At 43.7% G+C, this 52,444-nt stretch carries 49 protein-coding genes; 21 read left to right on the top strand and 28 right to left on the bottom strand.

Annotation, left to right across the window (positions count from 1 at the left end):
• Nucleotides 1–642 precede the first annotated feature (642 nt).
• Nucleotides 643–1,035, top strand: a complete 393-nt coding sequence (locus A3774_RS13565) for a hypothetical protein (RefSeq protein ID WP_156473718.1) — start codon at nucleotides 643–645, stop codon at nucleotides 1,033–1,035.
• A 424-nt stretch (nucleotides 1,036–1,459) separates the two neighbouring features.
• The gene (locus tag A3774_RS13560) at nucleotides 1,460–2,455 is read left to right on the top strand and encodes a cytochrome-c peroxidase (RefSeq protein WP_082792445.1); all 996 of its coding nucleotides are present in this window, start codon (nucleotides 1,460–1,462) and stop codon (nucleotides 2,453–2,455) included.
• A 360-nt stretch (nucleotides 2,456–2,815) separates the two neighbouring features.
• Here A3774_RS13560 and A3774_RS13555 read toward each other — a convergent pair whose 3' ends face one another.
• From A3774_RS13555 to A3774_RS13545, 3 genes are all read right to left on the bottom strand, one after another.
• Nucleotides 2,816–3,082 (bottom strand): hypothetical protein, encoded by a 267-nt coding sequence (locus A3774_RS13555; RefSeq protein WP_067868604.1) that lies wholly within the window; start codon nucleotides 3,080–3,082, stop codon nucleotides 2,816–2,818.
• Nucleotides 3,083–3,247: 165 nt separating this feature from the next.
• Nucleotides 3,248–4,789, bottom strand: coding sequence for a sensor histidine kinase (locus A3774_RS13550; protein WP_067868602.1), 1,542 nt, complete (start codon nucleotides 4,787–4,789; stop codon nucleotides 3,248–3,250).
• Nucleotides 4,768–5,499 (bottom strand): response regulator transcription factor, encoded by a 732-nt coding sequence (locus A3774_RS13545; protein WP_067868598.1) that lies wholly within the window; start codon nucleotides 5,497–5,499, stop codon nucleotides 4,768–4,770. The genes A3774_RS13550 and A3774_RS13545 overlap by 22 nt, the downstream gene beginning before the upstream one ends.
• Nucleotides 5,500–5,763: 264 nt before the next feature.
• On the opposite strand from A3774_RS13545, the gene A3774_RS13540 reads away from it, so the two are divergent.
• Nucleotides 5,764–6,432, top strand: a complete 669-nt coding sequence (locus A3774_RS13540; RefSeq protein ID WP_067868596.1) for an outer membrane protein — start codon at nucleotides 5,764–5,766, stop codon at nucleotides 6,430–6,432.
• 128 nt (nucleotides 6,433–6,560) lie between these two features.
• Here A3774_RS13540 and gmhB read toward each other — a convergent pair whose 3' ends face one another.
• The 9 genes from gmhB to def form a co-directional block, all read right to left on the bottom strand.
• Entirely contained in the window at nucleotides 6,561–7,133 is a 573-nt protein-coding gene (gene gmhB, locus A3774_RS13535) for a D-glycero-beta-D-manno-heptose 1,7-bisphosphate 7-phosphatase (RefSeq protein ID WP_067868595.1), read from the bottom strand.
• 97 nt (nucleotides 7,134–7,230) lie between these two features.
• Nucleotides 7,231–9,279: a glycine--tRNA ligase subunit beta gene (glyS, locus tag A3774_RS13530; RefSeq protein ID WP_067868594.1), complete on the bottom strand. Its 2,049-nt coding sequence runs from the start codon at nucleotides 9,277–9,279 to the stop codon at nucleotides 7,231–7,233.
• Nucleotides 9,279–10,250, bottom strand: coding sequence for a glycine--tRNA ligase subunit alpha (glyQ, locus tag A3774_RS13525; RefSeq protein ID WP_067868593.1), 972 nt, complete (start codon nucleotides 10,248–10,250; stop codon nucleotides 9,279–9,281). The genes glyS and glyQ overlap by 1 nt, the downstream gene beginning before the upstream one ends.
• A 146-nt stretch (nucleotides 10,251–10,396) precedes the next feature.
• Entirely contained in the window at nucleotides 10,397–10,843 is a 447-nt protein-coding gene (locus tag A3774_RS13520; RefSeq protein ID WP_067868591.1) for a YtoQ family protein, read from the bottom strand.
• Nucleotides 10,844–10,892: 49 nt separating this feature from the next.
• Nucleotides 10,893–12,341 (bottom strand): TrkH family potassium uptake protein, encoded by a 1,449-nt coding sequence (locus tag A3774_RS13515; protein ID WP_067868590.1) that lies wholly within the window; start codon nucleotides 12,339–12,341, stop codon nucleotides 10,893–10,895.
• 15 nt (nucleotides 12,342–12,356) lie between these two features.
• Entirely contained in the window at nucleotides 12,357–13,733 is a 1,377-nt protein-coding gene (trkA, locus tag A3774_RS13510) for a Trk system potassium transporter TrkA (RefSeq protein WP_067868589.1), read from the bottom strand.
• Between the two features lie 2 nt (nucleotides 13,734–13,735).
• On the bottom strand, nucleotides 13,736–15,082 hold the full coding sequence (gene rsmB, locus A3774_RS13505; protein ID WP_067868586.1) for a 16S rRNA (cytosine(967)-C(5))-methyltransferase RsmB: 1,347 nt from the start codon (nucleotides 15,080–15,082) through the stop codon (nucleotides 13,736–13,738).
• 5 nt (nucleotides 15,083–15,087) lie between these two features.
• Nucleotides 15,088–16,032: a methionyl-tRNA formyltransferase gene (fmt, locus tag A3774_RS13500; protein ID WP_067868583.1), complete on the bottom strand. Its 945-nt coding sequence runs from the start codon at nucleotides 16,030–16,032 to the stop codon at nucleotides 15,088–15,090.
• Between the two features lie 78 nt (nucleotides 16,033–16,110).
• A complete protein-coding gene (gene def, locus A3774_RS13495; protein WP_067868581.1) occupies nucleotides 16,111–16,623 on the bottom strand; it encodes a peptide deformylase in 513 nt (170 codons plus the stop codon).
• A gap of 255 nt (nucleotides 16,624–16,878) precedes the next feature.
• Here def and A3774_RS13490 point away from each other — a divergent pair, with 255 nt between their 5' ends.
• The 7 genes from A3774_RS13490 (at nucleotide 16,879) to A3774_RS13460 (ending at nucleotide 24,602) form a co-directional block, all read left to right on the top strand.
• A complete protein-coding gene (locus tag A3774_RS13490; protein WP_067868578.1) occupies nucleotides 16,879–17,907 on the top strand; it encodes a LysM peptidoglycan-binding domain-containing protein in 1,029 nt (342 codons plus the stop codon).
• Nucleotides 17,908–17,922: 15 nt separating this feature from the next.
• Nucleotides 17,923–19,068 (top strand): DNA-processing protein DprA, encoded by a 1,146-nt coding sequence (dprA, locus tag A3774_RS13485; RefSeq protein WP_067868575.1) that lies wholly within the window; start codon nucleotides 17,923–17,925, stop codon nucleotides 19,066–19,068.
• Between the two features lie 150 nt (nucleotides 19,069–19,218).
• A complete protein-coding gene (purE, locus tag A3774_RS13480; protein ID WP_067868572.1) occupies nucleotides 19,219–19,731 on the top strand; it encodes a 5-(carboxyamino)imidazole ribonucleotide mutase in 513 nt (170 codons plus the stop codon).
• Nucleotides 19,721–20,296, top strand: coding sequence for an L-threonylcarbamoyladenylate synthase (locus A3774_RS13475; protein ID WP_231867990.1), 576 nt, complete (start codon nucleotides 19,721–19,723; stop codon nucleotides 20,294–20,296). The genes purE and A3774_RS13475 overlap by 11 nt, the downstream gene beginning before the upstream one ends.
• Nucleotides 20,297–20,317: 21 nt before the next feature.
• On the top strand, nucleotides 20,318–21,232 hold the full coding sequence (gene hemF / locus A3774_RS13470; RefSeq protein ID WP_067868566.1) for an oxygen-dependent coproporphyrinogen oxidase: 915 nt from the start codon (nucleotides 20,318–20,320) through the stop codon (nucleotides 21,230–21,232).
• 32 nt (nucleotides 21,233–21,264) lie between these two features.
• Complete coding sequence (aroE, locus tag A3774_RS13465) at nucleotides 21,265–22,092, top strand: shikimate dehydrogenase (protein WP_067868564.1); 828 nt, start codon at nucleotides 21,265–21,267, stop codon at nucleotides 22,090–22,092.
• A gap of 134 nt (nucleotides 22,093–22,226) precedes the next feature.
• Nucleotides 22,227–24,602 (top strand): Lon protease family protein, encoded by a 2,376-nt coding sequence (locus A3774_RS13460; protein WP_067868561.1) that lies wholly within the window; start codon nucleotides 22,227–22,229, stop codon nucleotides 24,600–24,602.
• Between the two features lie 246 nt (nucleotides 24,603–24,848).
• Here the strand turns inward: A3774_RS13460 and A3774_RS13455 are convergent, their stop codons facing one another.
• The 7 genes from A3774_RS13455 to A3774_RS13425 all read right to left on the bottom strand — a co-directional run bounded on the left by A3774_RS13455 (nucleotide 24,849) and on the right by A3774_RS13425 (nucleotide 32,220).
• Nucleotides 24,849–25,934: an LbtU family siderophore porin gene (locus tag A3774_RS13455; RefSeq protein WP_067868558.1), complete on the bottom strand. Its 1,086-nt coding sequence runs from the start codon at nucleotides 25,932–25,934 to the stop codon at nucleotides 24,849–24,851.
• A gap of 68 nt (nucleotides 25,935–26,002) precedes the next feature.
• Nucleotides 26,003–27,112: a DUF1513 domain-containing protein gene (locus A3774_RS13450; RefSeq protein ID WP_067868553.1), complete on the bottom strand. Its 1,110-nt coding sequence runs from the start codon at nucleotides 27,110–27,112 to the stop codon at nucleotides 26,003–26,005.
• Complete coding sequence (locus tag A3774_RS13445; RefSeq protein ID WP_067868551.1) at nucleotides 27,099–28,187, bottom strand: imelysin family protein; 1,089 nt, start codon at nucleotides 28,185–28,187, stop codon at nucleotides 27,099–27,101. The genes A3774_RS13450 and A3774_RS13445 overlap by 14 nt, the downstream gene beginning before the upstream one ends.
• Nucleotides 28,188–29,633, bottom strand: coding sequence for a di-heme oxidoreductase family protein (locus A3774_RS13440; RefSeq protein ID WP_067868548.1), 1,446 nt, complete (start codon nucleotides 29,631–29,633; stop codon nucleotides 28,188–28,190).
• A gap of 74 nt (nucleotides 29,634–29,707) precedes the next feature.
• Nucleotides 29,708–30,982: an imelysin family protein gene (locus tag A3774_RS13435; protein WP_067868545.1), complete on the bottom strand. Its 1,275-nt coding sequence runs from the start codon at nucleotides 30,980–30,982 to the stop codon at nucleotides 29,708–29,710.
• A gap of 97 nt (nucleotides 30,983–31,079) precedes the next feature.
• The gene (locus A3774_RS13430; RefSeq protein WP_067868542.1) at nucleotides 31,080–31,700 is read right to left on the bottom strand and encodes a hypothetical protein; all 621 of its coding nucleotides are present in this window, start codon (nucleotides 31,698–31,700) and stop codon (nucleotides 31,080–31,082) included.
• Nucleotides 31,675–32,220 carry a gamma carbonic anhydrase family protein gene (locus A3774_RS13425; RefSeq protein ID WP_067868539.1) on the bottom strand — a complete coding sequence of 182 codons (546 nt, stop codon included), beginning with the start codon at nucleotides 32,218–32,220 and terminating at the stop codon, nucleotides 31,675–31,677. The genes A3774_RS13430 and A3774_RS13425 overlap by 26 nt, the downstream gene beginning before the upstream one ends.
• 138 nt (nucleotides 32,221–32,358) lie before the next feature.
• Here A3774_RS13425 and prlC point away from each other — a divergent pair, with 138 nt between their 5' ends.
• Together prlC and A3774_RS13415 are read left to right on the top strand one after the other, a co-directional pair.
• Nucleotides 32,359–34,401 carry an oligopeptidase A gene (gene prlC, locus A3774_RS13420; protein ID WP_067868536.1) on the top strand — a complete coding sequence of 681 codons (2,043 nt, stop codon included), beginning with the start codon at nucleotides 32,359–32,361 and terminating at the stop codon, nucleotides 34,399–34,401.
• A 68-nt stretch (nucleotides 34,402–34,469) separates the two neighbouring features.
• Complete coding sequence (locus A3774_RS13415) at nucleotides 34,470–34,733, top strand: YheV family putative zinc ribbon protein (RefSeq protein WP_067868534.1); 264 nt, start codon at nucleotides 34,470–34,472, stop codon at nucleotides 34,731–34,733.
• 49 nt (nucleotides 34,734–34,782) lie between these two features.
• Here A3774_RS13415 and A3774_RS13410 read toward each other — a convergent pair whose 3' ends face one another.
• From A3774_RS13410 to A3774_RS13390, 5 genes are read right to left on the bottom strand one after another with little or no spacing between them, the layout of a single operon-like run.
• The gene (locus A3774_RS13410) at nucleotides 34,783–35,868 is read right to left on the bottom strand and encodes a PQQ-dependent sugar dehydrogenase (RefSeq protein ID WP_067868531.1); all 1,086 of its coding nucleotides are present in this window, start codon (nucleotides 35,866–35,868) and stop codon (nucleotides 34,783–34,785) included.
• A complete protein-coding gene (locus tag A3774_RS13405) occupies nucleotides 35,868–37,211 on the bottom strand; it encodes an MATE family efflux transporter (protein ID WP_067868528.1) in 1,344 nt (447 codons plus the stop codon). The genes A3774_RS13410 and A3774_RS13405 overlap by 1 nt, the downstream gene beginning before the upstream one ends.
• Nucleotides 37,208–37,996, bottom strand: coding sequence for a zinc ABC transporter permease subunit ZnuB (gene znuB, locus A3774_RS13400; RefSeq protein ID WP_067868525.1), 789 nt, complete (start codon nucleotides 37,994–37,996; stop codon nucleotides 37,208–37,210). The genes A3774_RS13405 and znuB overlap by 4 nt, the downstream gene beginning before the upstream one ends.
• Complete coding sequence (znuC, locus tag A3774_RS13395) at nucleotides 37,996–38,790, bottom strand: zinc ABC transporter ATP-binding protein ZnuC (protein WP_067868522.1); 795 nt, start codon at nucleotides 38,788–38,790, stop codon at nucleotides 37,996–37,998. Before znuC ends, znuB begins: the two co-directional genes overlap by 1 nt.
• Entirely contained in the window at nucleotides 38,790–39,278 is a 489-nt protein-coding gene (locus tag A3774_RS13390) for a Fur family transcriptional regulator (RefSeq protein ID WP_067868519.1), read from the bottom strand. Before A3774_RS13390 ends, znuC begins: the two co-directional genes overlap by 1 nt.
• A gap of 65 nt (nucleotides 39,279–39,343) precedes the next feature.
• On the opposite strand from A3774_RS13390, the gene znuA reads away from it, so the two are divergent.
• On the top strand, nucleotides 39,344–40,279 hold the full coding sequence (gene znuA, locus A3774_RS13385) for a zinc ABC transporter substrate-binding protein ZnuA (protein WP_067868516.1): 936 nt from the start codon (nucleotides 39,344–39,346) through the stop codon (nucleotides 40,277–40,279).
• 93 nt (nucleotides 40,280–40,372) lie between these two features.
• Here znuA and A3774_RS13380 read toward each other — a convergent pair whose 3' ends face one another.
• The 3 genes from A3774_RS13380 to A3774_RS13375 form a co-directional block, all read right to left on the bottom strand.
• Entirely contained in the window at nucleotides 40,373–41,350 is a 978-nt protein-coding gene (locus A3774_RS13380; RefSeq protein ID WP_067868513.1) for an ABC transporter substrate-binding protein, read from the bottom strand.
• A 243-nt stretch (nucleotides 41,351–41,593) separates the two neighbouring features.
• Nucleotides 41,594–41,716 carry a hypothetical protein gene (locus A3774_RS17200; protein ID WP_269454620.1) on the bottom strand — a complete coding sequence of 41 codons (123 nt, stop codon included), beginning with the start codon at nucleotides 41,714–41,716 and terminating at the stop codon, nucleotides 41,594–41,596.
• Nucleotides 41,717–41,920: 204 nt separating this feature from the next.
• Entirely contained in the window at nucleotides 41,921–42,538 is a 618-nt protein-coding gene (locus A3774_RS13375; RefSeq protein ID WP_067868510.1) for a cation transporter, read from the bottom strand.
• Nucleotides 42,539–42,675: 137 nt separating this feature from the next.
• On the opposite strand from A3774_RS13375, the gene A3774_RS13370 reads away from it, so the two are divergent.
• Both A3774_RS13370 and A3774_RS13365 read left to right on the top strand, forming a co-directional pair.
• On the top strand, nucleotides 42,676–43,239 hold the full coding sequence (locus A3774_RS13370) for a hypothetical protein (RefSeq protein ID WP_067868508.1): 564 nt from the start codon (nucleotides 42,676–42,678) through the stop codon (nucleotides 43,237–43,239).
• Between the two features lie 68 nt (nucleotides 43,240–43,307).
• A complete protein-coding gene (locus tag A3774_RS13365) occupies nucleotides 43,308–43,922 on the top strand; it encodes a DUF2799 domain-containing protein (RefSeq protein WP_067868505.1) in 615 nt (204 codons plus the stop codon).
• A 41-nt stretch (nucleotides 43,923–43,963) separates the two neighbouring features.
• On the opposite strand, the gene A3774_RS13360 is transcribed toward A3774_RS13365, so the two are convergent.
• On the bottom strand, nucleotides 43,964–44,875 hold the full coding sequence (locus A3774_RS13360) for a LysR family transcriptional regulator (RefSeq protein ID WP_067868501.1): 912 nt from the start codon (nucleotides 44,873–44,875) through the stop codon (nucleotides 43,964–43,966).
• 150 nt (nucleotides 44,876–45,025) lie between these two features.
• On the opposite strand from A3774_RS13360, the gene A3774_RS13355 reads away from it, so the two are divergent.
• From A3774_RS13355 to A3774_RS13330, 6 genes are all read left to right on the top strand, one after another.
• Complete coding sequence (locus A3774_RS13355; protein ID WP_067868497.1) at nucleotides 45,026–45,820, top strand: glutathione S-transferase family protein; 795 nt, start codon at nucleotides 45,026–45,028, stop codon at nucleotides 45,818–45,820.
• A 91-nt stretch (nucleotides 45,821–45,911) separates the two neighbouring features.
• Nucleotides 45,912–47,291, top strand: coding sequence for a sodium:solute symporter family transporter (locus A3774_RS13350; RefSeq protein ID WP_067868493.1), 1,380 nt, complete (start codon nucleotides 45,912–45,914; stop codon nucleotides 47,289–47,291).
• 19 nt (nucleotides 47,292–47,310) lie between these two features.
• Nucleotides 47,311–48,138, top strand: coding sequence for a metallophosphoesterase family protein (locus tag A3774_RS13345; protein ID WP_067868490.1), 828 nt, complete (start codon nucleotides 47,311–47,313; stop codon nucleotides 48,136–48,138).
• Between the two features lie 168 nt (nucleotides 48,139–48,306).
• Complete coding sequence (locus A3774_RS13340) at nucleotides 48,307–50,508, top strand: 4Fe-4S binding protein (protein ID WP_082792442.1); 2,202 nt, start codon at nucleotides 48,307–48,309, stop codon at nucleotides 50,506–50,508.
• Nucleotides 50,509–50,829: 321 nt separating this feature from the next.
• The gene (locus tag A3774_RS13335; RefSeq protein WP_067868486.1) at nucleotides 50,830–51,924 is read left to right on the top strand and encodes an enoyl-CoA hydratase/isomerase family protein; all 1,095 of its coding nucleotides are present in this window, start codon (nucleotides 50,830–50,832) and stop codon (nucleotides 51,922–51,924) included.
• A gap of 40 nt (nucleotides 51,925–51,964) precedes the next feature.
• On the top strand, nucleotides 51,965–52,375 hold the full coding sequence (locus tag A3774_RS13330; RefSeq protein ID WP_067868481.1) for a rhodanese-like domain-containing protein: 411 nt from the start codon (nucleotides 51,965–51,967) through the stop codon (nucleotides 52,373–52,375).
• Nucleotides 52,376–52,444 lie beyond the last annotated feature (69 nt).

Genomic DNA, 52,444 nt, shown 5'->3' with positions numbered 1-52,444 from the left:
TAACTGGTGTGTGGTAACAACAGTTTACCAGTGGATCTCAGGCTTTTTCATTTACCATCCAAAACTATGGGACAGCAGTGGCCTTCGGGCTGTTTTTTCATTGTAGGCGTAATAGTTAGCTCATTACAGGCGCTATAGGGCCCTCTGCTGCCCTCCTTTCCTGGGTTATGCAATCCGTCAAGGCCTTCTTTAAAACCCCTCAGAAGTGATTATATAAAGCCGAAATTTCCACTATTTTTTACAATAACGTCGATTAGGCGCAACAAGGTCAGGGTATTATCTGTGGTGTTAACTTAGGAGGTAAACGCTTTGTGGTAAGTTGTACTGTTGCTGTCGTGTTGCTGTAGTGCTGTCGTTGTACTGTTGCACTCGCGGCAATTAAAAAACATAGCGGCATTGCCCTACTCGTCTTTGGCTACCGGTTTACAAAAAGTGAATAAACTAAATGGATAAGTATTTTATGAGTGGGTATAGAATCCTTCAGCGATAAGATTGTATATCTATGCCTGCTTGCAGAAAGCCTGTGTAGGAAGTGGAAATGGAATTTTTACTTTATGATTGTTTTACGCAAAACACAGTATCTGCTTTTAATAAATTCAATCGGCTAAATTTGTGGGGCTTGGTAAAAGTGCTAACGCTATTATGAGAATAATCTTAGCTATAGGAATCAGTCTGCTCGCTACCGTTGCCTTATATCTTTTATATTGGTTAGGCAGTGGGATCGCATCAGATCTTGGCTACCCTCAACGAGGGGGTGTTGGCTGGGGCATTGCTGTGTTCGTAGCCTCATTTTTTATGTTGCCGTCTGCGCTTATATATATGCTGCTTTTACGTAAGTGGACCTCTTCCTGTGTTGTTGCATTAAGCTTAAGTTTTCTTGTGTTTCTATTGTTAAACACATTGTTTATGGGAAATCAGTTTAGTGGTGGTTGGTCTCACCCCTATCGTTATATCTATTTTCAATCTTGTGCCTTGCTGGTGTTGAGTTCGTTAGTTGTTGTGCCGTTAGTCTATAAAGCTATCCGGCGGGCTTAAACTAAGCTTACTTTTTAAAGAATTAACTCTTCGTTTTCTAATCTTTCTGTCCTTGTAAAGTTGTTCCCATACCGCCTTGTATCTGCCCTTCTCTCTTTCGAATAACGCTTGTTTCACGTGAAACGTATCAGTTAATTAATAGACACGATTTAGTTGTCGGGCGTCAATAGAAGAGGAATTAGCGTGATGTATATTGCTGATATGTTGGCTTGGTAATGGTGTTGTTTGCTCCTTGAGAAATCCTTTTTTCAAGTCAAATGTTGACTCAAAATCTGTGTGCTACTTGTTCTAATGAACTAGCTGTTTGTGGTTGTTAGTTAATGGGTAGAGGAAATGGACGCGGGATGGCTGGGTCCGTTTAGTCAGTATTAGGCGAAGCAGCAACGCTTTTATTTTTGCTGTAAATTCCAATAAGAGTAAACCTATGAATATTCAAACTCTCTCTATTTTAGCTGCCTCGCTAGGATTTTTAGTGAGCGGAAATATTGCACAGGCACAGGAGCCTATTCAGCCTATTTCTACAGTTAAGGAGATTAACTTAGCTGAAGTTGAACTTGGGAAAAAACTCTATTTTGATCCTCGGTTGTCAAAATCAGGCTTCATTTCTTGTAACTCGTGCCACAACCTGAGTATGGGAGGTACAGATAACCTAAAGACTTCTATTGGGCATAATTGGCAGCAAGGTCCAATTAACTCACCGACTGTATTAAATTCCAGCTTAAATATTGCGCAATTTTGGGATGGCCGTGCTAAAGATCTAAAAGCTCAGGCGAGTGGTCCTATCGCTAATCCTGGTGAAATGGCATCGACCCACACCTTAGCAATTGATGTTTTGGAGTCAATCCCTGCTTACGTTAATGAGTTTAAAGAGGTCTTTGGTAAAGACAAAATTGATATTGATCAGGTGACTCAAGCTATTGCCGAATTTGAAAAAACACTAGTTACACCTAATTCTCGATTCGACCAGTGGTTGTTGGGAGATAAGGATGCGATCACCGATAATGAATTAGCGGGTTATAACCTATTTAAAAGCAGCGGTTGTATCGCTTGTCATAATGGCGAGGCTGTTGGTGGTAACTCCTTTCAGAAAATGGGGTTGGTTGAGCCCTATGAGGCAACGAGTGCTGCTGAAGGGTTAGCGGCTGTTACAGGAAAGGATGCGGATCGTTTTAAGTTCAAGGTGCCCACATTACGCAATGTGGAAATGACCTACCCCTACTTCCATGATGGCGAAGCGGAAACAATGACTGAGGCGGTAGATATTATGGGTCGGCTACAGTTAGGGCGAAAGTTTAGTGATGACGAAAATGCGCAGATTGTCGCTTTTTTAAGAACACTAACAGGCGATCAGCCTACTTTTCAGTTGCCGATCTTGCCACCATCTACAGAGACAACTCCTAAGCCTCAGCCCTTTGATTAAATACCTTTCCTGAGTTATTTAGTTGAGCTCTAAACTCGAAGCATATTCTCGGGTTTAGAGCATATATCTTAAGTTTGAATAAATGAGATTATGAGCACCTGAAATGCTTTGGATCAACAGCGGGCAGCCTAGGTTTTAAGCGTTGAAATTAGTCAGATGAAAAGGGATTAGTGCTGGGTTAGGGCGGTCGGTTTTTACTGAGGTGTTTAAACGGAAATAGGTTTTTCATCTGTGGTTCTGTTTATAACGGCCGGAGATTTAAGGCACGCTCATTAGTCAGCATCAGTAAAATACTTTATGTGTTTCACGTGAAACCTTGTTGTTACTTCCTGCGAATTGTTGTTTTTGCCTTCCCTTTAGTTAATCCACAAGTCCGTTCTTTTGCAGTGATCGATAGATTTTCTTGGCTGTTTTGTCCAGTTTGTCTATATCCCCAAGGTTGGGTATTTCGCCCTCCTTTAAATTTTTCTCTTTATCGAGCAGTTCCATATCTAAATAATCTAAGAGCTTTTTAGCACAGCCGGTACAAGGGCCGTTACACATTAATGCAACGGGCATGTCGAATGGAGTTGTCTCTCTGATCTGTTTGATGAGTGTTTGCATGGCTTCTGTGGTATCAGGTTTCATAGCTCCCTCCTCTGTCCTTAATTTACCAAACTTGCGGTATTGGATTTTTAGCCTTATTACAAAGGTGACTGATATACCATTAGCTTTGTAAGTGAGCGACAGCCTTTTTAGGTCATGTTTGGATTGTTTATGGGCCCCTGTATCGACCTGTTTTTTGTAATAATTTCAGGTTGCGAATGGTAATGAGAACTCAAAACAGGTGCCCTGATTGAGGGTGCTGCGTACTTTGATGGGGCTGTCATGGAGTTCTAAAATCCGTTTAACTATAGCTAAACCTAGCCCTGTTGAATTATGCGCTTCTCTGCTTTTATCTGGGTTGGTGTAAAAGCGTTCGAATATATGGGGTAGATCATCCTGACTTATGCCTGCGCCATTATCGCTAATGCTGATTTTAATTGCCTTTGTTGTGAATGTTGTTTGGGGTTCTAGTTGAAAAACAATATTCCCGTCTTGGGGGGTGTAAGCGATAGCATTACGAATTAGGTTTTCAAAGACCCGCTGGATAAGGCTGATATCCGCATGCACATTAAGGTTATGATTGGGGGTGGTGACTTGATAGTGGATGCCCTTCTCTTTTAGCTCCAGCTCCAGCTCTTGTAAGGTGTCGTAAACGAGCTCTGCTAAGGAGAAGGTTTCAAATTTTGGAGCTACGTTAAATGCCTCTAGTTTTGACAGTTCAAATAGATCCCCGATTAACAGGCCTAAACGACCTGTGCTGCTGATCGCTGTTTTTAGATAGTGTAAGCGCTCCTTTTGGGTAAGCTGTTTGTCTTTGATGAGTAATGTTTCTAAATAGCCTTGGGTCGATGCTAATGGGGTTCTTAGGTCATGGGATACATTGGCAATCAGTTCACGGCGTGAATTGTCAGCGTCCTTTAGTTGATCAAACTGCTGCTCAATCTGTGCTGCCATCTGAGTAAAGGCTTGCTGTAGCTGGTCGATCTCATCTTTAGCAGGTTGCGGCTTTGAGGGTTTGCTTAGAGATTCGTGTTTAATCTCTAGTGTCTTCCCTAGCTGCTGTTCGGAAAATTGACCTATCTTTTTGCTTAGCTTGCTGAGGGGGTTTATTAGTAAGCTAAAGATTAAGAGACCTGCTGTGACGGCAGCTAGGCTGATCATAGAAAGGGTCATAACCGCCATAGAGCGGCTGTGGCTGGACTTTATATCTTTACTCATTTCTTGGTGTATCTTGCTGCCTAATACTACGTACAGGTAGCCCTGAGGCGTTCCATTGTTAAGCACTTGGGCGGCGGAAAATATTTTAGTCTGTGTGGGGTCGCGAGGGTCAATGCCATGGAGTGGGAATTCTGCATCGCCATTAATAAAGGTTTTAATTGGCCCTAAAGGAATTGTTCTTTGCTGGATGCTTGTTTCCGGTAATGCGTGGCCGATGATTCTGCCAGTGCTGTCTAGTAGATAAACTTCGGCTATGGGGGTGATAATCATCGCTTGGCTAGAAAGCTTTTTTATCACATCGAGATTAGGCTTTTCGTCATCTTTGTCGATCAGTTTGTAGGCGTCTGTAATGTACATTACGATACTGGCATTTATCTTTTGGGTTATCTCTTCGTTGTAGCGTTTCATCCAAAATTGGCCAGCAAAGAACATAGCGACACTGGATGATATGAGAATGAGTATGAGTGCAATGGATAGCTTGCTGCTGAGTGTGCGAGTTATGCCTGCACTTAAAGGGGATCGGATAAGCATAGGTTAGTGCCTAAGGTTTCCAATTTATAACCTACACCCCAAATGGTGACGATCTGTTTTGGATTGTTCGCGTCCTGCTCTATTTTCGCTCTAAGTCGATTTATATGAGAATTGACGGTATGTTCGTAGCCGTCATGACCATAGCCCCAAACTTGATCTAAGAGTTCTGAACGCCTAAAAACTCGCCCTGAGTGTGAGGCGAAATGTTTGAGTAGATCGAACTCGCGTGCCGTTAGATCGATCTCTTCCTTGCCTAAAAATACACTGCGCTGATCTTCATTTATTGTTAGCTCTCCTGCTTTTATTATTCGCTTGTTGCTGTTGGTTGTTTTATGCATGGCTGCTTCACGGCGAAATACTGCTCGGACACGGGCGATAAGATCCATTACACTGAAGGGTTTTGTGATGTAATCATCGGCACCTAGATCTAGGCCAAGCACCCTATCCAATTCGCTTGATCTTGATGTGAGTAATAACACAGGTATATAGATTTGCTCTCGCCTAACGCGGCGGCAAATTTCTAACCCTGAAGGTCCAGGAAGTTGTATGTCGAGAATGATTAAATCCCAGCTTTCGGTTAGTGCTTTTTGTAGCCCATCATTACCTTCGCTAGAAAGTGTCACCATCGCGCCTAAATCACCGAGATGAAGATTCAACAAGTCGGCTATATCTTTTTGGTCCTCTACAATTAGTATTTTTTTGTTTTCCATTGGTATCAGCTCGTAGGTGAGAATCTATTTTTTCTTGTTGTGCTTAGTTGGTATGACAGCTAATTGGTGATTTAATTCTATCGATCAGTTCTCACAGGAGTATCACGAAATATGGGTTATTTGGTTTTTCTGTGATAACTCTGGATAGAATTAACATCTAATTGTTAAGTGCCCTTGATACCTTCTCCCGTCCTCTTTTTTAAACTAGTTCCGATCTGAAATTATATGGCGGCCTCTGTTTGGTCGTTTAGACGGAGAGATTTAATGAACAGTTCTAAAGCTAAATTAAGTGCGGTTGTTTCTGCTGTTGTTTTGTCGTCGGTGATGAGTGCGGGCGCTATGGCTGCTGATGGTTTTTACGTGGGTGGTCAGTTGCTGAGCTCTACGTTTGGTCACAGCATCGAACGTAATACGGGTAGCGCTACTAGCCCAAGTATTACCAGTTTTGCAGAAGAAACGGATGTGGCTGTTGGTGTACATCTTGGTTATAAATTGCATTTAACGGATGATGCATTCGTTGTGGCGGAAGCGTTTTATAATGATGAAAATGCTGAGACAACTAACATTAATAATATGCTGCAAACTCAGTTAGAGCTTAATAGCTCTTATGGTATTAACTTTAAAGCTGGGGTTGATGTAACAAGTAAGTTTTCTGTTTACGGAATTGCGGGCGCGACAGTCTTAGATTTTGATATCCACAATAGTTATCCATTTACCCCGCCTATGCGAAGTGGTGATACGTCAGAAGTTGGCCTGTCTTTGGGGGCGGGCTTTGAGTATCAAGTGGATAAGCAGTGGTCAGTTAAGGGTGAATATATTCAGATCAATGATCTAAGTTTCGATCCTCTACCTGAGGTTGCTGTGCCGGGTAAATTGAATCCTAACGAAGTTGATTTTGACAGTCTTAAGTTGTCAGTGAGCTACGCTTTTTAAGCTTTGCTAACAATAATTCCGTGTAAGCCGCCTTCCTTGCTTTGCGGTTTTTTACTCAGTGTTTCACGTGAAATACTGAGTTTTTTATAAGACCGACTAGCAGGAAAATTATCTCGGCATTCTTTGTCTTAGTTTTTGAGTGAGTGACTGGAGAGTAAATGCTTTGCGAAGGCGTTAAGATCATCAAAGATTAATGTGTTTTCTGGATGGTTTGTTGCCGAGAGTGTTTTCAGCCCTTTACCTGTTTTTACCAAAACCGGCTGGCTATTAAGTTCGCATCCTGCGACAAGATCGCGGGCACTGTCACCAATGGTGTATGAGCCTGACAGATCTGAAAGCTCAAAGGTCTCTGCAATTTTTTTAAACATGCCGGGAAGTGGTTTTCGGCATTCGCAATTATCGTCAGGGCCGTGAGGGCAGTATTCTATTGTGTGTATGATTCCGCCCTTTTCACTGACTAGATTCGTTAGCTTCTTATGCATTGCATGTAGCGTGCTTTCATCAAAATAATTTCTGGCTAGTCCTGATTGGTTGGTTACCACGCAAAGGGTGTAACCGGCTTTTGATAGGTCAGCGATCGCTTCGATACTTCCTTTGATTGGAATCCATTCCTCTAGTGATTTTACATACTGGTCTGAGTCTTCGTTGATGACACCATCACGGTCAAGAATAATAAGTTTGTTTGGATCGATAAGTGCCATAGTTTTTGCCATTGTTAAGTTGATCTGTGTTTCACGTGAAACGTCAATAAAAAAGCCGGCGTAATGGCCGGCTTTTATTATAACTGAGTGCGGAGTCTTATCCGAGAACGGAGATGTCTGCTACACCCAAGAATAGAGCGCGAAGCTGACTAAGCAGCGCTAGACGATTATTTTTAACCGCCTCGTCATCAGCCATAACCATTACGTCTTCGAAGAATGCATCAACAGGAGCGCGAAGTCCTGCTAGTGATTCTAGGGCTTCTTGATATTTACCTTCGGCAAATAGTGGCGCTAGAACTGCTTTCTGTGCATCAATTGCGCTTGCTAACGACTTCTCTGCTGCTTCAGATAGAAGAGCTGGATTAACATCAGATATGCCTGTTACACCCTGTTTGGAAAGGATGTTGGATACACGCTTATTCGCTGCTGCCAATGCGTTGGCTTCTGTTAGACTGCGGAAATGATTCACGGCTTTGACGCGACGATCAAAATCTAACGGACGAGTAGGTTTGATTGCCAGTACAGCCAAGAACACTTCGGCATTGATGTTTACATCTTCATACCATGCGCGGAATCGCTCAAGCATAAAGTCGAGAACTTTATCTTCCAAGCCATCACGAGCCGGTAAGCTTGTGTGGTTGTTGGCAGCGATAGTTAATAGTTCGCGAAGATCTAAATCAAGGTTGCGATCCACAATAATACGTAGAACACCTAAAGCCGCACGACGTAAAGCAAAAGGATCTTTAGACCCTGTCGGTGGCTGATTGATACCGAAAAGCCCTGTTAGAGTGTCCAAGCGATCCGCAATGGCTACAGCGATACCAGGTGCTGTTTCTGGTAGTTCATCACCAGAAAAACGTGGCATGTATTGTTCGTTTTGGGCAAGCGCCACCTCTTTATCTTCGCCATCGTTTAGCGCGTAGTGGTAACCCATTAGGCCTTGCAGGTCGGTGAACTCATAAACCATATCTGTCATTAGATCGGTTTTTGCTAAAAGCCCTGCCCGTTCTGCTTTGGCTTGATCTTCACCGAGTACGGAAGCCACTTTACCAGCAAGGGTGCTGATACGTGACGCTTTATCATGCAGAGTGCCGAGGTCTTTCTGGAAGACAATGCTTTTTAATTTTTCAACGCGGGACTCAAGTGTGTTCTTCTTGTCGGTCTCAAAAAAGAATGCCGCGTCGGATAGACGTGGGCGAATAACTTTTTCATTCCCTTCTATAACCTGCTGCGGATCGTTTGAAACGATATTGCAGATGGTTGTGAAGTTCGGCAGCAACTTGCCTTCGCTGTCTAAATGATGGAAATATTTCTGATGCTCTTTCATTGAAGAGATCAGTGCTTCCGCAGGTACATCTAAAAAGCGCTCTTCAAAACGACCGGTTAGAGCAACGGGCCACTCATTCAGTGCGGTTACTTCATCCAGTAGATCCTCATCTATTTGAGCAGTGGCGCTGATTTTTTCACCCTCAGCAATGACTTGCTGGCGAATTAGTTCAAGACGTTCTTCGTAATCCGCAATGACCATGCCGGGTGTTTTTAGCGTTGCCGCATATTCAGATGGTGTGATTAACTCAATATCGTTGTTGTAATGGAATCGGTGACCACGGGTTTTGCGCCCTGATTTAAGCCCTAGAATTTCACAATCAATAACGTCATCGCCTAATAGCATCACTAGCCAGTGAACCGGACGGACAAACTCAACCCGTGAAGAACCCCAACGCATACGTTTAGGGATAGGTAGTTTGTTTAGTGAGTTTTCAACTAAGGTTGGAAGAAGAAGTGCTGTTGCTTTCCCCTCTTCTGTATTGCGGAAGTTGAAGTAATCACCTTTATCCGTTGAGATGGTTTCTAACTGATCGGCGCTAACACCGCAAGAACGGGCAAAGCCTTCGACAGCCTTTTCTGGTGCTTTCACTGATGGGCCGCGACGCTCAATATCTCGGTCGGCCTGTTTCTCATCGAGTGCGCTAATCAGTACAGCAAGTCTGCGTGGTGAAGCGTAGCTTTTAACGTCGCCAAAACCTACACCCGCTTCTTTTAGACCCGAGGTAATGCCTTGGGTAAACGCGTTAGACAGCGTTTTAAGTGCTTTAGGTGGTAGCTCTTCGGTACCTAGTTCTACGAGAAAATCCTGATGTGACATTATTTGCTCTCCTCGCAGTTAGCCAGTACTTCCTGACGAATTGCTTCAGGTGCTAGCGGGAATCCAAGTTCTTTACGCGTATTGAAATATGCGTTTGCAACTTCACGTGCCAAAGTACGTACACGTAGAATAAAACGTTGGCGTTCAGTTACTGAGATCGCATGGCGAGCATCTAATAAATTGAAGGTATGAGATGCCTTTAGAACCTGCTCGTAAGCGGGCAGAGGTAACGGCTTTTCAAGGTGAAGTAACTTGTTACATTCAGCTTCGCAATGATCGAACAGTTCAAATAGTTTAGGTACATCGGCATGTTCGAAGTTGTAAGTAGATTGCTCAACTTCGTTTTGGTGGAATACATCGCCATAAGTAACGACTGTGCCATCTGAGTTTTTAGCCCAAATAAGATCGTATACGCTATCAACATTTTGTAGATACATAGCAATACGTTCTAAACCGTAGGTGATCTCACCAGTAACAGGGTAGCATTCAAGCCCACCGGCTTGTTGGAAGTAGGTGAACTGAGTCACTTCCATGCCGTTAAGCCATACTTCCCAGCCAAGGCCCCAAGCGCCCAGAGTTGGTGATTCCCAGTTGTCCTCTACGAAACGAACATCATGGATACCTAGATCTACACCCATGTGTCGGAGAGAGCCAAGGTAAAGCTCCTGAATGTTATCTGGGGATGGTTTCAGTACAACTTGGAATTGGTAGTAATGCTGAAGACGGTTAGGGTTTTCGCCATAACGGCCATCGGTTGGTCGGCGGCTTGGCTGAACATAAGCCGCGCGCCATGTTTCTGGTCCGATGGCACGAAGAAAAGTAGATGGATGGAAGGTGCCAGCACCAACCTCCATATCAAGCGGTTGTACGATCACACAACCCTGCTCTGCCCAGTATTCCTGGAGAGCAAGGATCAGCCCCTGAAATGTGCTTACGTCTGGGGTTGCCTTATCAGTCACAGAGTTCACCATTGTAAAATTGGCCGAAAAATTAGCCGGCAATTATACAACAAAAAATGATCAATCGGTCTTAGGAATGCAGAGAAGATGGTATAAAAAGGGTTTTTTAGTGAAAAGATTGAGCAGAACTATAGTCTGCCCAATCTCAAGGTGGAAAATTAGTAATCTAAACAGAGGTATTTAAGGGTCTCAATAACCTGTTCGGTGTTTTCTGCAACGGCATGAGCACAGGCATCGATCTCTTTGAGTGGATGGGTTAGTTCTGGTGCGTGTTCCACAATAAGCGATTTTCCATTAGCAATAGCAAAGCCCGCATCAAAAGCTGCATTCCATTGGCGGTATTTATTGCCAAAACGAACAATCACTATATCTGCGCGTTTGATAGCGGTCATGTGGCGCATAGTATTCATTTTTGCTGATTTGTGATCGGTCCAGAAATTGGACTCTTCTGGGCCTAAAATTTCGGTAGCGCAGCCATCACTTGATTCATGGTCTGTATTTGGTGTTAAGACGTCGATCGGTAGGCCGTTTTGATTAATAGCTTTTTTGATCTGGTCGCGCCAGTCGGAATGAATTTCGCCAGAAAGGTATACGGTATAACGCATGGTTTAGGTCTCAACTTTTTAATAACTTAAAATCTATTTTACAGGTTATTTATCGTTTCCAGAATATAGGTGTAAATAATACAAGCAGTGTAAATACTTCTAATCGTCCTAGCAGCATTGCAAAACAAAGCACCCATTTTGCTGGCTGATTTAAGTCACCGTAATGGGTTGAAACCCCACCAAGGCCCGGACCTAAATTGTTCAAGGTTGCACCTACGGCTGACCAAGCTGTTACTTGATCTAAACCGGTAGCGAGTAATGCAAGTAGCATGACAACGAATACGATCATATAAACCGAGAAAAATCCCCAGACCGCTTCTAATACGCGATCGGATACGGGCTTTTTACCCAGTTTAACGGGAATAATCGCGTTAGGGTGAACGAGACGTTGAATCTCACGATAACCCTGTTTGAGTATAAGTAAAACACGTATCACTTTCATACCGCCGCCGGTTGAGCCTGCACAGCCGCCGGCAAAGGTGGCGACGAAGAGAAGAAATGGCAGCATGACTGGCCAGTGGGCAAAATCAGCGGTGGCGAATCCGGTTGTTGTGGCGATAGAGACTACCATGAAGAGAGCTTTACGAAGAGACTCTGCAGGCTCATAAGTATTAGTGACGATTAAGGCTATAAGGGCAATTATTGTGATGCCGACCAATGTTGAAAGGTAAAATTTAAATTCGGGGTCTTTAAAATAATGGCTGATAGAGCGTTGGCGCCAAGCAAAGAAGTGTAAACCGAAGTTAGCGGTCGAGACAATCATAAAGAACACGCAAATCAGCTCTATAGTGACTGAATTGAAGTGACCAATACTGGCATCGTGGGTTGAAAATCCACCAATCGCGACGGTGGAGAAGCTATGACTCACCGCGTCAAATACGTCCATGCCTGCTAGCCAATAACCTACACCACAAACGATTGTTAGGGATAGATAGATATACCAAAGGGCTTTGGCAGTTTCAGTAATACGCGGCGTAAGTTTAGAATCTTTTACCGGCCCAGGTATCTCTGCCCTGTATAGCTGCATGCCCCCGATACCCAGCATTGGCAGAATCGCCACAGCTAATACGATGATACCCATACCGCCTAACCATTGGAGTTGTTGACGATAGAAAAGAATCGATTTAGGGAGATAATCAATACCGGTTATAACGGTTGCTCCGGTGGTGGTTAAACCAGACATAGATTCAAACACAGCATCGACGAAAGAGAGGTGGGGATCCTCCGTGATCATAAAGGGGAAAGCCCCAAAAAAACCTAACACTGCCCAGAATAATACTGTGATTAAAAAACCATCTCGCGTGCGAAGATCTTGTCTAACACGGTAAACCGGAATCCAGATAATAAACCCGGTTATTAGTGTGATAAAAAAACCAGCGATAAATGCGAATTCAGCGCCGTCCGCGTAAATATATGAGATAGCTAAAGGCGGCAACATGGAAAAGCTGAATATCATCAGCAAAATACCAAGAATGCGCAGAATTACTTTGTAATGCATTTGATCAATTACCGCTTAGAAGAAAGTTAAGCCAACTTGGAAAAGTCGCTCAACCTCTTTAATTCGTCGTTTGTCTACAAGGAATAAGATCACATGGTCGCCACTTTCCACGACAACATCATCGTGAGCGATTAGTACTTGATCGTTACGAACAATGGCTCCAATGGTTGTGCCTTCAGGTAGCTTGATCTCTTCGATAGCTTTACCTACTACCTTTGAGGATGAGCTGTCCCCATGGGCAACCGCCTCTAAGGCTTCTGCTGCGCCTCGTCGTAAAGCATGTACTGCAACAACATCACCTCGTCGCACATGGGTTAGCAGTGCGCCAATAGTTGTTTGTTGGGGGGATATGGCAATATCTATGGCGCCGCCTTGTACTAGATCTACATAAGCGGGGTTATTGATAAGGGTCATTACTGTGCGAACACCTTGGCGCTTTGCGAGCATTGAGGCCATGATGTTGGCCTCATCATCGTTAGTCAGAGCGCAAAATACATCGGTATCTTCGATATTCTCTTCGATTAGAAGCTCTCTATCGGAGGCGCTTCCTTGAAGTACAATGGTTTTATCTAAGGTGCGGGCCAGTTTGTTACAGCGTTCGAGGTTCCGTTCAATAATCTTTACTTGGTAGCGATCTTCTATAGATTCCGCTAAGCGGGCACCTATATTACCGCCACCGGCGATGATGATTCGTTTGTAGGGATTGTCGAGGCGGCGTAGCTCGCTCATTACTGCCAAAATATCTTTCCGTGCAGCGATAAAGAAGACTTCATCGTCTGCTTCAATCACTGTATCCCCTTTGGGGATAATGGGGCTGCCACTACGGAAAATAGCTGCAACGCGGGTATCAACGGCGGGCATATGTGCACGTAGATAAGATATTTCGCGTCCTACCAGTGGGCCGCCATAATAGGCTTTTACTGCTACAAGTTGTGCTTTTCCATCGGCAAAATCGAGAACCTGTAAGGCGCCTGGGTTTTGAATAAGGCGTTTGATATGTTTGGTAACTAAAAATTCAGGGCTGATTCGCACATCAATTGGAATGCCTGTTTCACCAAAAATTTTCTGGTTTTTATTGAGATAGTCATGCTCGCGAACACGGGCGATTTTTGTTGGTGTGTTGAACAGTGTTTGTGCAATCTGACAGGCGAGCATATTAACTTCGTCAGAATTGGTAACTGCAATCAACATATCAGCATCTACCGCACCGGCTTGTTCTAGTACCGTTGGATATGAGGCTTTGCCTTCGATGGTACGAATATCGAGTCTGTCTTGAAGCTCTCGCAGTCGATTCGTATCAGTGTCGACGACAGTGATGTCGTTATCTTCTCGGGCTAAATTCTCAGCCAGTGTGCCACCAACTTGCCCGGCACCTAGAATAATAATCTTCATTATCAGCCTTTTACTGCTGCTAGAGGCGGTAGAGTCGCCGTTTTAGTGAGCTTACTCTGTTTTTCCAGCAGTGCATAATAGAAACCATCATGGCGATTGATTTGTGGAAATAATTGACGTCCATGCTCGCGGGCAATTCCCCAAGGTGCATCAATTTTTATCTCTGTTACATTGTCTGTTTGTGCAATAAAGCGCTTTATCTGTCGCTCATTCTCTTGCGGGAAAATGGAGCAAGTTGCATAGAGTAATTTTCCGCCGGGTTTGAGCATCGACCAGCAGTTTTCTAAGATAGATAATTGTAGTTTAGATGTTTCATGAATATCTTCACCTTGGCGTAAATATTTAATATCTGGATTGCGTCTAATAACGCCGGTGGCTGAACAGGGTGCATCTAATAGAATTCGATCGTAGAGTGTTCCGTCCCACCACTCTTGATGTGAAGCGTCAGCAATAATTACATTGGCATCTAAATCTAAGCGCTCTAGGTTTTCCTCGATTCGCCCTGCTCTTCTCTCTTCTAGTTCAACGGCATCAACGGAGGCTAGAGCGGGTTCGCTTTCCAATAGGTGGCATAGTTTTCCACCTGGGGCCGCGCAAGCATCGAGAACGGTTTGACCTGCCTGCAAATCTAGTAGTTGGGCCGATAGTTGGGCCGCCTCATCTTGCACACTAAAGGCGCCTTCCTCATAACCGGGCAGTGATTCAATATTTAATGAGGTGGATAGGCGAATTCCTGTGGGACTAAATTCGGTTTTCTCTGCATCAACGATGGGTTCAAGCTGAGTTAAATAGCGTTCTCTATCTGTTTTGAGTGCGTTGATTCTTAACGTTAGAGGGGCTTGTTCATTGTTGGCTTTTAGGATCTGTTGCCAATGATCCGGCCAGTTGTTTTTTAATTTAGCGATCATCCACTCGGGGTGGTTAAATTGGTAAGATTCGTTGTCTGATAATGAGTCGATCAACTCCTCTTGTTCCCGTTGGAAGCGGCGTAAAATGGCGTTCACAACCTTACCCGCCCACTCCTTATCTAAATCCCTACAAGCTTCAACACTTTCACTGATGGCTGCATGGGCGGGAATGCGTGTATGTTGAAGTTGGTATAAACCTAGAAGCACAATCGCTTTAATGTCTATATCGCGAAATTTGAAAGCGCGATTTTGAAGCAGTTTTATTATGCAATTTAACTGTGGGTGGTGACGCATAGTGCCATAGCAGAGTTCGCGAAGTAAGGCGCGATCTTTCTCTGGGCAGCGTCGCTCAATAGCGGGGAGCTGGGTGTTGAGCGAACCTTTGTTCTGCAATAAAGGAGTCAACACTTGAGCGGCTAAGGCACGGACATTGGATGTCATTATAGTTATCCTAGTTGTACGCCAGCACTAAACTGTTCACGTTTAGAGTTGAGTACTGAAGCTGCATCCATAGGCTTTTTACCGGGGAGTTGCAGCATCTTGATTTTGATAGCCCCTTCCCCGCAGCCAACAACGATGCTTTTTTTATCAGAGGGAAGAATTTGTCCTGCTACACCTTGTTGATCTAGTCGTTCGCATTCAAGCAACTTAATTGTTTCACCTTCTAGCTGGAAAGTAACCGCTATACGCGGGCTCAATGCGCGAATCTTTAGATCAATAGCTTCTGCTGATTGGTTCCAGTCGATCACGCCCTCTTCTTTGCTGAGCTTGTGGGCATAAGTTGCTAACTCATTATCTTGCATTTCAGCAGCAATGTTTCCTTCACATAGGCCGTTTAATGTTTCAATTAAGGCGGTTGCACCTATGCCACTTAAACGATCAAAAAGGGACGCTGCTGTATCTGTTTCATTTATAGGTGTTGCGGCTTTTAAAAGCATGTTGCCGGTATCTAAACCTTCATCCATCTGCATGATGGTGACGCCGGTTTCTGCATCACCGGCTAACATAGAGCGTTCTACAGGGGCTGCACCTCTCCAGCGTGGCAGAAGTGAGCCATGCACATTAATACAGCCTAAACGGGGAGTTTCTAATATGGAGGGTGGCAAGAGCATTCCATAAGCAACAATAACCATAATGTCGGCTTCAAGGTTAGCGAGTACTTGCTGTTCCTCCTTGGTTTTTAAGCTGGTGGGCTGAAAAACAGGGATGTTATGGGCTTGAGCAAGGTCTTTAACCGGCCTTGGTGCCATCTGGTTTTTGCGTTTTCCTTTTTTATCAGGCTGGGTATACACCGCTATCACTTGGTGGTCGCTATCCAGCAGCGCTTGTAAATTGTACGCGGCGAAGTCTGGCGTTCCTGCAAAGACGATACGAAGTGGGGTGTTAGCCATAAAAAAGTTATCCAAATCAAATAAAACAGGCCTGCGGTGTTAAGCGCAAGCCTGAGAATAGAGTGTAGTCGATTGCGCTTATGCGTGCTTTGCCATTTTGTGCTGCTTTTCAAGCTTACTCTTAATGCGATTGCGCTTAAGCATGGAGAGGTAATCTACAAAGAGTTTGCCATTTAAATGGTCTAATTCATGTTGAATACAAACCGCTAAAAGGTCGTCAGCAATAAGTTCGTATGGCTCACCATTGTAATCGAGCGCCGTTAACTTAACTTTTTGTGGGCGCTGTACATCTTCATAGAAGCCAGGAACAGATAAGCAGCCTTCCTGATATTTGTGTAACTCTTCTTCAAGTATTTCAAATTCAGGGTTAATCAGAATTAAAGGCTCGTTTTGATCTTCTGAAATATCGATAGTAACAATACGCTTATGAATATTTACCTGCGTTGCTGCTAAACCTATGCCGGGGGCTGCATACATAGTTTCGAGCATGTCATCAATTTGAGCACGTACGGCATCATCAACCGTTTCTACAGGTTCTGCGATAGTACGCAGGCGAGGATCTGGGTATTCTAGAATGGTTAATATTGCCATGGTTTAATGTCTATTCTACAGTTGTGTGAGGCTATCTAGCAGGTATCTCTCATTGATACATGCTAACGTTAGAAAGAAAGTAACTTTGTTTCTAATTAAATTGCTCGATTTTTCAGCAGATTGGCCGAAATAATATGTCGAGATCGATAGCGAAAAATATTATTCTGCCTATTATACTGATTAGAACGCTCAATGCATTGTCGTTACCTCATTAGCTTGATAGTTTTATGGCTTGGGGTAATAAGGGAACTGGACATGAAAAAATTGTTATGTGGATTACTTGCCTTTGTGGTGCTTTCTATTACGCATGTTAGTGCTGAAACACGCGAGGATAGTTTGCTTCTTCGTGATGACTATCCACAAGAATATGTTGTTGTTAAAGGCGATACTTTATGGCACATATCGGGGCGCTTTCTGCAAAGCCCTTGGAAGTGGCCTGAAGTTTGGGGCGTAAACCCACAAGTTGATAATCCGCACCTTATTTACCCTGGTGATGTTATCTATTTAACTTGGGTGGATGGTAAGCCTCGCCTTGGTGTTCGTCGAGATAGTGGAATCTATCCTCGTGCGCGAACCTCTCCGCTAGATCAGGCTATCCCTGCGATACCCCTACGCGATATTATCAGCTTTTTGAATGATAACCGTGTGCTAGAGGAAGATATTCTCAAGGATGCACCTTATGTATTAGGTGGTAAGAGTGCACGCATCATCGCCGGTGCGGGTGATCGTATTTATGCTCGAGGTAGTTTGTTAGAAGAGCAGCGTCGACAAGGCATCTATCGTGCAGATGGCGAATACGTAGATCCTGATACGGAAGAGGTTTTAGGTTTCGAGCTAACTAAAGTAGCGGATGCTGATGTGAAAACTCACACAGAGGATGTTATTACCCTTGATGTTGTGAAATCTAAAAAAGAGATTCGAGTATTGGATCGAGTGGTACCGACCGAAGAGGTTCGTATACAGTCTATCTTTTATCCTCAACCCTCTCCTGATGGAATTGAAGGTAAAATTCTTAAAGTGCTTGGTGGTGTTAGAGATGGTGGACAGTTCAATGTTGTTGCCATTAACCGCGGTGTCCGTGAAGGTTTAGAGCCTGGGCATGTTTTTGCTATTTACCGTAAAGGTGAGCGTCTTAAGGATCCTGTGACTAAAGAGTTCGTCACTTTGCCTAGTGAACGCTCGGGCGAATTGATGGTGTTTAAAGTATTCGAAAAAGTAAGCTATGGTTTAGTTATGCAAAGCACAGATGTCGTTTCTATTGGCGATACTTTGCGCCAACCATAATTTAAGGAAATAAAAATGACGGCAGATCCAAGGGACTGGATCGCCGTTGCCGCCCTGCCCAGCCTTGGGCCGGCTTCGATTAAAACGTTATGGGAGAAAGGCTGGACGCCAGAAAAGCTTCTTAACGCGCCTTTAATCGAATGGCAGCGGTTAGGTCTTAAACAGAAAACTATAGATGCGCTGTGTGAATATCAGAGCTCCTCTCAAGGGCTTGTTCATCAAGCTATAGATACTGCGTTGCAGTGGCAAGCATCTTTTGATGACGCATATATCCTACCTATCACCGACTCTGATTATCCTCAATTACTTCGTGAAATTTATGATCCTCCTCCTATTCTGTTTGTTCGTGGGAATGTTCAAGCACTTAATCTACCCCAGATAGCGATTGTCGGTAGTAGGAACGCGTCTGTAAGTGGTTTAAAGCAAGCTTATGGGTTTGCCTTAGAATTCGCTAAAAATGGCGTTGTTGTTAATTCGGGATTGGCTTTGGGGGTTGATGCCGCGGCCCATAAGGCGTGTATTGATATTGAGAAGCCTACTGTCGCTGTTTTTGGTACCGGCATTGATCGGATCTATCCAGCCCGAAATCGATCGTTAGCTGTAGATATTTTAAGAAACGGAGGTGCTTGGGTAAGTGAATTTTTCTTAGGCTCCCCTCCTATAGCGCCCCATTTTCCAAAAAGAAATCGCTTAATTAGTGGTATGAGTGTAGGTGTGCTGGTTGTTGAGGCTGCTCCGAAAAGCGGATCTTTAATTACAGCTAGAATGGCGATGGAGCATGGTCGAGAGGTTTTTGCCCTACCGGGCCCATTAAATAATCCTTTAAGTCGAGGTTGCCATTTGCTAATTAAAGAGGGGGCAGTATTGGTAGAAACAGCGCAAGAGATGATCGATCAACTTGCGCCCTTATTAGGTTATTATCTAAATGAGGAGTTTGATCAAAATAGAGGAAGCCCAGACAATAGTGCCCAGAGTAATTTACTGGTTGAATTGAGTGGCGCCGAGAGCCGCGTTTTAGAACAGATAGGCTATGAGGTTTGTTGCATAGATGAGCTAAGTGTTCAAAGTGGTTTAAGCATTGCTGAGTTGAGCCAGCTACTTGTCTCTATGGAATTGAAAGGCGTTATAGAGCAAAGAGAGGGTGGCTATATTAAGTGCTAAAAGAGCTTGGATCGCCTAACATGAAATAAAAAGGAATATCAGTCGATTTTTCTATATATTTTTCGTCTATATCTATGACCGAACAGTTGTTGCAAAGCAGGCTTTGAACATTTAGTGTTCAGCATCCTAACTTAACTATCCGAGAGAGACATGAGCAAACCATTCCTTGCTATTCTAATGGGGTCGGATTCTGACCTACCTGTAATGACCGCTGCGGTTGACGTATTGCGCTCATTGGACGTTGCGTTCGAAATTAAAGTTAGCTCTGCACACCGTACTCCGGTTCAGACGCATGATTATGTTAAAGATGCCGATGCTCGTGGTGCTGTAGCTTTTATTTGTGCTGCCGGCATGGCTGCTCATTTAGCAGGAGCCGTAGCTGCGAATACAACTAAACCTGTTATTGGTGTGCCAATTAATTCATCGCTTGATGGTTTAGATGCATTGCTTTCTACTGTTCAGATGCCGGGCGGCATTCCTGTTGCTACAGTTGCTATAGGCAAAGCTGGCGCTAAAAATGCTGCTTACCTGGGTGCACAGATTATGGCTGTAGCGGATGCTGATCTTGCGGAACGTTTAAAGCAAGAGCGACAAGCTAATACTGATTCTATTGTTGCAAAAGATGCAGCACTGCAGGAAAAGCTCCAGAACGGTGAACTGTAATAAGAATTTAGGCTGGTGGCATATTCACCAGTCTGTTCGGGCGATAGAACATGGAGGTGTTATCGCCTATCCTACCGAAGCGGTTTGGGGATTAGGGTGTGACCCTTTTAACCAAGACGCAGTCTCCCACCTGCTCAAAATTAAACGACGCCCTGTCGATAAAGGGCTTGTTTTGGTTGCGGGAAACCTGTCTCAAATACAATTTCTGTTAGATGACCTCAGTGCGGAAGAATACGATAAAGTAACGGCTAGTTGGCCGGGGCCTTATACGTGGGTTTTACCGGACAAAAAAGATATAATCCCCAGATGGATTAAAGGGAAACATAGCTCAGTTGCTGTAAGAGTGAGTGATCACTTACTTGTTAAAAGCTTAACTGAAACTTACGGATCTTTCATTGTTTCCACTTCTGCTAATCCTTCAGCTCATTGTCCTGCCAAAGATATATTGAGAGTAAATACTTACTTCGGCAGTGAGCTTGATTATGTTTTGCCTGGTTGCTTAGGCGGATTGTCTCAGCCAACCCAAATTAAAGATTTAAAATCGGACCGTATCGTTAGGGTCTGAATATATAAGTGAGTGAGTACTATGTCCGCCCCAAATATCGAAGCTGTAAAAGAATATCTGTTAGGCCTTCAGGATGCTATTTGTGATGCCCTTGAAAAGGTTGATGGCGGTGGTGAATTCTTTGAGGACGAATGGCAGCGTGAAACAGGCGGCGGTGGGCGAACTCGAGTATTAGCGGATGGAGCCATCATTGAAAAAGGCGGGGTTAACTTCTCCCATGTTTTTGGTGATAAGTTACCGGGCTCTGCTACTGCACATCGACCTGAGTTGGCCGGGCGTAACTTTCAGGCGATGGGTGTTTCCTTAGTTATCCATCCAAGAAACCCTTACATCCCTACTTCGCATGCTAACGTACGCTTTTTTATTGCAGAAAAAGAAGGGGAAGATCCTGTTTGGTGGTTTGGTGGTGGTTTTGATTTAACGCCTTACTATGGCAATGATGAAGACTGTAAATTTTGGCATCAAACCGCTAAAGACGCATGTGACCCGTTTGGCGAGGATATCTATCCACACTTTAAAAAATGGTGCGATGAGTATTTTCATCTGAAGCATCGTGATGAGCCAAGAGGAATAGGCGGGTTATTTTTTGATGATCTAAATGAGTATGGTTTCGAAAAAAGCTTTGCTTTGATGCAATCTATTGGTAACGCTTATAGTAAAGCTTACATCCCAATTATTGAGCGTAATAAAGGTAAGGAGTACGGCGAGCGTCAACGGGATTTCCAACTACATCGTCGTGGACGTTATGTTGAATTTAATCTTGTTTATGATCGCGGAACGCTTTTTGGTCTTCAGTCTGGCGGGCGCACAGAGTCAATTTTAATGTCACTGCCTCCCGAAGTGCGTTGGGGCTATGATTGGAAACCCGAAGCAGGCACTGAAGAATCTGTTCTATATGAGCGTTATTTAAAACCTACAGATTGGTTGAATGTTTAACATTACGCAAGCAATGTAAAGAGTCCAGATATATGACAGATCGTTATGCCGTTTTTGGTAACCCTATATCGCATTCAAAGTCACCGCAGATTCATACGGCTTTTGCTGAAAATACAGGTCAAGATTTGATCTATGAGGCGATTGCTGTAGCGGAAGATAAATTTGCTGAAACTGTTGAATCATTTTTATCCGGTGATGGGCAGGGGTTGAATATCACTATACCCTTCAAGCAGGAAGCTTGGGCGTTAGCTACCGTGCGATCTCCTCGTGCAGAACTTGCCGGAGCAGTGAATACACTCTATCGCGATGAGCAGGGGCAGCTCTGTGGTGATAACACTGATGGTGTAGGTATGGTGCAAGATATTGTGCGTAACCATGGCGGCAAGATTGAAGGTAAGCGGGTTCTTATTCTGGGTGCTGGTGGTGCGGTGAGGGGCGTGTTGCAGCCTGTTTTAGAGCAGAAGCCACAGCGATTAGTGATTGCAAACCGAACTGTTTCAAAAGCGGTTGAATTGGCCGAACTGGTTGCTCATTTAGGTAATGTTTCCGGATCTGGATATGATACATTGGGTGGACAATGTTTTGATTTGATTATCAATGGGACCGCTGCAAGCCTTCAGGGAGAAGTGCCTCCCATTCCTGATTCTGTTTTAGCTGATCATGCTTGGTGCTATGACATGATGTATTCCGCCTCCCCTACTGCTTTTTGTCAGTGGGCTTCAGATAAAGGCGCAGAAAAATCAATTGATGGATTAGGTATGCTCGTTGAGCAAGCCGCACAATCCTTTCAAATATGGCGCGGAATTGAACCTGATTCTCAGTCGGTAATTAAACAGCTTCGTAATCTATTAACTGATTGATTTTAATACAACTGTTATCTTTCCTTGTTTTTCCATCAGAGCTTGCAAGCGGCGCTTCTGGGGGGTATAACTTCAAGAAACACAGGTAAAAATTGTGATTTCTTAATGACCCCAGTCATCAGCGGGAGCGCCATATGGTAACGGAAACCCGACTATCCACTGAGCAGCTCTATTGTAGCTGTGATCCTGAACTACTACCTTTTAAAACCACATCAACACTTGAACCTTTTACCGGCTTTTTTGGGCAGGATCGGGCGCTTGAGGCGATGGAGTTTGGTATTGGTATGCGCCGTCCAGGTTATAACCTGTTTGTTATGGGAACGCCTCATACTGGACGCTTTTCTTTTGCTATGGAAAACCTAAAAGCGGTTGCCAAAAAAGAGAAGAAACCGACCGATTGGATCTACCTTAATAATTTAAAAGATAATCGCCACCCTTTGGCCATCAGTTTTCCCGCCGGGAAGGCACAGCAGTTTAAGCGTGATATTAAACATATTATTGAAGGCGCTTTAACTGAGATGCCCGCGGCGTTTGAAAGCCCAACTTATCAGCGCATGAAAAGTAAAATCGAGCGCGATTTTAATCGTTATTATGATCATGCGATTGATGCCGTTGAGCGCGAAGCGCGTGAACACAGTATTGCTGTCTATAGAGATGCTGGGACTATAGGGTTTACTCCCGTTGCTGATGGGCAGGCAATGGATGAGGCAGCTTTTTCTCAGCTAACTGAAGAGGCACGAGCTGGATTTACTCGAGCTATTTCTGAGTTAGAAGATCAGCTAAATGAAGCACTAACTGGCTTGCCTCAATGGCGTCGTGAAGCGGCGGAAAAGTTAAAAAACCTTGATCGAGACACAACTAGAGAAGCGATCTCCCCCCTATTCCAACCGATTAAAGAGAAATATGCCAATCTCTCTGCAGCCATGGACTATTTGGCTGAGATGGAAAACTCGTTGGTCAAAAACTGTAGTGAAATTGTCGGTGATGACAAAGTTTTAGAACCTGTAACTGATGCTGCCCGACGTAACTATATGGAAAGCAATTACGGGGTTAATCTGCTAGTTGATAATGTTAAAACCAAAGGCGCTCCCGTTGTTTACGAGGCTCATCCGAGTTATGAGAATCTATTTGGCCGCGTTGAATATAATACGGAGATGGGTGCGCTATCGACCAACTATAAGCTTATTCGTCCTGGTGCATTACATCAGGCTAATGGCGGTTATTTGGTTATGGAAGCGGAAAAATTATTGGAGCAGCCTTTTGTCTATGGTGCATTGAAACGAGCACTGAAATCCCACGAGATTAGTATCGAAAGTCCTGCCAGTGAATATACAGGGATCAGTACTATCACCCTGTTGCCGCAAGCGGTGCCTTTGACAGTAAAGATTGTGCTAGTCGGTTCTCGTGATATTTATTACTTATTACAAGAGCTCGACCATGACTTTGAAAAGATGTTCAGAGTGGTGGTCGACTTTGATGAGGATGTAAAACGTACACCTCAGATGGTACGCAGTTATGCACGGCTAATGAAAACTTTAGCTGATGAAGAGGGTTTGGCCCCGCTAACACGCCGTGCAGTCGCTCGGTTGGTGGAACATAGTTCTCGGCAGGCTCAAAACCAAGAGTTGCTCTCCGCCCATATTGGTGAACTCGTTGATCTGCTCTGTGAAGCGGATTTTAAACGGATCAAAGAGGAAGATGAGCTAATCAATGCTGATCATGTGGAGATGGCATTGAATGCGAAAGAGCGTCGTACAGCACGGATGGCGGAGAAAATTGAAGAAGGTATCGTAGAAGAAACAGTACTGATCGATACTGAAGGTGAAGCTATAGGTAAAGCTAATGGTTTAACTGTACTTCAAGTAGGTGATGTGGCATTTGGTACACCTGCACGCATTACTGCGACGGTATATCCCGGTAATCGCGGTATTGTGGATATTGAGCGGGAGGTGACTTTAGGTCAGCCTATTCACTCGAAAGGGGTACTTATCCTCAGTGGTTTCCTGGGCAATCAGTACGCTAAAGATTTCCCTATGGCGATGTCTGCGAGTATAGCTCTAGAGCAATCTTACGGTTATGTTGATGGTGATAGTGCTTCATTAGCAGAGGTTTGTACTTTAATTTCTGCGCTTACCCATATCCCAATCAGTCAGAATTATGCAACCACGGGTTCAATCAATCAGTATGGTGAAGTACAGGCCATTGGTGGTGTTAACGAGAAGATAGAAGGTTTCTTTAATCTATGTAAGGCACGAGGCTTGAATGGCGAACAGGGAGTGGTTATTCCTAAGGCAAATATTCGTAATTTAATGTTAAAGGCTGAAGTGGTTGAAGCGGTTAGGCAAGGTGAGTTTTCTGTTTATGCAGTTTCCCACGTGGATCAATGCCTAGAAGTCTTGATGGGGCGTAAAGCCGGTAAGCGGAAAGAGGATGGTACATTTACCCAGCGAAGTATTAATGCCCAAGTGGTTAAACGCTTACGCGAAATATCTAGTGCTAAAGCGGACTAAACCTTATACCTTGTGATTAAAAAGTGTAAAAGTTGGTGTAAGTTAGTTCCATGCCTGACGCTTTACAGATAATATGCACGCTATTAGTGCAACGGGAACGTTGACACTATGGCTATACCAAATTGTGACGACCGGCATTGATGATAGAAGGGGGATTCAATGCCGGTCTGTCACACTCCAAACAAACCACAGTGTTGATCCACGGTTTGCTCAGATTTATGCCACTAAACCTTTAGGTATAGCTACTTAGAACTCTGTCACAAGGACAAGGTTTAAAGTATCAGTTTCTTCATTGCTGTATGATTCTTCACGTACGTACTCAGCAACAACAGATGCATTTTCACCGAATGAGCGCTCTACACCTAGAACAATACGTTCTTCAGCTAGGTCTACAACATTCTGGCCATCATCTGTTTCGCTGTAGCCTGCGAAAATTTGACCGTCAGCGCCAAACACGTTAGTTGCATAACCTGCATTTAGGTGTAGGAACGTTGGATCGATAGAAGTGTTGTCAGCATCAATATCAATATATTCTGCAGAAAGGGCTAGAGCACCGGCTTCATATAGGCCGTTTAAACGCCATGCATCACCTGCAGGAAGGCCGTTTAGATCAGCAACATCGCTTAGATAACCTGCACCAAAAGACAAGCCTTCAGTTACAGCGAAATCTGCGCCTAGGCCTACAGTATCAAGGGTATCGCCATCTTCTGCGCCATTAAAAGTATAAGCGTCTAGTGTTAGGCTATCGTTACCCCAGCTAACCATCGCCATACCTTCTTTGATATCGAAAGCATCGTCAGTTAGTGGATCAGTCCATGAGTTGCTGTTAATAACAGCGAATGGAACAGGTGCTTTACCTACAGTAAGGGCTAGGTTGCTATCTGGAGCACCAATTACAGCATAAGCTTCAGTTACGTCTAGTTTGTCGTCTTCATACTCAATTAAAGAAGAAAGCGTTACGTTTTCATTAATTTTAGCTTCAATGCCTAATTCAAATGTGTCAAGAACGACATCATTTGTGCTATTGCCGCCGTCTTCTTCAGAGTGAGTAGCAAGAATTTCCATTGCTCCAGAAACGCTTACATTATCAGCAAAACCACCAGAGCTAGTGTTAGAAACGTTTTTTTGCTTAGCTAGCGTTTCTTGCTGAGTGGCTAGTTGAGATTCAAGCTGTGCAATGCGTGCTTTCATTGCTGCTAATTCTTCTGCAACGTCCGCAAATGCAGGAGATGATATTGCTAGAGCCGCTGCAACACATGTGGCGATGGCTGTTTTTTTTTCATGGTTTTTCCCTTCATCTTTATGTAATAGTAGTAAGTTATATTGTAACATTTTGTTAACATATATGTGTATAGCTGAGGCCGCTAAAAATAATGAACCTAGGCTTAGATTGCGGTCGCCTAGGCTAAAATTTTTGACATGTGGTTATCCCAAGCAGTCTGTACAGGGATATTGAGCTTTATCTTGTGTTTGCTTTGGGTTTGACAGTTATAGCGATAGCAGTATCCCCTGCCCGTACTGATTAAGAACTCTTCAGGTTTCTCTGTTTGCGCTAAACCGCAACCATCTCTGCTTGTGGTTGATGTAATAAATTGCTGGGTGTCTGCATGCCAAAAGGTAATTAAGTTGCCACGAGGGGCTGATATCGCTGCAACTTTTCCGCTTTTATCAAAACGAGCACTACCGCAATACTGTTTCATTGCCATATTGGTGCTAATCGGTGCGCGAACTAATGCTAGAGGTTGTCCTTGGGTATGGAACGCAACTAAAGGGACATCGTCTGTTTTGTCTCCTTGGTATTGCAGTCCTATGACAACCCTGCCTGTTTGATTAATATCAAAGTGGCGAATGCTCAGCTGGTGGTACTCTTCTGGCATAAAGACCTGTTCTTTCAATTGACCTGTCTTGATGTCTATATAGGCTAGTGATGGGCGCATAACATCTATATTGAGTTTTGCCCTGCCTTGGTCAGGATGGGTAAGAATTCCCCCATTAGCAACAACTAAAGTATTCCCGTCGGCCATCATTTTTAGTTCATGGGGGCCAATGCCCGCAGAGCTAAATTGTTGTACAACAGCATAGTTATGTAGAGCATCACGAATAACAATTAGTCCCTGCCCTGTTGCAATCTCGTTTTCAGTTGAGATCAGCCAGCGACCATCTGCAGAATAAATTGCATGGCCGTAAAAGTGCTGTCCTTGAGCGCTTCTAATGCGAGTTTCTAGCTGCTTTGTTTTGTAGTTGACCACATCAATAAATATTTCTGGGCGACGACCTACAGCGGCTAATAGCGGTTTATGAGGATGGGCCGCAATGTGATGCGCTCGTGCTGGTAACTCATGACGTAAGTGCAGACGCCCTGCCTGATCGATCACCAGTAATTCATATGCACCATTGGATGCTTTTGCAGCGGAAGCAAATAAAGACTGTTTCCCATTTGCAAGCAGCGAAGGGCTTAGTAAAGAGCAACCTAACAGCAGGCTAAATTCTCTACGACTAATCCCCGTCACGACTGTTAAATCCTAGCTGAAGACCTAGTGCAGGCATGGTTTTATCAAGGCTTTCGTGTAGTTGTTTAAGCTCTTGAGCGATAAGTAATAGCTGTTCTTTCACCTTTGGCTCTTTAAGGTGCAGCGATAGTGGCGTAGGTATCTTTCCTAAGGTGGTTTCTATAGTGATGAATTGCTGTTCAATACTGTCTGCTAAATCGTTCGCACCTTCCTCTTTCAGCAACTGGAAAAGATTGTAATCTTTAAGGCCACTGTAGAGGTGATGGAGTGATTGGATATTCATCTGTATATTTTGAAGTGCATTTTTACTACGCCAGCTTTCTAAGCGACGAGCCTTTGCTTTACCTTTATTACCTAGTGGTCTAAGTATTTTTAGATCGCGAATCACTTCCAGTGGTTCGACTTGAGCTTTCATAATATCAATGCTCGCTTCTTGAGCATTTTCGTAGATACCTTCTTCGGAAATGAGTGTACTAAATTCCTGCTTGTACTCTTGCCATTCCTTATTAGTATTGTCCGTTTGAATGACTAGATAATCACTCACCGATTGTAGGAATTGGCAACGATATGGATTCTCTTCTATCTGTTTTAACGCGTCATCAGCAAAGAGAATTCGCTCCATGGCAGGTAAGCCTTTCACTGCAATACTTGCTGTTCTGAAAAATTCAGGCTCCAGTGATGCTGGATCTTGATTTTTAAGAATAATATTCAGTTGTTTTGAAGTGAGGTTTTTCTTGTCTGGCCAAAATTGAATCGTAAAATTACGCATTAATAGTTCAATAGGGCCAAACTGCACATGCTGTATACCCTGCCATGCATTCAGTGTGTCAATAAAGTGGGCTTCAGCATTCCTCAAATTTTCTTCGGATGGCGCTGCACACAGTGAGGCGCTAGCCATCGCTAAGGTTTTGCTTTTTTCCGCTAAAGCATTGTAGCTTGGAAGTATGTGCTCATTTACAGCGGCTTGATTGAGTTTTAACCAACGCTCTTGGCTGATTTCTGCTGCTGCAATTGGCGCATTCAGTAAAAATACTAGGCTGAGTGCGCTGTATCGGGTAATAGATAGCAGGCTCATTTATAGAGACTCCAGGAATTTAATAAGGTTATTTCGATCTGCTTTTGACATATTTGTCACGGACAGTTTTGCTTGTTCCGCTTCGCCTCCGTGCCAGAGGATTGCCTCAAGTAAAGTGCGTGCACGACCATCATGTAAGTAGTGGGTTTTTCCACTCACAACGTCCGTTAGACCAATGCCCCATAACGGAGGTGTTCGCCACTCAAGACCGTTAGCTAAATACTCGGCGCGATTATCGGCTAAATCTTCCCCCATGTCATGTAATAGAAGATCTGTATAAGGCCAGATTAATTGATTACTTAATTCAGGTAGCTCGGGTATGTTTGCTGTTGTAAATCTTGGCTGGTGGCAGTTAGCGCAACCGCTGTTATAGAAAATTTCTTTGCCCGCTAAAACCTCTGGATCGTCAGCATTTCTGCGAGCGGGAACGGCAATATGACGTGTATAGAAGAGTAATAGCTCTATCATGCTTGCGGATGCCTCAACGCCGTCAAGATGAGCACTATTTCCATTGGGCATGTTTAAGCAGCTTTCTTGCTGTTGTGTGCACTCGCCATAAGGACTTGTTGCATAGGGAGTGGATATGCCTATATCTCCATTAAAAGCGGTATTGTTCTGTTGGTTTAGAGTTGGTGTGCCGGCCTTCCAGCCAAATCGCCCGAGTGCTGTTGACTGGGTTTGTTGGTTCCAAACCCAGTTTGCCCTGCCTGAAATACCATCGTTATTAAGATCATTAGGATCGCTTAGGGCTAAAATGCTGGCCTCAGGAATACTTTCTAAGAGACCTAAACCAATCATCGCGGGGGCGATACGAGGTGATAATAAAGTCTCTGGATGTAGAGGGCCATATCCGAGATCGCTGATTGAGTATTTGGGGCGACGTAAGGAAACGGATTCTCCGTCCGCTAAGGTGATCTCTGTCTCGCTATAGCTTATTTGTATGTGTCCTTCGGCATTTAATCCTGCTACCGCAAAGTCTTGCAACTGAGTACCGTAAGTCAGTTCAGGGATAACACCGACCTCCCCTGTAGCTAAGGCTTGCTCTTGCTGTTGATTTTGAGGTGGGATACTTAAACGTAAGAAAAGTGAAACTGCGTTATCTTCTGGCCAGTTGCTTTCCGGCGTATGCCCTCGGCCGTCTCTTATATGACATTGCATGCAGGAGCGAGCATTATAGAGGGGGCCTAAGCCATCACTAGCGGTGGTTGAGGATGGCGCAGGTACCCACAACTTTTTGAATATGCTATTCCCTAGCTTAAAATCTAACTCTTTTTTAAATGCGAGATTAGCGGCTGGGTGGCTGAAGCTGTGTCTATTATTTCCATTATGATGAGTTGTTGCACCACCCTGCTCGATCTCTTCTGCTGTAAAACCTACCGTTGAACTCTCTGATGCGAAGAGCTGGAAGGAAAAAAGTAGATATAGGAGTGGAAATAATTTGTGCACAGTTTTTTTAATCGTCTATGAAAAGAAAAATCCGAGGCTTAGGCCCCGGATTTTATGATTAGCCTTCAGCTTGGTTACTCAGCACTAATTGATGCTGGGTTATCTAAACTATCTGAACCTTCTAGCTCAATGCCTTCAAGTTTCAACGCCGCGATTGCGTCTTCAATAGATTCAGCTTCAGCGACGAGCGCATCGACAAAAGTCTGAACTACTTGATTGCCTTCTTTGTTGTTCGCACCGATAAGTACGTCAAAAGTATTGCCTTTTGCTGCCTCATCAACCATTACTTGAGCAGCGCTTTCGGTTTTGTCTAGATTGTTTCTAAGATCCTTATCAACAGTAGGGGCTTGGTGTTTGATCAGTTCCGCAAGGCTAGCACCAGAAACTGTGGAGCCATCAACGCGGGTATATTCGCCTAAATAGACATTTTTAATCCCTTTCGCATCGTAGAAATGGGAATTATGTGTATTATCGGAGAAACAATCATGTTCCTCTTCAGGATCATGCAGCATTAAGCCTAGCTTAGTGCGTTCTCCCGCCAGTTCACCGTACGCTAAGCTACCCATGCCTGTTAGAATTGTTGCTATACCTTCTGCAGGTGCCTTGGATAATAGTTCAGTACGCGCAGGTCCTTGGGGAGCCCAATTGTTTGTCATCTCTTGCAGATCATCGATCAGAAGCTCTGTCGCAGCCATTAAATAGTCGCGACGACGATCACAGTTACCATGTGTGCAATTTTCAAGGTCAAAATCAGTCGCTGGGCGATTACCAGCACCTGGGTTGTTGCCATTTAGATCTTGGCCCCATAAAAGGAACTCAATGGCATGATAACCCGTCGCTACATTGGCTTCTACTTCGTCTATCTCATGTAGCGTTTCTGCGAGTAGCTTCTTATCTATTTTAGATGCGTCAATCTCAACGCCACCTACTTTAAGTTTACTGTTGGCAACAATATTTGCTGTATAGAATGGATTTTCATCTGATTCCGCACCATAACCTGCTGCTACGTAATCGATTAGTCCTTCATCTAGTGGCCAAGCATTAACTTTGCCTTCCCAATCATCAACTATAGGGTTACCAAAGCGGAAAGCTTCCGATTGCTGGTAAGGTACGCGTGCTGCAATCCACGCTTCACGAGCTTTTTTTAGATTCTCTTCGGTAGGTTTGGCAAGGAAAAGATTAAGAACTTTATTGAGCTCTTGAGCCGTTAGTAGCGAATCTTCATAAGTCGCTTGTGCAATGTTAGCGTAATTGTCGAGTATATCGGACTGGGCGGGCGTTGAAGCAAGAGCTGGACCGCATACGATAGCCGATATAGCTGCCGCTACGAATGACTGGCGAAAATTCATAAATCAATTCCTATTTATTTACAGTAATAATAAGCTTCCTCGAAGGATAATCGTAATGAGAATAAATATCAATAGCGAAAAGGCTAATATAATCTATTTATGGCGTTGCGCCTGAAAGCCAGTGCTCTGATTCGATAATCCATGCGGCTTCTCCATTAGGGCGAAACCAAGAATCTACTGCATAGGCATGGTCCGTATCGTTCTCAATCACTGCGGCACTGTTGTGGGGAGCATGGAGAGTGAACAAACCACGATGCATATTACCGCCCACTCGGTGGTATTTAAGCAGTTCTAAGCTCTGTAGAAGGAGTAAATAAGTACTTGTGTTGTTTGATTCGGCAACACAGTCGAGTTGATTGCTTTCAAAGCTAAAGCCAAAAGCATTTTTAGCTAAATCGTTTTCCGTGCCTATTCTGGGGCCTGTTATCTTTTCTAATAGTCCGATCGCTTGAGCGATCCTTTCTCGTTCTGCCGCAGCGTTAGTAGGTAATGGGGTGAACAGTAATTGAACGAGTTTAAGTTCATCGGTTGATAACTGTATAGATTTGGATTTAGTGCAACCAAAGTTTTGGCATAAGGTCATCTCTCCTAAGTCTGTAGGTGTTGATAAGCCATGTGTTTTTAGCCAAGAATTGGGCGTACTTTGGGTGTTATAACTACAGCCGCTGCAACCGATAAGTAGAGCGAGAGCGCTATAAGTTAGCGTAGTCTTCTTCAAGGTGCTTATCCTTTAGGTTCACATAATTAGATGCGCTGTAACTGAAAAAGGCGCGTTCTTTTTCAGTTAATGGACGTTGTTGTTTGGCTGGGCGCCCCACGTATAGATAACCGCTTTCTAGTCTTTTTCCAGGGGGAATTAAAGAGCCTGCGCCTATAACCACTTCATCTTCAACGATGACGCCATCCATAATCATAGCGCCCATACCGACAAGAACTTTATTGCCAATAGTGCAGCCGTGTAACATTGCTTGGTGGCCGATAGTGACATCAGAGCCGATGATAAGCGGATAGCCGTCAGGATTGTAAGGGCCTGCATGAGTAATATGTAGCACGGAACCATCTTGTACGCTTGTACGATCGCCTATGCTGATACGGTGCATATCGCCACGAATGACCGTGAGAGGCCAAACTGATACATCGTTTCCTAAAGTCACATCACCAAGCACGACCGCCGTTGGATCGACAAATACACGCTCTCCTAGTTTAGGGGTCATGCCTTGATAGGTACGGATTTTCATACTTTATTACTCGAATATGATTTAAAGGAAACCATTATGGCAAATTTATAAGAGGAAGTTTAAATAGAATTATAATTGAAAAATTCATTTTTGATCCCATTAAAGAGGTATTACCCCTCTTCTTTAGGAGCATATTAGATGAGCAACCCAATGCTTGAGCCGCAATTATTACCTGCTTTTAGTTCGATTAAACCTAATCATATCGAAGCAGCGATAGATCAGTTATTGGCGGATGGCCGAGCAGAGGTTGAGAGAATCTTAGGCTCAATGACATCGCCTACATGGGATAATCTTGTGGCTCCGTTGGAGGAGATGAATGATCGCTTGGCAAAAGCTTGGTCGCCGGTGTCTCATATGAATGCGGTGGTTAATACGGATGAGTTGAGAGACGCCTATAATGCTTGTCTGCCTAAGTTGTCCCAATATTGGACTGAGATGGGACAGAATCAAGCGCTTTACCAAGCGTTCAATGATTTTGCTGAGAGTGAAAATTTCAAACAGTTAGATGAAGCTCAACAGAAGGTCGTTACTAACACCCTAAGGGATTTTCGTTTATCCGGTATCGCATTGAATGGTGATGATCAAAAACGTTATGCAGCGCTGCAGCAGAAGCTCTCAGAGCTAACGACGAAGTTCTCCGAGAATGTATTAGATGCCAGTAACGCATGGAATAAACTACTTAGCGACGAAAGCGAGCTGGCGGGTTTGCCGCCGATGGCTTTAGCTGCGGCAAAACAGATGGCTGAAGCAAAAGGTTTAGATGGGTGGTTAGTAACTTTAGATTTTCCATCTTACCTGCCAACGATCACTTATGCGGATAATCGTGAATTACGCAAAGAAGTTTATACCGCCTTTGCGACACGGGCATCAGATCAGGGGCCTGGTGAGGGAAAATGGGATAATTCGTCTGTAATGACGCAGATTCTTGAGCTCCGTTTAGAGTTGGCGAAGCTATTAGGTTTCGATAACTACGCTGAATACTCCCTTGCTACTAAAATGGCTGAAACAACCGATCAGGTTGTACAGTTTCTAAATGATTTAGCCGAGAAAAGCTTGCCTGTAGCTAAGCAAGATTATCAGCAGCTGTGTGATTTCGCTAAAGAGGAATATGGGGTTGAGGATCTGCAAGCGTGGGATCTTGCTTACTTTAGTGAAAAATTGAAACAGGCTAAATACGCAATTTCTGAAGAGCAGGTTCGCCCTTACTTCCCGCTACCTAAAGTGTTGAACGGTTTGTTTACTGTGGCAGGAAAACTATTTGATATTGAGATCAGTGAAGTGGATGAGTTCGACCGTTGGCATAAAGATGCACGGTTGTTTGAAATTCGGCGTAAAGGCGAGGTGATTGCACGCTTCTTCTTAGACCTTTATGCCCGTGAAAAGAAACGAGGCGGCGCTTGGATGGATGATTGTCGTGTACGTCGCCGCTTAGCGGACGGTACGCTTCAGCTTCCCGTTGCGTATTTAGTGTGTAACTTTAGTTCGCCGGTGGGGGATGATCCCGCTTTATTGACCCATAATGAAGTGACCACCATGTTCCATGAGTTTGGCCACGGGTTACACCATATGCTGACTCAGATCGAATCGGCTGATGTCAGTGGTATTAATGGTGTTGCTTGGGATGCGGTTGAGTTGCCAAGTCAGTTCTTAGAAAACTGGTGTTATGAGCCGGAAGCTTTAGCGCTTATTTCTGGTCACTATCAAACGGGTGAAACGCTGCCGCAAGCATTGTTAGACAAAATGTTGGCAGCACGTAATTTTCAATCCGGTATGATGATGGTACGTCAGCTTGAGTTTTCGCTATTCGATTTTTGCTTACATCGAGACTATGAGCCCGGTGTCACAGATGTGCAGAGCTATTTAAATGATATCCGTAGTCGTGTGGCGGTGATTACACCACCTGATTTCAATCGTTTCCAGCATAGCTTTAGTCATATTTTTGCTGGTGGCTATGCCGCAGGGTATTACAGTTACAAATGGGCTGAAGTCTTGTCTGCTGATGCCTTTTCCCGCTTTGAAGAGGATGGCGTATTTAGTAAAGAAGCGGGTAATGACTTCCGTCAACATATTTTAGAGATGGGTGGGTCTCGTGAGCCAATGGAGCTGTTTGTTGCCTTCCGTGGGCGTGAGCCACAAGTGGATGCACTGCTTCGTCATTGCGGTATCCAAACCGCAGCTTAAACCCTAAAAAGGTAAGGGACCTTTCAGGCCGCTTACCTGCACCGACAAGGTGAGTTAGAGATAAAATTATGAGCATTGTAAAACGATTTATTGCCGGTGCTGTTTGTCCCCGGTGTGGTGAGATGGATTGTATCCGGACCTTTCGAGATGATGAGCGGGAGTATAAAGAGTGCGTCCGCTGTGATTATGAAGACTCCATGCGATTAGATGGAACACCGGATATTGAAGAGTTAGAAACGCGAGTAAACCGCGATACTGGGCCTCAAATTGAAGAGGGTGCACAACCCTTACTGTTCACAGAGAATCTAGGTAGCGCACGAAAAGATCATTAGTATTAGATAAATAATACCGCACGACTAAGGCGGTATTATTTATTATCGGCTACCTTTCTTTCTTGGAAAGGCGATAAATGACGCCTGCATGATCATCTGATATCAAGAGACTACCTTCGGGTGTCTCAATGATGTCATTAGGTCTTCCCCAATATTCCTCATTTTTTAGCCATCCGCTAATAAAGGGTTTGTGACTAATCACTTTATTATTTTTTATCTGCAGTTCTACAACGCGATAGCCTACTTTTTGACTTCTATTCCATGATCCGTGCTCAGCAATATATAGCGTTTGTTGAGCTTCTGTTGAGGCGTTGACGGAGAATGTCATACCTAGAGGCGCAACATGCGCACCGAGTTTATAGGCGGCAGGAGTATAGCTGAGCGGCTGTTGGTCGGTATACTGATCTTTACCGTATTTGGGATCAGCTAATCCTTGAGCGTGAAAAAAAGGGTAGCCAAAATGCTCGCCGTTATCTGTTACATGGTTGAGCTCATCGGAAGGCTGATCATCCCCTAAGTGATCTCGCCCATTCTCCGTAAACCATAGTTGCTGGTTTTGAGGGTTCCAAGCAAAGCCGACACTGTTACGCACGCCTTGGGCGATAAGTGTGGTGTTCTTATGGTTATCCAGCTTCATAATGGTTGCAAAGGGATATTCAGGTAAGCAGATATTACAGGGAGCGCCAATGTTGAAATACAAGGCTCCGTCTGGGCCAAACTTAAGATATTTCCAACCATGGTGTGTCTTGTCAGGGAGCTTGTCGTAGTAAGTTTCAGGAGAGAGTTTAATAGAAGATTTTAGCGGTAAAATCTCTTTATATCTGAGAATGCGAGATACCTCCGCCACATAGAGGTCGTTCCCTTTTACCGCGATACCACTGGGCATATTAAGGTTTTTAGCTAAAATAACCGTTTTTTCGTAGATCCCATCTTTATCTTGATCGATAAACCCGTATAGGTTTCCCGCTCGACGGCTTCCCGCAAATAGAGTCCCGTCCTCTGCTAGAGCAAGTTGGCGAACATTCGGTGCTTTTGCCACAACCTCGATCTTATATGAAGGAGGGAGGGTTAATGTTTCTAGTGGTAACTCACTTACTCCAGAAAAAGAGATCAGTATGCTAAGTGACGTAATCATCAATTTATCCAACGCTTATGTTTGCAGTTCGTCCAGTAAACATAGCCGCCAGAGAGCGCTCTTGCCACAAAAAGAGCAAGAAATGAGAACCACAAACCTTGATTTCCATAGCTTTGAGTCAACCACCATAAAGGTAGAAAAACGATGAAAACAGAGAACAGCATCGTATTTTGCATCGCTTTAAATTGGGTTGCGCCAACAAAAATACCGTCGAGCAGAAAACTCCAGACACCAATTAAGGGTAAGACGATAATCCAGGGCAAGTAGGCTTTAGCAATGATACGTACGCTTTCAATGCCGGTGAGTAGATTAATAATAAGATCGCCAGCTAACCAAAATGCCAGCGAAAGTAGGGCTGCTGTACCTACAGACCAGCTTAAAGCGCTGACCAATGATTGATAAAATGTGGTTAGCTTTTTCGCCCCGATATACTTACCTGATAGAGCTTCGGTTGCATGTGCAAACCCATCGAGCCAGTTAGAGATTAATAATAAAAAGTTAAGTAGAACCGCATTAGCAGAGAGAATATCCGTGCCTTGTTTGGCTCCTTGGGCAGTAAAAAAGGCAATGGAGCCTAAAATACACAGTGTACGAATAAAAAGATAACGGTTTACCGCAATCAAATTTATATAATCACTGAGCCGTTTTAGGCAGGCTATCTCAAGTTGAGATGAAACATTTTTCAGATGTTTCTTCGCGAGGTAGAGGCCGAGAAAAAGCGCGAAATATTCAGAAAAAACGGTGGCCGCCGCAACCCCATCTGCATGCATACCTAAGCCATAGACTGCGAGTATATCTAACAACATATTGATGATGTTGGTGACCAATAATATGAGGAGGGGGATACGTGTATTTTGGTTGCCGACAAACCAGCCCAGCAATGCGTAGTTACATAGCACTGCTGGGGCGCCTAAAATGCGGATCTCACTATATTTTTCCGCTTCTGTGGTTACTAAAGGCTCAGCCCCCATTAGTGACAGAGCTAAACTGATAATAGGCGTGCGAAATAATAAAATAAGCAACCCTATCGCCGTTGCCAATATGATCGATTGCGCGAGGAGTTGGCGGTTTAAGGCGCCATTATTATCACCTAAAGCTTGGGCTGTCATGCCCGTAGTTCCCATGCGTAGAAACCCAAAGGCCCAGTAGAGAACGGTAAAAATCATACTGCCGACAGCTACCGCCCCTAAATGATGACTTTCTGGCAGATGACCAATAACAGCGGTATCGACCAAGCCTAATAGAGGTACAGTGATATTGGATAGCATTAGAGGCCAAGCTAATGCCCATACTTGTCTGTGACGCTGCTTGTCGGGCCAATATTTATACAGCGATGCGATCATGTTTGTTGTTTAGTTGGTAGGCTGTAGAGTGCAATGAAGAGTGCTAAAGATACGACTACCACTGAAGGGCCTGCCGGTGTATCAAAGTACCAAGATAGGCTTATCCCGCCCAAGATTGATAGGCACCCTATAACGCCGGCACCAATAGCCATCTGTTCAGGTGTGCGAGCTAAGCGCCGAGCCGCGGCAGCTGGAATTATCAAAAGAGAGGTAATGAGCAGTAAACCCACTATTTTCATTGCTATAGCAATGACTACTGCAATTAACAGCATCAAAATCAAACGGATAAGCGGTACGTTGACGCCCTCCACATGAGCTAGCTCTTCATTGATCGTGATCGCAAGTAGGGGCTGCCAGAGTAATTTTAGGAGTAGTAAAACTGCAACGCCACCACCGTATATCCAGAAGAGGTCTTGCGGACTGACCGCCAACAGGTCACCAAAAAGATATGACATTAAGTCAACACGGATTTCCAGCAACGCGACAGCAACCAAACCAAGGGAAAGCGCACTGTGGGCCATTATGCCCAATAAAGTGTCTGTAGCGACCATACGTTGACGTTGCAAGGCAACAAGTACAAGCGCCAAGCCTACGCAGCAAATAATAACGGATAAGTTGAGATTAATGTCGAGTAAAAAGCCAATGGAGACCCCTAGTAACGCTGAGTGGGCGAGGGTATCACCAAAATAAGCCATACGACGCCAAACTACAAATGAGCCTAGAGGCCCTGCGACTATTGCTACACCTAAGCCGCCGAGTAGCGCGTAAATAAGAAAATCAGGCATTAGCAGCAATCCTTGTGACTCGAGCTGCTCGTGCGCTCATTTTCTGGAATGATATTTCCGTGCTCATCATGCCGATGATTATGGTGGTGACTGTAGACGGCTAGTTGTTCGCTTCCTTTAATGCCAAATAGCTCAGTAAAGGATGGGTCATTGGTAACGTGCTCTGGGTGACCTGAGCAGCAAACGTGATGGTTTATGCAAACTACATGATCTGTTGATGCCATGACTAAGTGGAGGTCATGACTGATCATTAATACGCCACAGCCGCGCTCATCTCGTATACGAGAGATAAGGTTATAAAGTTCTAGCTGCCCGTTAATATCCACCCCTTGTACAGGTTCATCTAAAACGAGTAAGTGGGGATCACGCAATAAAGCGCGGGCTAGTAAAATTCGCTGCATCTCTCCGCCTGATAAATGGTGGATAGATTGCTTGAGTAATAGAGATGCGCCTACATCGTTTAGCGCGGTCTGTATCTGCTCCTGATTGCAGTTTTGGGCAGTTTTTAAAAAGCGTTCGACCGTTAAAGGAAAGGTTTTATCGACTTGTAATTTCTGCGGCATATAGCCAATACGAAGATTGCTTTCTTTCCATATATTGCCGCTGTCGGGTTTTAATAAGCCAAGAATAACCCTGACTAAGGTAGTTTTTCCCGCACCGTTGGGACCAATAATAGTTGTTATACAACCTTTGTGGAGTTCGGTGCTGATATTTTGCAAAACATGATTCTGGCCAAAATGAAGGTTAACCATATCCAGCTTAATTAGAGGTTCATGGCGATGTGGCTGATTCATTATGGGCTGACTCGCTGACATTCAGGGCAGGTGCCTAAAACTTCGATAGATTGCTGCTCTGGGATAAACCCTAATAGCTCAGCTTGTTTATTGACCTCTTTACTGATCCCTGAGGTTTCAATCTCAACGGCATTATTGCATTGGCTACAGATTAAAAAGGAGCTTTCGTGAGCTTTCTGTGGGTGAGGGCAGCCAATAAAAGCATTGAGCAGTGCGATTCGATGGACAAATCCCTGCTCCTGTAAAAAATCAAGAGCGCGGTACACAGTCGGTGGTGCTGAGTTAAAACCCGCCTCTGCTAAGGTGGGAAGTAGTTCATAAGCACCTAGTGGTTTATGACTTTGCCAAATCGTTTTAAGGACAAGTTCACGGATAGGTGTAAAACGTAGTTTCCGTTCGGCGCATAGCTCACGAGCCTCAGATAATGCATGCTCTATACAGTCACTGTGGTCATGTTCAGATCGAAAAGCAAGTTGAGATTTTGGCATAAAAGTTATCATTTATTGTTTTATGTTATATTATAACTGAAAATTATCTGAGATGTATTATATCAATGAAAAAGCTAGCCTTTGTTACAGCCATCTTTTTATTATCTCCAATGCTAATTGCCCAAGAGCGTTTGCAGTTGGTGGCGAGTGTAAAACCACTTCAGTTAGTTGCGCATGCTATTGTGGCAGATTTAGGGGAGGTTGATCTACTAATTCCACCGGGCGCTTCGCCTCATCATTATTCCTTAAAGCCATCTGATATTCGTACACTGCAAAAGGCAGATCTTGTTATATGGGTAGGGCCAGAAATGGAACAATTTCTGGAAAAGACGCTGTTGCGCTCCGATCGACCTGTTCTTCAGCTCTTAAAAACTGAAGAGGATGATGGTGATCATCATGAACATGAACACCAAGCTGCGTCCCATAAGGAACACGAAGAGCACAACGAACACGACGAACATGAAGAGCACGACGAACATCACCATCATGGTGACGTTGACCCGCATATCTGGATGGATCCTATTTATATGTTGGAGGCCGCTGAGCAGATTAAAGATATGTTGCAACAGCAGTCGCCGGAATTGTCGGAGAAATTAGAACAGAACTATCAAGCCTTTAAGCGTGATCTATTGCAAGCGGATAAGCAGATTCAGCAGCAGTTGGCGCCTTACCAAAAGAGTGGTTTTGTTGTTTTTCACGATGCGTTTTCTCTTTTTGTTGAACACTATGGGCTAAATCAGAGAGCGTTTTTTACAGTTGATCCAGCTCGATCACCGGGCGCTAAAAAACTAGCAAGAATTGAAAAAATATTAAACGAGCCAGCTGTTCGTTGTGTATTTGTTGAGCCTCAGTTCGAAGCACCTATTGTAGAGCGAATTGTTGCCGACCTGCCTGTTAATTTAGGACGTTTGGATCCATTGGCTACTGATATGTCGCTTTCTCAGGGGTATGCTGGCTACCTTAAAGACCTTGCGAATAGTATCGAAAGCTGTTTGAAATAAGGCCAATCTTTGAATAAATACCGTTATCACATCGTTCTTGAGCTGTGGTAGCGGTATTTGCTTTCTCCCGCTCTCTCGTTGTATCGCTTATGACTAGTCTAAGAGGATGATTTTACTGAAATCGGGCGTATTTTCTTGTGGAACTAATTCTCTATCAATCGCCCATTGAGCTTGATTCTTTACCGAGCTGAGCAAAGGCTCATTCAATAATAGCTTAAAGGTATAGTCTTGCCAGACCCAGTCGATAAAGTGCTGACTAAGCTTTAAGTGACGGCGCAGAATCAGTTGTGATCTTTCTGGATTAATAGCGATAAAGCGGACTGCTTTATTCAATGCTTCTGTGATTTTTTGTTTGGTCTGTTTTTGATTGCCTAAGGTTTGCGTGGATGTGAGCAAAGGGTTGTCTCGCAAGCCAATAAGGTTAAAGGATAAGTTGTAGAGTCCTTTAGTGTTCATGATCTCTATATCATTATTAGACTTGTTTATTTGGTAGGCAAAAGGTTCCCATACCGAAATCGCATCAACTTTACCTTGCTCAAGTACAGTGGGTAGTTCGTTGGCAAAATAAGATTTTACATCTACCTCCGCAATATCTATTTCTGACTCGCTTAGCCAAAGATGAAAGAAATATTCGCTTGCACTGCCTTTTACAAGGCCGACAGTTCTTCCTCTTAAATCATGGGCTGTACGAATATTCTTTTGTTTAAAAGAAACGATTTTTAAGTCGTTATCTGATTTTGCGAAGCTAGAAATTACTTCAAAGTTTGAGTGCTTAAAGCTATTAAACATGATCACAGAGTTAGATACAGTGGCCATGTCAGCTTTTCCTGTTTGTAATGCTGTAAAACATTGATCCCCACCATCGATTTCTAAGATAGAAACATCAAGACCTGCATTAATAAAATAACCTTTAACTTTTGCAATATATACAGGTGCGGAAAGGGGGGTTGTTGATACTGCGATCTTTATTTTAGGAAGTGGGCTCAAGTGTTGCCCCCCGTGAATAATCGAACTAAAAAGGGCTAACACAGCGATACAAAGGGGCAGGCTAATTTTCAAAGTTCCATCCATGGTGTCTCTATTATCTGAAAAATAGATGAGTGGTTGAGTGCTGTGCCAGTTAATCTTATAGAGCGTGGCTAAAGCACGAATAAAGCTTTTGCTTTATGGATTATAGGAGAACTTTCTCTTTCTTGTATAAATAATGCGTATTAAGTGCGAGGCCGATTAGGAAAAGATCAGATACTGTTGAGGGACAGTATCTGATTGATCTTTTTTTCTTACATGTGGGCGCTGTTTGCAAGCTACTTGGGGTTAGTTAGCGAGTAATACTATTTGCACTATGGCAGGTAAAATCGCAACAACTAAGCCTCCGAGAACCATCAAAACTGATGGAGCGATTCCGATGACTTCAACATTTTCTTCAACATGGCTCATGGCTAAGCTCCTAGATATGTTAATAAGTTACTAGGACTAAGCAGAGATAGTGCCAGTTATATAACCCTTTGTTATTCGGGGTTTTTTGTTGTGTTTATATAGGGGAATCCTATATTTGTCATGTCAATTATGACGTATAGATTATTTTTGTGTCTAAAGTGGCAGTTTTTATAGAGTGTTAAAAACGAGTTGTATGCTGTTTAATTAAGGCTCGGCTGTTGCATTACTCTTACTGACTTGCTGAAAAATCTGTATGGCCGACCAGCTAAATAATCCTGCCATAATTGAAGCAACAATAAGGTCTGGCCATGCGGAAGCGCTTTGCCAAACGCCAAGTGCTGCGACCATAACTGCAATATTACCAATAGCATCGTTACGGCTGCACAACCAAACGGAGCGAACGTTGGCATCCCCATTTCTAAAACGCAGTAGGATCATGACACTAATTAAGTTGGCAGTGAAAGCGAGTGCGCCAACAGATCCCATAGTTACTGCTTTGGGGGTTTGCATATATATCACTTTATAAAGTGTTATGCCGAATACCCCTATGCCCATAATCATCAAGCTGGTAGCTTTAAATAAAGCGGCCCGATTACGGACCTGTAAAGATTTTCCAATGACGAGCAAAGATAGAGAATAAGTTGCTGTGTCGCCTAAAAAGTCTAAGGCATCCGCTTGCAATGCTTGTGAGTTAGCTTGGATACTAGCGCCCATTTCAATAAAAAACATGAGGGCATTAATTGCGATAACCCACCATAAGGCGCGTTTATATTCTGTTGATGCTCCATCGAAGTGGTTATTGTTGTTACAGCATGAGCCCATATATACACCGCAGTTTTAAGATGTTTAGCGAATCCTTTTTAGATCCATTATAGACGGATATTGTACCCAAGTAGCATGGTGGATGTTTTATATCCTCCTACACTTAATTACACCGTTTGTTTTTGTGAGAAAAAATTATGGCTGGGCTCTATAGATTACAACCTATATTAATGACCTTATTGCTTACATGTATCTCATTTAATAGTTTTGCGGATGCTTTAATTGGCAAAAAGCAGGTTTTGCTTGTGGATAAAAAAGGCCAAGAGGTTTTGGTTGGCGATATCACTTTTTCTCCGGAAGGAGAGCATAGTCGATACAAGTTACATATGAATCATGACAAATTTAAGGATTTTTTTCTTTCTATGAAGGAGATGAAGTGCCTTGAGGGCCCTGAGTTGTGGTGTCATCTTGCTTATCCATATCAGCAGCCTCATAAGGTATCCTCTGGGGATATGAGTTGGTTGTCTCATGATCTGTTGTTTATGTTTAAAAAGAAGAAAGACTTCGGCGCCAACTTTTGGAATGGTATTTACTATGATATGAGAATTGATGGCGAATCAATTCGAGGTGAAGCACAAGCCATCGATCTTAATGTCTTGGCTTCCCCTCCTGATGACCTTAATACCCCTCCGATAGGTATAGGCGAGCGGGATGAAATTGATAGAAATCAACGTTGGTTGCCTGATCTAATTATTCGTTGATTCATTCTCTTTGTATTCAGCTTTACAGAGCTATGCTGAGTTTTATAGGTGGATAGGAGTCTCGCTTAGTGGAAGCAAAGAGATCGAGTAAAAGTGTTGTTTTAATTTCCTTAGTTGCTCTGTTATCAGGCTGCGCAAGTTTAAGTGAAGAGGAGTGTGTAACCGGTGATTGGTATGGCATAGGTTATAGTGACGGCTTACAGGGCCGTTCAGAGACCTTCCTTTCTAATCACCAAGAGGCATGTGCAGAATATACAATTGCTTTTGATGTTAAGCCTTATTTGATGGGGCGTGAAGAGGGCTTGAAGCGTTATTGCCATCAAGATAACGGCTATAGATTGGGGCGAAGTGGCGCTAAGTATCATTATGTTTGCCCTGAAGATTTAGAACCTGCTTTTTTAGAAACCTACCAGAGTGGTCGTCAGGTTTATCAACAAGAGCAGCAGGTTCGAGAATTAGAAAAAGAGCTTGAGCGACAAGAAAAAGAGCTTCATGAAGTGGAATTACAAGCTCAACGGACAGAGAAACGTTTAATCAGTCGTGGACTTTCAAGTGCAGAGCGAGAGGATCTTTTATTTAAGTTAAGAGCGTTTGAGCGTGAGCAGCGGACTTCGTATTACCAGTTGCAGCATTTAGAGCATCAGCTCTTGCAAGAAAGGTCAAAGCTTGAATATATGGACTAACCCAACTTAGATTTCATACGGTCTTTCTCTAAGTGAGAATCTTAGCTCCAAGGAGGCTTGGCAGCGAACTGTTCAGTTAGGTAATCCAAAAAGACTCGCACTTTAGCCGATAGGTGTTTGCGATGGGGGTACACGGCATTAATTTTTTGCTGGGGAATGCCATAATTCGTCAATAAAGGGATAAGACGACCCGCCTCTATATCTTTATTAATCATAAAACTGGATAGCCGTGCAATGCCTCCGCCTAGCAGGGCATATTCATGTAAACCATCGACATTATCGGTTACAAAACTGCCTGTTACATTGAAGGTTTCCACCTTAGTTTCACCTGATTGATGGCTGGTAAACTGCCAGTGATTAAATATCTCGTTAGTGGATAGGCGTAAACAGTTGTGTTCTAAAAGGTCAGAGGGTTTTTGTGGTATGCCTTTGGAGTCAATATAGTGTGGGCTTGCACAGACTAAGCGTTCACTCTCTCCTAGTTTCCGAGCAACTAAGTTGGTGTCTTTTAGCTCTCCTAACCGGATCGCTAGATCAACCCCTTCTGCAATAAGGTCGACCGCTTGGCCGCTAAGCTGGAACTCCAATTTTATCTTAGGGTAGCGTGCTTGAAACATCGGCATTATTGGCAAAAGCTGATGTTTTGCAAACCCGTGGGTACTGTTGATGCGAAGTGTTCCCGCTGGTTCCTGTACTAAGCCTGTTAACGCGTCTTCTACATCGTCTATTTCTGCCAAAATATCAACGCAGTGGTTGAAGTATATCTGGCCCCCTTCTGTCAGGCTTAACATGCGGGTAGTACGGTTGAGAAGTCGGACGCCCAAGCGGGTTTCTAGCCTTGTTAAAAGCTTGCTGACTGCTGAAGGTGATAGATCTAATTGCCGACCAGCAGCGGAAAAACTGCCCTGCCTAACTGATTCGACAAAAACCTGCATCTCAGTCCACTTAGCCAAGTATGACTCCTATTGTTGAATTATATTCACATATTCTATGACAGTTTTGATATTTATCAAAAATAAGCCCTAGGGATAAACTGAGATCTAACAATAATTCTGGGTTTTAGGTGAACCCAACTTATTCCATCTAATGAGAAAGGTACTGTCATGCTTGAGCTATATACCCACCCAATGTCTCCATGCGCTCAGAAAGTTCGTATTGTCTTAGCAGAAAAGGGATTAGATTGGACTAAACACACCGTTGAGCTGTCCCAAAAAGAGAACTTGCGGCCAGTATATTTGGCACTAAACCCTCTCGGTGTTGTACCAACGCTTGTTGATAAGGGGCGTCCCATAATTGAATCCAGCATCATTTGTGAATATTTAGATGATACTTTTTCTGCCCACAGCTTAAAGCCATCCTCCTCTTATCAGGTTGCTCAAATGCGTCTTTGGATGAAGCATGTGGATACTAAGCTTCATCCTTCATGTGGTGCGCTCCAATGGCCTATAGTCATGCGTCCTGCCTTAATGGAAAAAAGTCAGAGTGAGCGTGATGAGTTGTTGGAGAAAATACCTGAAAAGCCTCGCCGAGAACGACAAAAACGTTTAGTTCAATATGGTCTTGATGCGCCAGATGTGATTGATGGGATTAATCTTTATCGTAAAACTATTCTCGATATGGAGGCTGCTTTATCTGAACATCAATGGATAGTAAGTGATAACTTTAGTCTTGCTGATGTGTGTTTAGCGCCTTATTTTCAAACGATTTATCAGTTTGGTTGGAGCGATATGTATAAAGATTGTCCTCGGGTCGCTGCTTGGTTTGAGCGTTGCCGAGGGCGAGATTCCTACCTGACGTCAGTTATTGCTGATTTCTCTCCTGAGATTGAGGCGGATCTATTAGCGAAAGGTCAGCCCGCATGGAAGATTATTAGTGCACATCTTGCAGCCCATCGCTGATAGATACCGAGATTAATTATTTTGCTCGGTTGGAACTGTGCTTCACCTTAAGTGTCAGAGCCATAGTGACTGATAATTGGTGGGGCGTTAAATGAGCATGTGGTTAATCTTTCTAGTGTCTGGCTTGGCGCTGGTATCTATTTTCCTGTCTAGAAAAGCGACTCAAGAAGGTGGTTTTTTTAGAGGTGAATCGGCAGATGGTAGAGCGCCTACACTGCTTGCTTTAACCTTCTCGCAAGTGACCACTTGGATATTTGCTCGCTCTTTACTCAATGCTGCTATTTTGGGGTTCTATTACGGTATTTGGGGGGCTTTAGCCTACGCAGCCTACTATCTTTCTTTTCTTACTGGTGGCCGGATTATTGACCATCTCCGTTTTGAGCAAGGCTATGACAGCGTACAAGGGTTTTTAAGTGATCGTTTCGGTGCTTGGGGCGGACGCTGTTATAACTTTGTGGTGGGGATACGGTTGGTCAGTGAGGTCTTTGCCAATTTATTAGTCATTGGCATTTTATTTGGTGCGGCAGGTTCTCAGTCATACACTTTAGCCGTTATAGGGTTAGCCGCCGTAACGCTCCTTTATTCAGTGCTTGGCGGTTTATACGCTTCGCTACGTACTGATGTTATGCAGATGTGGGTGTTTTTAGTCGTGCTTAGTATTTTGCTAGGCATCGTGATTAGTGGAGGCCACTTTACGACTGAGCTGCTGACATTTAAACCGTTCGATATTAGTCAGCCTGGGCCAATTTTGCTGCTGGTGGCATTGCTACAGGTCTGGAGCTATCCAATGCATGACCCCGTTATGATGGATCGAGGTTTTCTTGCCGATAGAGAGACGACAAAACGTAGTTTTCTGCATGCGGGCTGGATCAGTAGTGTTAGTATTCTTGCGTTTGGTTCTTTAGGTGTAATCGCTGGCGCTAATGGTTTGGAAGGCGAAGATATGAATCAGGTTTTGAGCCGACTATTGGGTGAATTCCCTATGTTCCTATTTAGCGCATCTCTGGTTATCTCTGCCATGTCTACGCTAGACAGTACTTTGACTAGCTCGGCAAAAATGATTGTGCTTGATATGCGCCTTATGTCTGTAAGCCTTAGAAATGGGCGGATGGTTATGGCCATCTTTATGTTACTGGGTTTGTTATTAGTGTTTGTTGGGAATAAAGATATCTTCAGCGCTGTTGCCGTTAGCGGAACGGCCTCAATGTACCTTGTACCTGTTATCTTCTTTAGTCTCTGGGGGAATCGGCGTGATATCCCTGTGTGGAGTTATATCGGCAGTTTCTTCTTGGCTATCAGTGGTTCACTCCTGTATTTCACTGAGTCCTCCTCTTACACCATGTTATTAGGTGAGGTGCATAAATACACTAAACTTTTGTGGATCTGTATCGCTGTGATGGTTGGCGGATGCGCTCTTTTTATGATCGGTGGCGCAAGCCAAAAACAACTACAACCTCTTGCTAATCATTAATAGGAATAGAAGAGCGATTATGGATCTTGGTAAGTTGTCTGGCCCTGTGCTGATTTTTGGTGGACCGTATAGCAATTTAGCGGCAACTCGCGCGATGCAAGCTGAAGCGTCCCGTCTTGGTATTTCAGCGAAGCAGGTTATTTGTACCGGTGATTTGGTGGCTTATTGCGCCGAGCCTGAAGCCACTGTTCAATTGATTCGTGATTGGGGTATTCCTGTCGTGATGGGAAATTGTGAAGAGTCTTTAGCTCAAAATGCCCCCGATTGTGGATGTGGTTTTGATCAAGGGAGTGCATGCTCCCTATTGGCGGTTGAATGGTATAACTTCAGCAATCAGCGCTTGTCTCAAGATGATAAGCACTGGATGGCAGCTTTGCCGCGAGAGATTCGATTTAGCTTGAATGGTCGGACTGCTACGGTTATCCATGGTAGCTATGAGCGGATAAATGAGTTTGTCTTTGCTAGTGGAGATAAGGTTGTTAAAAATAAACAGCTAAACTTAGCGGGTAGCGATCTGCTTATTGGAGGCCATTGTGGTTTGCCTTTTGGGGCTGAGTTAACGGATGGTTATTGGTTAAATGCGGGCGTGATTGGGATGCCGGCTAATGATGGCACAACGGATGGTTGGTATATGCTACTGCAACCGGTCGATGATCAAATAGAGGTGAGTTGGCATCGTTTGGCCTATGATGCCAGCGGTGCCGCAGAAAGCATGAAACAAGCGTCCCTGTCTCAGGCTTATGCTAAAGCTTTAGTGACGGGCCTTTGGCCGAGTGTGGATATATTGCCAGCGCCGGAATCTGCACAGACCGGCGTGAAACTTCATCTGCAAACACGCAGTATTTAACGCTTAGATTACGCATCGTTGTTAGTTCAAGAAAATTTTCACCTTCTTTAGGCGTTGCACTAAAGGCGTTGCACTAAAGGTGTTATTGAACAATCATAAAAGATATTTTTATTGTTGATTAGTAGTGGCTAATATGGAGACATAATATAATAAGAAGTTGTTGTTGCGATGAACTATATTACTGCGGTTCTGTTTTCTTTCTTTGAACGTTTGCGGATACTCCTATCCTCCTTAAAAACGTTAATGACTCTCCTTGGCTTCGCCTTCCTTATCTTTTGTAACCTTGCTCAAGCAGGGGTGATGGATAAGGCAGCGATGGAGAAAGCATTCCCTTCTCCCTATGTGGTTGGTGATAAAGATGAGGCCTTACCTATTTGGCCGCTTTATCAGCAAATATCTACAGACACCCCGCTTGTTGGTTACGCCTTTGAATCGATTGATCTTGCAGCAATCCCAGGTTTTGCCGGTATCCCTTTTAATCTATTGGTTGCTATTGATCCTGATGGTCGTTTTATAGATGTTCGCGTTTTATCCCATCATGAACCAGTCTTTTTAGAGGGACTTGGCGAAAAACCATTGATCGACTTTTCTAAACAGTACAAAGATGTTTCGTTGATGCAAAACATCAAGATTGATGCGAAACCGGGTTTGGGCGGCGCTAACAATAGCGCCAATGTTTATATTGATGGCGTGACTAAAGCCACCGCTTCAGTTCGTATTTTCAACCAATCTTTGCTTGCTTCTTCGTTAAAGGTGGCCCGTGAGAAATTAGGTTATGCCAAAGGACGTGATCCTGACCTTATTGCACGTATTAAACCTGATTTATTTGAGTCGATGTCTTGGCAGGAATTGCTAGATGAGGGGCTGATTGTTAAATACGCCTTCAGCAATAAAGAGGTGGAAGCGCGGTTTGTGGGAACAATTGGGGAAGGCGAAGACCCTGAAGGGCTTGAGGCACCGGATGAAACCTTTGTTGAGATTTATGCTGCAAATTTGACCATACCGACGGTTGGTCGAAACCTATTACTACCTACCGCATGGGACTATGTAAAAGAGAATGTCGCCAATAATGATCAGTTGCTACTTATTCTAAGTCAGGGCCGATATTCATTTACCGGAGAAAATTTTGTGCGCGGTAAAGTGCCTGAGCGTATCAGTTTGCACCAAGCTGAGTTGCCCATAGAGATGCGTGACTTTGACCTAGATGATCGTTTAAATCTTTTTGATCTTGAGTATAAGCTTAATCTGCCTGAGGAGCTGGAGGGTTACGAATGGAAGCTCTTTCATGTTATCGGTCAAGCGGGCCTTGATCCGGCGTATCCTGCCGAATTTAAGCTGAATGTCGTACGGCAAAAAGGTTGGTTATACCCTGAAAGTGTGACCGAAGGGCTCGATTTTAAATTACCTATTCCTGAGCAATATATTCTTGCTGCGGAGAGTGATAACAAAACATGGCATAGCTTATGGGCCGGTCGTAAGACGGATATAATAATTCTACTTACCGGCTTGTTGATCTTAACCGTTGTGTTAGTGAAGCACCGTATACTGACAGGGTCTAAGCACCGCTTACGTTGGTTCCGTCCTTTATATTTACTGTTTACCTTAGTATTTATTGGTTGGTATGCCCAAGGGCAGCTGTCGATTGTTAATATCACGGGTGTATTACAGGCTTTAGTCGCAGGACGAAGTTTAGAGTTCTTCCTATATGACCCGATGACGGTATTACTTTGGGCCTATATTGGTATCACTTTCTTTGTCTGGGGGCGTGGTACTTTCTGTGGTTGGTTATGTCCTTTTGGTGCATTACAAGAGTTGATCGGTAAGCTATTGGCCTTTCTTAAACTACCACAAATCAAAGTATCACCTCTGTTAGATTCACGCTTGAAGTGGATTAAATATATTGTTCTTGCGGGCATATTGGTTGTGGCTGTTGTTTCTATTCCCCTAACAGGTAGTGTGGTTGAGATTGAGCCCTTTAAAACGAGTATTACATTAATCTTTGACCGGTCATGGCCATTTGTTCTTTGGGCCTTAGTGCTGTTAGTGCTAAGTTTGTTTGTCTACAAAGGTTACTGCCGTTATATCTGCCCCTTAGGTGCAGGTTTAGCTATTTTTGGTAAGCTGAGAATATTCAACTGGCTTCCACGTCGTAATGAGTGTGGCCAGCCATGTCAGCTTTGTAAACACCGCTGTGAATATCAGTCGATCGAGCAAACAGGCAAGATTGATTACGATGAGTGCTTTCAATGTTTAGATTGCGTTGAGATCTACGAGAGTGATGATCTTTGTGTACCGCTGATTGTTGAAAAGAGAAAAGGGCGTAAACTCAAAACGCGCCAAGATAACGATAATATAATTGCATCTAGTTAATTCCTGCGACCTATGCATCGGCAGAGTGTAGAGATAGACCTCTCTACGCTCTATCCGTTTTAATATTTAAACTCTCCCTACAATTTCGGTGAGCATAGGACAATATCGACTGTTCTATATTTGCTGATGAACCTTAAGTTTCCCTTTTAAGGCTGGTATAAGGCTAATTTCCTATTGGATTTAGCTTTTATTCTAGGCAATCTGTTTACGGTCTAATGGTTTAATTAATATATAAACTTTTACAGTAATAGAGATCGAAATAAGTTAAGGCGATTCTGATTGATTGTTCCGCCTATAATTTTTAACGATAGGAATGTTTGAATGAGTTGTGTGTTGTTTAACGAATATCCTACCCAAGATGGTAAGCGAATAGTTGAGATCTGTTTAAATGCGGAACGCTCTTTAAATGCTCTAACACTGGATATGATCGACCTGATCCAGCCTAAGCTCGATCAGTGGCAAGACGACGACAGAGTTGTCGCTGTTATTTTAGATAGCGCAGGTTCTAAGGCTTTTTGTGCTGGTGGTGATGTTGTCAGTATTTATAAAGCGATTAGTGAAGACTCTAATGCCAAGTATCCTAAAGCTTTTTTTACCCGTGAATATACCCTTGATTACACTATACATACCTATAGCAAGCCTATTATCTGCTGGGGCAGCGGTATTGTAATGGGTGGGGGTATGGGACTTATGAATGGTTGTAGCCATCGTATAGTGACTGAAACTTCCCATTTAGCTATGCCTGAAGTAACCATTGGTCTTTATCCTGATGTTGGAGGGAGTTGGTTCCTAAATCATATGCCGGGCCGAACGGGGCTCTTTTTAGGTTTAACCGGAAACCCCATGAATGCCGCGGATGCCCTGTTTTTGGGATTAGCTGACCGGTTTGTGGCGACAGAGTTGCGGGAGCTTATGTTAGAGCGCCTTCAGGCAGAGTTATGGGGTGATGCTAATGCTGCTGTTAATCGAGTGTTGCGTAGTTTAGAGCAAGAATCTCAAGCCTGTTTTAGTTCAGAGTCACCGGTAAGGCACCATTATGATTTTATTCAACAGATTACTGACCATGATTCTGTGGCGGGTTTTGTCGATAGTTTATTAAGTGTTGAAAGTGATGATAAATGGATAAAGCGAGCCCAAAAGGCCATTCATCATGGCAGCCCGTTGGCGATTAATTTAATAAAGAAGCAGCTCGAAGTGACTAAGCATATGTCCTTGAAAGAGGTGTTTTGTGCAGAGCTTATCTTATCGGTGCAATGCTGCCAGCATAAGGAGTTTCCTGAAGGGGTTCGTGCTTTGCTTGTGGATAAAGATGCTGACCCTCAGTGGCGCTTTAAAACGTTAGCGGATGTGGATAACACTTATGTGGATAAGTTTTTCCTCTCGCCTTGGCAGAAAAATCCATTGGCTGAGATGTAGTCGCATCAAACAAAAAATATAATAATTAAGGGAATCATCAATGGGATCGGTAATTAAAAAAGGGATTTACCAGTTGGTTAAAGAGGCAAACCAAGTGGTGCGAGAGATTTCGGTATCTGAAGCGATCGCTCTGTATGGGAAGGAGGGTGTGCAGTTTGTTGATCTTCGCGATATTCGTGAATTAGAACGTGAAGGGGTTATTCCTGGGGCTTATCATTGCCCAAGGGGTATGTTGGAGTTTTGGGTTGATCCGGAAAGTCCTTATGCTAAAGAAATATTTCAGCAAGAACTGACCTTTGTCCTCTTTTGTGGTGGGGGTTTACGCTCTGCATTGGCTGGAAAGGCGATTATAGAGATGGGATTGACGGATGTGCTACATATCCACGGCGGTTACGCAGGGTGGAAAAAGGGGAAGGGTCAGACTGCCGAATTTATAACTAAAGTGAATTAGCTCAGACTAGATCTGACACATCATCTTGAAAAAGAGAGAGTTACCCGTTTTGATAAAGGTGTCGAATCT

Origin of the sequence: Neptuniibacter marinus, assembly GCF_001597725.1 — a bacterium.
GTDB classification, from domain to species: domain Bacteria; phylum Pseudomonadota; class Gammaproteobacteria; order Pseudomonadales; family Balneatricaceae; genus Neptuniibacter; species Neptuniibacter marinus.
Note: the sequence above shows the minus strand (reverse complement) of the source record. Positions and strands in the feature narration are given on the sequence as shown.

What these genes read in the sequence shown, in the direction of transcription:
- A3774_RS13565 (WP_156473718.1), top strand. Translation starts at nt 643, where the DNA reads ATGAGAATAATCTTAGCTATAGGAATCAGTCTGCTCGCTACCGTTGCC.
- A3774_RS13560 (WP_082792445.1), top strand. Translation starts at nt 1,460, where the DNA reads ATGAATATTCAAACTCTCTCTATTTTAGCTGCCTCGCTAGGATTTTTA.
- A3774_RS13555 (WP_067868604.1), bottom strand. Translation starts at nt 3,082, where the DNA reads ATGAAACCTGATACCACAGAAGCCATGCAAACACTCATCAAACAGATC.
- A3774_RS13550 (WP_067868602.1), bottom strand. Translation starts at nt 4,789, where the DNA reads ATGCTTATCCGATCCCCTTTAAGTGCAGGCATAACTCGCACACTCAGC.
- A3774_RS13545 (WP_067868598.1), bottom strand. Translation starts at nt 5,499, where the DNA reads ATGGAAAACAAAAAAATACTAATTGTAGAGGACCAAAAAGATATAGCC.
- A3774_RS13540 (WP_067868596.1), top strand. Translation starts at nt 5,764, where the DNA reads ATGAACAGTTCTAAAGCTAAATTAAGTGCGGTTGTTTCTGCTGTTGTT.
- gmhB (WP_067868595.1), bottom strand. Translation starts at nt 7,133, where the DNA reads ATGGCACTTATCGATCCAAACAAACTTATTATTCTTGACCGTGATGGT.
- glyS (WP_067868594.1), bottom strand. Translation starts at nt 9,279, where the DNA reads ATGTCACATCAGGATTTTCTCGTAGAACTAGGTACCGAAGAGCTACCA.
- glyQ (WP_067868593.1), bottom strand. Translation starts at nt 10,250, where the DNA reads ATGGTGAACTCTGTGACTGATAAGGCAACCCCAGACGTAAGCACATTT.
- A3774_RS13520 (WP_067868591.1), bottom strand. Translation starts at nt 10,843, where the DNA reads ATGCGTTATACCGTATACCTTTCTGGCGAAATTCATTCCGACTGGCGC.
- A3774_RS13515 (WP_067868590.1), bottom strand. Translation starts at nt 12,341, where the DNA reads ATGCATTACAAAGTAATTCTGCGCATTCTTGGTATTTTGCTGATGATA.
- trkA (WP_067868589.1), bottom strand. Translation starts at nt 13,733, where the DNA reads ATGAAGATTATTATTCTAGGTGCCGGGCAAGTTGGTGGCACACTGGCT.
- rsmB (WP_067868586.1), bottom strand. Translation starts at nt 15,082, where the DNA reads ATGACATCCAATGTCCGTGCCTTAGCCGCTCAAGTGTTGACTCCTTTA.
- fmt (WP_067868583.1), bottom strand. Translation starts at nt 16,032, where the DNA reads ATGGCTAACACCCCACTTCGTATCGTCTTTGCAGGAACGCCAGACTTC.
- def (WP_067868581.1), bottom strand. Translation starts at nt 16,623, where the DNA reads ATGGCAATATTAACCATTCTAGAATACCCAGATCCTCGCCTGCGTACT.
- A3774_RS13490 (WP_067868578.1), top strand. Translation starts at nt 16,879, where the DNA reads ATGAAAAAATTGTTATGTGGATTACTTGCCTTTGTGGTGCTTTCTATT.
- dprA (WP_067868575.1), top strand. Translation starts at nt 17,923, where the DNA reads ATGACGGCAGATCCAAGGGACTGGATCGCCGTTGCCGCCCTGCCCAGC.
- purE (WP_067868572.1), top strand. Translation starts at nt 19,219, where the DNA reads ATGAGCAAACCATTCCTTGCTATTCTAATGGGGTCGGATTCTGACCTA.
- hemF (WP_067868566.1), top strand. Translation starts at nt 20,318, where the DNA reads ATGTCCGCCCCAAATATCGAAGCTGTAAAAGAATATCTGTTAGGCCTT.
- aroE (WP_067868564.1), top strand. Translation starts at nt 21,265, where the DNA reads ATGACAGATCGTTATGCCGTTTTTGGTAACCCTATATCGCATTCAAAG.
- A3774_RS13460 (WP_067868561.1), top strand. Translation starts at nt 22,227, where the DNA reads ATGGTAACGGAAACCCGACTATCCACTGAGCAGCTCTATTGTAGCTGT.
- A3774_RS13455 (WP_067868558.1), bottom strand. Translation starts at nt 25,934, where the DNA reads ATGTTACAATATAACTTACTACTATTACATAAAGATGAAGGGAAAAAC.
- A3774_RS13445 (WP_067868551.1), bottom strand. Translation starts at nt 28,187, where the DNA reads ATGAGCCTGCTATCTATTACCCGATACAGCGCACTCAGCCTAGTATTT.
- A3774_RS13435 (WP_067868545.1), bottom strand. Translation starts at nt 30,982, where the DNA reads ATGAATTTTCGCCAGTCATTCGTAGCGGCAGCTATATCGGCTATCGTA.
- A3774_RS13425 (WP_067868539.1), bottom strand. Translation starts at nt 32,220, where the DNA reads ATGAAAATCCGTACCTATCAAGGCATGACCCCTAAACTAGGAGAGCGT.
- prlC (WP_067868536.1), top strand. Translation starts at nt 32,359, where the DNA reads ATGAGCAACCCAATGCTTGAGCCGCAATTATTACCTGCTTTTAGTTCG.
- A3774_RS13415 (WP_067868534.1), top strand. Translation starts at nt 34,470, where the DNA reads ATGAGCATTGTAAAACGATTTATTGCCGGTGCTGTTTGTCCCCGGTGT.
- A3774_RS13410 (WP_067868531.1), bottom strand. Translation starts at nt 35,868, where the DNA reads ATGATTACGTCACTTAGCATACTGATCTCTTTTTCTGGAGTAAGTGAG.
- A3774_RS13405 (WP_067868528.1), bottom strand. Translation starts at nt 37,211, where the DNA reads ATGATCGCATCGCTGTATAAATATTGGCCCGACAAGCAGCGTCACAGA.
- znuB (WP_067868525.1), bottom strand. Translation starts at nt 37,996, where the DNA reads ATGCCTGATTTTCTTATTTACGCGCTACTCGGCGGCTTAGGTGTAGCA.
- znuC (WP_067868522.1), bottom strand. Translation starts at nt 38,790, where the DNA reads ATGAATCAGCCACATCGCCATGAACCTCTAATTAAGCTGGATATGGTT.
- A3774_RS13390 (WP_067868519.1), bottom strand. Translation starts at nt 39,278, where the DNA reads ATGCCAAAATCTCAACTTGCTTTTCGATCTGAACATGACCACAGTGAC.
- znuA (WP_067868516.1), top strand. Translation starts at nt 39,344, where the DNA reads ATGAAAAAGCTAGCCTTTGTTACAGCCATCTTTTTATTATCTCCAATG.
- A3774_RS13380 (WP_067868513.1), bottom strand. Translation starts at nt 41,350, where the DNA reads ATGGATGGAACTTTGAAAATTAGCCTGCCCCTTTGTATCGCTGTGTTA.
- A3774_RS17200 (WP_269454620.1), bottom strand. Translation starts at nt 41,716, where the DNA reads ATGAGCCATGTTGAAGAAAATGTTGAAGTCATCGGAATCGCTCCATCA.
- A3774_RS13375 (WP_067868510.1), bottom strand. Translation starts at nt 42,538, where the DNA reads ATGGGCTCATGCTGTAACAACAATAACCACTTCGATGGAGCATCAACA.
- A3774_RS13370 (WP_067868508.1), top strand. Translation starts at nt 42,676, where the DNA reads ATGGCTGGGCTCTATAGATTACAACCTATATTAATGACCTTATTGCTT.
- A3774_RS13355 (WP_067868497.1), top strand. Translation starts at nt 45,026, where the DNA reads ATGCTTGAGCTATATACCCACCCAATGTCTCCATGCGCTCAGAAAGTT.
- A3774_RS13350 (WP_067868493.1), top strand. Translation starts at nt 45,912, where the DNA reads ATGAGCATGTGGTTAATCTTTCTAGTGTCTGGCTTGGCGCTGGTATCT.
- A3774_RS13345 (WP_067868490.1), top strand. Translation starts at nt 47,311, where the DNA reads ATGGATCTTGGTAAGTTGTCTGGCCCTGTGCTGATTTTTGGTGGACCG.
- A3774_RS13340 (WP_082792442.1), top strand. Translation starts at nt 48,307, where the DNA reads ATGAACTATATTACTGCGGTTCTGTTTTCTTTCTTTGAACGTTTGCGG.
- A3774_RS13335 (WP_067868486.1), top strand. Translation starts at nt 50,830, where the DNA reads ATGAGTTGTGTGTTGTTTAACGAATATCCTACCCAAGATGGTAAGCGA.
- A3774_RS13330 (WP_067868481.1), top strand. Translation starts at nt 51,965, where the DNA reads ATGGGATCGGTAATTAAAAAAGGGATTTACCAGTTGGTTAAAGAGGCA.